The sequence below is a fragment of the Streptomyces sp. NPDC060232 genome (assembly GCF_042726555.1).
GTDB lineage: Bacteria > Actinomycetota > Actinomycetes > Streptomycetales > Streptomycetaceae > Streptomyces.
In genome coordinates, this window is the sequence record NZ_JBHXAG010000015.1 from 63386 (window position 1) to 121056 (window position 57671).

52 protein-coding genes (2 of these 52 running past the window's edge) are annotated in these 57671 nt (G+C 73.5%); 31 read left to right on the forward strand and 21 right to left on the reverse strand.

Annotated elements, in window-relative coordinates:
* Positions 1-251: the start of a GNAT family N-acetyltransferase gene (locus ACFWFZ_RS22080; protein ID WP_387124500.1), read on the reverse strand. It extends 736 nt beyond the left edge of the window; 251 of the gene's 987 nt are visible here — the first part of the coding sequence; it begins with the start codon at positions 249-251; its stop codon lies beyond the left edge, outside the window.
* 117 nt (positions 252-368) lie between these two features.
* Here ACFWFZ_RS22080 and fdxA point away from each other — a divergent pair, with 117 nt between their 5' ends.
* Positions 369-698, forward strand: a complete 330-nt coding sequence (fdxA, locus tag ACFWFZ_RS22085) for a ferredoxin (RefSeq protein ID WP_030027294.1) — start codon at positions 369-371, stop codon at positions 696-698.
* Positions 699-805: 107 nt separating this feature from the next.
* Complete coding sequence (gene dapC / locus ACFWFZ_RS22090; protein WP_387124501.1) at positions 806-1903, forward strand: succinyldiaminopimelate transaminase; 1098 nt, start codon at positions 806-808, stop codon at positions 1901-1903.
* 68 nt (positions 1904-1971) lie between these two features.
* On the opposite strand, the gene ACFWFZ_RS22095 is transcribed toward dapC, so the two are convergent.
* Together ACFWFZ_RS22095 and ACFWFZ_RS22100 are read right to left on the reverse strand one after the other, a co-directional pair.
* On the reverse strand, positions 1972-2337 hold the full coding sequence (locus ACFWFZ_RS22095) for an ATP-binding protein (protein WP_387124502.1): 366 nt from the start codon (positions 2335-2337) through the stop codon (positions 1972-1974).
* Positions 2338-2614: 277 nt separating this feature from the next.
* Positions 2615-3598, reverse strand: coding sequence for a hypothetical protein (locus tag ACFWFZ_RS22100; protein WP_387124503.1), 984 nt, complete (start codon positions 3596-3598; stop codon positions 2615-2617).
* Between the two features lie 87 nt (positions 3599-3685).
* Between ACFWFZ_RS22100 and dapE the strand changes: the two genes are divergently transcribed.
* Positions 3686-4765, forward strand: coding sequence for a succinyl-diaminopimelate desuccinylase (gene dapE, locus ACFWFZ_RS22105; protein ID WP_387124505.1), 1080 nt, complete (start codon positions 3686-3688; stop codon positions 4763-4765).
* 64 nt (positions 4766-4829) lie between these two features.
* The gene (locus ACFWFZ_RS22110; RefSeq protein WP_387124506.1) at positions 4830-5597 is read left to right on the forward strand and encodes a TIGR00730 family Rossman fold protein; all 768 of its coding nucleotides are present in this window, start codon (positions 4830-4832) and stop codon (positions 5595-5597) included.
* Between the two features lie 209 nt (positions 5598-5806).
* Here ACFWFZ_RS22110 and folP read toward each other — a convergent pair whose 3' ends face one another.
* Complete coding sequence (gene folP, locus ACFWFZ_RS22115; protein ID WP_387124507.1) at positions 5807-6667, reverse strand: dihydropteroate synthase; 861 nt, start codon at positions 6665-6667, stop codon at positions 5807-5809.
* 76 nt (positions 6668-6743) lie between these two features.
* Here folP and ACFWFZ_RS22120 point away from each other — a divergent pair, with 76 nt between their 5' ends.
* On the forward strand, positions 6744-7100 hold the full coding sequence (locus ACFWFZ_RS22120; RefSeq protein WP_387124508.1) for a DivIVA domain-containing protein: 357 nt from the start codon (positions 6744-6746) through the stop codon (positions 7098-7100).
* Entirely contained in the window at positions 7097-7684 is a 588-nt protein-coding gene (locus tag ACFWFZ_RS22125) for a DNA-3-methyladenine glycosylase I (protein ID WP_387124509.1), read from the forward strand. Before ACFWFZ_RS22120 ends, ACFWFZ_RS22125 begins: the two co-directional genes overlap by 4 nt.
* A 55-nt stretch (positions 7685-7739) precedes the next feature.
* On the opposite strand, the gene ACFWFZ_RS22130 is transcribed toward ACFWFZ_RS22125, so the two are convergent.
* On the reverse strand, positions 7740-8543 hold the full coding sequence (locus ACFWFZ_RS22130; protein WP_387124510.1) for an enoyl-CoA hydratase/isomerase family protein: 804 nt from the start codon (positions 8541-8543) through the stop codon (positions 7740-7742).
* A gap of 333 nt (positions 8544-8876) precedes the next feature.
* On the opposite strand from ACFWFZ_RS22130, the gene ACFWFZ_RS22135 reads away from it, so the two are divergent.
* Positions 8877-9044 (forward strand): DUF3117 domain-containing protein, encoded by a 168-nt coding sequence (locus tag ACFWFZ_RS22135; RefSeq protein WP_003966491.1) that lies wholly within the window; start codon positions 8877-8879, stop codon positions 9042-9044.
* A gap of 338 nt (positions 9045-9382) precedes the next feature.
* On the opposite strand, the gene ACFWFZ_RS22140 is transcribed toward ACFWFZ_RS22135, so the two are convergent.
* A complete protein-coding gene (locus tag ACFWFZ_RS22140; protein WP_030032218.1) occupies positions 9383-10045 on the reverse strand; it encodes an O-methyltransferase in 663 nt (220 codons plus the stop codon).
* A 176-nt stretch (positions 10046-10221) separates the two neighbouring features.
* Here ACFWFZ_RS22140 and sigE point away from each other — a divergent pair, with 176 nt between their 5' ends.
* From sigE to ACFWFZ_RS22165, 5 genes are all read left to right on the forward strand, one after another.
* Entirely contained in the window at positions 10222-11001 is a 780-nt protein-coding gene (gene sigE, locus ACFWFZ_RS22145) for an RNA polymerase sigma factor SigE (protein WP_387124511.1), read from the forward strand.
* On the forward strand, positions 10998-11663 hold the full coding sequence (locus ACFWFZ_RS22150; protein ID WP_387124512.1) for a zf-HC2 domain-containing protein: 666 nt from the start codon (positions 10998-11000) through the stop codon (positions 11661-11663). The genes sigE and ACFWFZ_RS22150 overlap by 4 nt, the downstream gene beginning before the upstream one ends.
* 54 nt (positions 11664-11717) lie before the next feature.
* Positions 11718-13082 carry a S1C family serine protease gene (locus tag ACFWFZ_RS22155; protein ID WP_387124513.1) on the forward strand — a complete coding sequence of 455 codons (1365 nt, stop codon included), beginning with the start codon at positions 11718-11720 and terminating at the stop codon, positions 13080-13082.
* A gap of 118 nt (positions 13083-13200) precedes the next feature.
* Positions 13201-13635, forward strand: coding sequence for a sec-independent translocase (locus tag ACFWFZ_RS22160; protein ID WP_387124514.1), 435 nt, complete (start codon positions 13201-13203; stop codon positions 13633-13635).
* Between the two features lie 137 nt (positions 13636-13772).
* Complete coding sequence (locus ACFWFZ_RS22165) at positions 13773-14525, forward strand: hypothetical protein (protein ID WP_387124515.1); 753 nt, start codon at positions 13773-13775, stop codon at positions 14523-14525.
* 93 nt (positions 14526-14618) lie between these two features.
* Here ACFWFZ_RS22165 and ACFWFZ_RS22170 read toward each other — a convergent pair whose 3' ends face one another.
* From ACFWFZ_RS22170 to ACFWFZ_RS22180, 3 genes are all read right to left on the reverse strand, one after another.
* The gene (locus ACFWFZ_RS22170) at positions 14619-15779 is read right to left on the reverse strand and encodes an Mrp/NBP35 family ATP-binding protein (protein ID WP_387124516.1); all 1161 of its coding nucleotides are present in this window, start codon (positions 15777-15779) and stop codon (positions 14619-14621) included.
* A 42-nt stretch (positions 15780-15821) separates the two neighbouring features.
* A complete protein-coding gene (locus ACFWFZ_RS22175; RefSeq protein WP_387124597.1) occupies positions 15822-16328 on the reverse strand; it encodes a DUF1003 domain-containing protein in 507 nt (168 codons plus the stop codon).
* A gap of 172 nt (positions 16329-16500) precedes the next feature.
* On the reverse strand, positions 16501-17772 hold the full coding sequence (locus ACFWFZ_RS22180) for a magnesium transporter MgtE N-terminal domain-containing protein (RefSeq protein WP_387124517.1): 1272 nt from the start codon (positions 17770-17772) through the stop codon (positions 16501-16503).
* Positions 17773-17959: 187 nt separating this feature from the next.
* Here ACFWFZ_RS22180 and ACFWFZ_RS22185 point away from each other — a divergent pair, with 187 nt between their 5' ends.
* Positions 17960-18751, forward strand: a complete 792-nt coding sequence (locus tag ACFWFZ_RS22185; RefSeq protein ID WP_387124518.1) for a hypothetical protein — start codon at positions 17960-17962, stop codon at positions 18749-18751.
* Between the two features lie 213 nt (positions 18752-18964).
* Here the strand turns inward: ACFWFZ_RS22185 and ACFWFZ_RS22190 are convergent, their stop codons facing one another.
* The gene (locus ACFWFZ_RS22190) at positions 18965-19480 is read right to left on the reverse strand and encodes a hypothetical protein (RefSeq protein ID WP_387124519.1); all 516 of its coding nucleotides are present in this window, start codon (positions 19478-19480) and stop codon (positions 18965-18967) included.
* A gap of 42 nt (positions 19481-19522) precedes the next feature.
* Complete coding sequence (locus tag ACFWFZ_RS22195) at positions 19523-20638, reverse strand: magnesium and cobalt transport protein CorA (RefSeq protein WP_387124520.1); 1116 nt, start codon at positions 20636-20638, stop codon at positions 19523-19525.
* A 376-nt stretch (positions 20639-21014) separates the two neighbouring features.
* Here ACFWFZ_RS22195 and ACFWFZ_RS22200 point away from each other — a divergent pair, with 376 nt between their 5' ends.
* From ACFWFZ_RS22200 to ACFWFZ_RS22215, 4 genes are all read left to right on the forward strand, one after another.
* Positions 21015-21599, forward strand: coding sequence for a suppressor of fused domain protein (locus tag ACFWFZ_RS22200; protein WP_387124521.1), 585 nt, complete (start codon positions 21015-21017; stop codon positions 21597-21599).
* A gap of 60 nt (positions 21600-21659) precedes the next feature.
* Positions 21660-22304 carry a DUF6758 family protein gene (locus tag ACFWFZ_RS22205; protein WP_387124522.1) on the forward strand — a complete coding sequence of 215 codons (645 nt, stop codon included), beginning with the start codon at positions 21660-21662 and terminating at the stop codon, positions 22302-22304.
* 83 nt (positions 22305-22387) lie between these two features.
* Entirely contained in the window at positions 22388-23251 is an 864-nt protein-coding gene (locus ACFWFZ_RS22210; protein ID WP_387124523.1) for a PHP domain-containing protein, read from the forward strand.
* Between the two features lie 75 nt (positions 23252-23326).
* A complete protein-coding gene (locus ACFWFZ_RS22215) occupies positions 23327-23932 on the forward strand; it encodes a MarC family protein (RefSeq protein WP_387124524.1) in 606 nt (201 codons plus the stop codon).
* 93 nt (positions 23933-24025) lie between these two features.
* Here ACFWFZ_RS22215 and ACFWFZ_RS22220 read toward each other — a convergent pair whose 3' ends face one another.
* From ACFWFZ_RS22220 to ACFWFZ_RS22230, 3 genes are all read right to left on the reverse strand, one after another.
* A complete protein-coding gene (locus ACFWFZ_RS22220; protein WP_199819290.1) occupies positions 24026-24178 on the reverse strand; it encodes a hypothetical protein in 153 nt (50 codons plus the stop codon).
* Positions 24179-24274: 96 nt separating this feature from the next.
* A complete protein-coding gene (locus ACFWFZ_RS22225) occupies positions 24275-25132 on the reverse strand; it encodes an alpha/beta fold hydrolase (protein ID WP_387124525.1) in 858 nt (285 codons plus the stop codon).
* A 102-nt stretch (positions 25133-25234) separates the two neighbouring features.
* Complete coding sequence (locus tag ACFWFZ_RS22230; protein ID WP_387124526.1) at positions 25235-27262, reverse strand: DEAD/DEAH box helicase; 2028 nt, start codon at positions 27260-27262, stop codon at positions 25235-25237.
* Between the two features lie 447 nt (positions 27263-27709).
* Here ACFWFZ_RS22230 and ACFWFZ_RS22235 point away from each other — a divergent pair, with 447 nt between their 5' ends.
* The gene (locus tag ACFWFZ_RS22235; protein ID WP_387124527.1) at positions 27710-28468 is read left to right on the forward strand and encodes a ferritin-like fold-containing protein; all 759 of its coding nucleotides are present in this window, start codon (positions 27710-27712) and stop codon (positions 28466-28468) included.
* Positions 28469-28569: 101 nt separating this feature from the next.
* Here ACFWFZ_RS22235 and ACFWFZ_RS22240 read toward each other — a convergent pair whose 3' ends face one another.
* The 4 genes from ACFWFZ_RS22240 to ACFWFZ_RS22255 all read right to left on the reverse strand — a co-directional run bounded on the left by ACFWFZ_RS22240 (position 28570) and on the right by ACFWFZ_RS22255 (position 30372).
* Positions 28570-28872: a hypothetical protein gene (locus ACFWFZ_RS22240; RefSeq protein ID WP_387124528.1), complete on the reverse strand. Its 303-nt coding sequence runs from the start codon at positions 28870-28872 to the stop codon at positions 28570-28572.
* A 119-nt stretch (positions 28873-28991) separates the two neighbouring features.
* Entirely contained in the window at positions 28992-29219 is a 228-nt protein-coding gene (locus tag ACFWFZ_RS22245; protein ID WP_030029459.1) for a DUF3107 domain-containing protein, read from the reverse strand.
* A 150-nt stretch (positions 29220-29369) separates the two neighbouring features.
* A complete protein-coding gene (locus ACFWFZ_RS22250; RefSeq protein ID WP_030029460.1) occupies positions 29370-30008 on the reverse strand; it encodes a TetR/AcrR family transcriptional regulator in 639 nt (212 codons plus the stop codon).
* Between the two features lie 148 nt (positions 30009-30156).
* On the reverse strand, positions 30157-30372 hold the full coding sequence (locus ACFWFZ_RS22255) for a hypothetical protein (protein ID WP_387124530.1): 216 nt from the start codon (positions 30370-30372) through the stop codon (positions 30157-30159).
* 141 nt (positions 30373-30513) lie between these two features.
* Between ACFWFZ_RS22255 and ACFWFZ_RS22260 the strand changes: the two genes are divergently transcribed.
* The 7 genes from ACFWFZ_RS22260 to moeZ all read left to right on the forward strand — a co-directional run bounded on the left by ACFWFZ_RS22260 (position 30514) and on the right by moeZ (position 39161).
* Positions 30514-31509: an alpha/beta fold hydrolase gene (locus tag ACFWFZ_RS22260; protein ID WP_387124531.1), complete on the forward strand. Its 996-nt coding sequence runs from the start codon at positions 30514-30516 to the stop codon at positions 31507-31509.
* A gap of 87 nt (positions 31510-31596) precedes the next feature.
* On the forward strand, positions 31597-32949 hold the full coding sequence (locus ACFWFZ_RS22265; protein WP_387124533.1) for a DUF3152 domain-containing protein: 1353 nt from the start codon (positions 31597-31599) through the stop codon (positions 32947-32949).
* Positions 32950-33333: 384 nt separating this feature from the next.
* A complete protein-coding gene (locus ACFWFZ_RS22270; protein ID WP_387124534.1) occupies positions 33334-34956 on the forward strand; it encodes a DUF3492 domain-containing protein in 1623 nt (540 codons plus the stop codon).
* Positions 34953-35867, forward strand: a complete 915-nt coding sequence (locus ACFWFZ_RS22275; protein ID WP_387124535.1) for a hypothetical protein — start codon at positions 34953-34955, stop codon at positions 35865-35867. Before ACFWFZ_RS22270 ends, ACFWFZ_RS22275 begins: the two co-directional genes overlap by 4 nt.
* A 295-nt stretch (positions 35868-36162) precedes the next feature.
* Positions 36163-37176: an NAD-dependent epimerase/dehydratase gene (locus tag ACFWFZ_RS22280; protein ID WP_387124536.1), complete on the forward strand. Its 1014-nt coding sequence runs from the start codon at positions 36163-36165 to the stop codon at positions 37174-37176.
* Positions 37164-37919: a spherulation-specific family 4 protein gene (locus ACFWFZ_RS22285; protein WP_387124537.1), complete on the forward strand. Its 756-nt coding sequence runs from the start codon at positions 37164-37166 to the stop codon at positions 37917-37919. Before ACFWFZ_RS22280 ends, ACFWFZ_RS22285 begins: the two co-directional genes overlap by 13 nt.
* Before the next feature lie 63 nt (positions 37920-37982).
* Complete coding sequence (moeZ, locus tag ACFWFZ_RS22290; RefSeq protein WP_387124538.1) at positions 37983-39161, forward strand: adenylyltransferase/sulfurtransferase MoeZ; 1179 nt, start codon at positions 37983-37985, stop codon at positions 39159-39161.
* 93 nt (positions 39162-39254) lie between these two features.
* On the opposite strand, the gene ACFWFZ_RS22295 is transcribed toward moeZ, so the two are convergent.
* Positions 39255-40859: an alpha/beta hydrolase gene (locus ACFWFZ_RS22295; protein ID WP_387124539.1), complete on the reverse strand. Its 1605-nt coding sequence runs from the start codon at positions 40857-40859 to the stop codon at positions 39255-39257.
* 347 nt (positions 40860-41206) lie between these two features.
* Entirely contained in the window at positions 41207-44059 is a 2853-nt protein-coding gene (locus tag ACFWFZ_RS22300) for a YbhN family protein (protein ID WP_387124540.1), read from the reverse strand.
* 167 nt (positions 44060-44226) lie between these two features.
* On the opposite strand from ACFWFZ_RS22300, the gene ACFWFZ_RS22305 reads away from it, so the two are divergent.
* From ACFWFZ_RS22305 to nudC, 5 genes are all read left to right on the forward strand, one after another.
* On the forward strand, positions 44227-44595 hold the full coding sequence (locus ACFWFZ_RS22305) for an MGMT family protein (protein WP_387124541.1): 369 nt from the start codon (positions 44227-44229) through the stop codon (positions 44593-44595).
* A 180-nt stretch (positions 44596-44775) separates the two neighbouring features.
* Positions 44776-48360 (forward strand): UvrD-helicase domain-containing protein, encoded by a 3585-nt coding sequence (locus ACFWFZ_RS22310; RefSeq protein WP_387124542.1) that lies wholly within the window; start codon positions 44776-44778, stop codon positions 48358-48360.
* A gap of 93 nt (positions 48361-48453) precedes the next feature.
* Positions 48454-52758: a UvrD-helicase domain-containing protein gene (locus ACFWFZ_RS22315; RefSeq protein WP_387124543.1), complete on the forward strand. Its 4305-nt coding sequence runs from the start codon at positions 48454-48456 to the stop codon at positions 52756-52758.
* Between the two features lie 9 nt (positions 52759-52767).
* On the forward strand, positions 52768-54192 hold the full coding sequence (locus ACFWFZ_RS22320) for a dipeptidase (RefSeq protein WP_387124544.1): 1425 nt from the start codon (positions 52768-52770) through the stop codon (positions 54190-54192).
* 52 nt (positions 54193-54244) lie between these two features.
* On the forward strand, positions 54245-55186 hold the full coding sequence (nudC, locus tag ACFWFZ_RS22325; protein WP_387124545.1) for an NAD(+) diphosphatase: 942 nt from the start codon (positions 54245-54247) through the stop codon (positions 55184-55186).
* Positions 55187-55257: 71 nt separating this feature from the next.
* Here the strand turns inward: nudC and ACFWFZ_RS22330 are convergent, their stop codons facing one another.
* On the reverse strand, positions 55258-55518 hold the full coding sequence (locus ACFWFZ_RS22330; protein ID WP_387124546.1) for a mycoredoxin: 261 nt from the start codon (positions 55516-55518) through the stop codon (positions 55258-55260).
* Between the two features lie 170 nt (positions 55519-55688).
* Between ACFWFZ_RS22330 and ACFWFZ_RS22335 the strand changes: the two genes are divergently transcribed.
* A protein-coding gene (locus ACFWFZ_RS22335; RefSeq protein WP_387124547.1) for an ATP-dependent DNA helicase UvrD2 crosses the window boundary here: on the forward strand, positions 55689-57671 show its 5' portion. 183 nt of this gene lie beyond the right edge of the window; only the first 1983 of its 2166 coding nucleotides appear in the window; it begins with the start codon at positions 55689-55691; its stop codon lies off the right edge, out of view.

The following is a 57671-nucleotide window of genomic DNA, read 5'->3' on the forward strand; positions in this document are numbered from 1 at the left end:
CCCCGCCGCCGGGCCGGCGCCGCGGGCACGACCTTGCCCGCCACCAGCGAGGATTCCGGGATGCGGACGGACTGCCCGTTCTTCTTTGTGATCAGCAGCACACCCGGGTCCCAGGATGTGAGAACACCGACCGTGTCCGTGAACTCGGGTGATCCGCTCGCTCCGGTCTCCACCCGTCGTACAGAGACACGTTTACCCACGTCAGCTGGGGTGATGCGGACCTCCAGCAGTCCTCCGGCAGTGATTTCCACAGCTCTGTCCGCCCCTCCTGTTCGGATCGTGCCCGGGAACGGAGATACTAGGTGCGGGCATCGACGACGCCGCGCTCCCGCGCGATATGGAAAGCCCTACCGAGGAGGAACGAGAGCGTGACCTACGTCATCGCGGAGCCTTGTGTCGACGTCAAGGACAAGGCATGCATCGAAGAGTGCCCCGTCGACTGCATCTACGAGGGCCAGCGGTCCCTGTACATCCACCCGGACGAGTGCGTCGACTGTGGTGCGTGTGAGCCGGTCTGCCCGGTCGAGGCCATCTTCTACGAGGACGACACTCCGGAAGAGTGGAAGGACTACTACAAGGCGAACGTCGAGTTCTTCGACGAGCTCGGTTCGCCCGGTGGTGCCTCCAAGCTGGGTCTGATCGAGCGCGACCACCCCTTCGTCGCGGGGCTGCCCGCCGGCATCAACGGCGAGCACTGACCTTTCACGGCAGAAGCGCCCCTCGGTCCCGTACGGCCTTCCCGCCGCACGGGACCGCGGTGTTTTCCGACCCGTCACACCAGCACTCAGAGAGAGCAGAGACCACCGTGGCCGCAGTATCCGACCGTCTTCCCGCCTTCCCCTGGGACAAGCTGGAGCCGTACAAGAAGACGGCGGCGGCCCACCCGGACGGCATCGTCGACCTCTCCGTCGGCACCCCCGTGGACCCGGTCCCGGAGCTGGTCCGGCAGGCCCTGATCGACGCCGCCGACTCCCCGGGCTACCCGACGGTGTGGGGCACGGCCGCCCTGCGCGACGCCATCACGGGCTGGCTGCGCGGCCGGCTCGGCGCGAGCGCCGCCGAGCACCGCAACGTCCTGCCGGTCGTCGGCTCGAAGGAGCTGGTGGCCTGGCTGCCGACCCAGCTGGGCCTGGGCGCCGGCGACCAGGTCGCCTACCCCCGGCTCGCCTACCCGACGTACGAGGTCGGGGCGCGGCTGTGCGGCGCGGAGCCGGTGGTCTACGACGACCCGACCACCGATCTCGACCCGGCGCGCGTGAAGCTGCTGTGGCTCAACTCCCCGTCCAACCCCACCGGCAAGGTCCTCGACCGGGCCGAACTCGTCCGTATCGTGGCCTGGGCCCGGCAGCACGGGGTCCTGCTCTTCAGCGACGAGTGCTACCTGGAGCTGGGCTGGGAGGCCGAGCCCGTCTCCGTCCTCCACGACGACGTGTGCGGCGGCTCGTACGAGGGGATCGTCGCGGTCCACTCCCTGTCCAAGCGCTCCAACCTGGCGGGCTACCGGGCGGCCTTCGCCGCCGGTGACGCGGACGTGCTCGGCGAGCTGCTGGAGATCCGCAAGCACGGCGGCATGATGACCCCCGCGCCGGTGCAGGCGGCCACGGTGGCGGCCCTCGGCGACGACCGGCACGTGGCGGAGCAGCGTGAGCGCTACGCGGCCCGCCGCGCCGCGCTCCGTGCGGCCCTGGAGGCGCACGGCTTCCGGGTCGAGCACAGCGAGGCGAGCCTCTACCTGTGGGTGACCCGGGACGAGCCCTGCTGGGACACCGTCGCCCACCTCGCGGACCTGGGCATCCTGGTCGCGCCCGGCGACTTCTACGGCGAGGCGGGCGCCCGCTTCGTGCGGGTCGCCTTCACCGCCACCGACGAGCGCGTCGAGGCGGCGGTCAAGCGCCTCGGCTGACCCGGCCCGTGACAGCCCGAGGGGGCCGGGAGTGTGCAGCTCCCGGCCCCCTCGGTGTTTGCCGGATGTCAGCCCTGCAGCGCGCCGCCGGGCAGCCCCGCCGGCAGGACATCGCCCACGGGCAGTGCGGAGACCGGCAGCTCCTGGGTCGTGGGCAGACCGCCGAGCAGGCCGCCCGCCTGGCCGGCCAGGTCGGAGGCGGGGGCCGGCAGGGTCTTGGCCGCGGCACCGGCGGTGCCGACGGCGTCGGTGGCGCTTCCCGTGGCCATGTCGGCGGCCGCCGCGGGGGCGTCCGTGGCGGTGAGTGCGCCCAGCTGCGGCACGGACTCCAGACCGGCGGCGTTGGCCGCGCCGGCCGCACCGACCACGGGCGCTGCCCCGGCTGCGACGAGCAGCGCGGCACGGGCGATCCGACGGGTCAGGGGGAGGGACATGATGCTCCTAAGCGGTAGCGGCTGAGTACGCCCTGACTAACCGCTCGTGGGGCGGGTGGAGTTGCGGCGCCGCCGGGTAAAGGATCGGTAGCGCATCGTTTAATCGGCTTCCGCGACAAGAGCATTGGATGCGCGCCGACCAGGGATTCCGTCCGTCAGGGGCACCCGCGGGGCGGGGTGGGCCCCGATGGTGATCACCCCCGCAGGAGTGATCCCTCGTACGCGCTGCCGGGTGCCCCCGGCTGACCCGCGCGCGCTTCGCCGGGCCACGGGCCGATCAGCGGGCCAGGAAGATCCGCACCTCGCCGGGAGCCGCACCGTAGGGATCGCCGTCGCCGTTCTTCGCGCCCGCGTCCCCCTTGTCCTGCCACCGGCCGCGGTCCTTGCCCGCGACCCAGCCGCGCAGGTCGTAGGAGACCCGGGCGATCCCCATCTCACGCGAGTTGGCCACCGCCCAGTGGGCCATCGCCCGGCTGCGGCGCGTCGCGGCCTCGCCCGCGTCCCGCTTCTCCACCATCGTGATCTCGGGCTCTGCGACGGCCCGGCCGCCGCCGGCGCTGCGGCCGGCCTGACCGCCCTGACCGCCCTGCGGGCCGAAGGTGTGCATCCCGTCCTGGCCGAAGATCCGCACCAGGCCCTCGCGCACCTTCTCCGCGTCGCCCGGCTGCGTGGGCGCCGGACCGCCGCAGTCGAGGCTGCCGCCGCCGGCGAAGGCCGCGGTCAGCACCGTCGCGTCCGGCTCGTGCTTGGCGTAGGCCTGCGGGAAACCGCTGCGCTGCACCTTCTGTGCGGCCACCGTCAGCGGCAGCCGCGAGTACCCCGGCACGTCGACGAGGTGGTCGTAGAAGATCCCGGCCGAGTAGACCGGGTCCGTGATCTGCTCCGGCGTGCCCCAGCCCATCGACGGGCGCTGCTGGAAGAGTCCCAGCGAGTCCCGGTCGCCGTGGTCGAGGTTGCGCAGGGCGGACTCCTGCATGGCGGTCGCCAGGGCGATGGTGACAGCCCGGTCCGGCAGGCCCTTGGCGATGCCGACGGCGGCTATCGTCGCCGCGTTCGCCGCCTGCTCCGGGGACATCTCGTACTTCTCGGAACCGCCGTCACGGCCTGAGGCGTCCGCGCTCGCGACGCAGAAGGGTGCGCCCCCGCCGTTCGAGGCGCGCTGTACGGCGAAGTACCCCACCACCGACAGGAGAACGAGCAGGCCGACGACCACACGGAGCAGCCTGCGGCGGCGAGGGCGGGGATCACGGATCTCGGACACGCGGCCCACCGTACTTGAGGCATATGACGCGTCCACCGGCCGGACGAGGGACGCATCGCCACACCCCGGGGCGTTAGGGTCAGTTCCATGTCCGAATCCGAGCTGGACCTCACCCTGGACGCCGCCGAGCTGACCGCCCGGCTCGTCGACATCCCTTCCGTGAGCGGCGACGAGAAGGTACTCGCCGACCTCGTGGAGAACGCGTTGCGCGGCCTGCCCCACCTCACCGTGGACCGCTTCGGCAACAACGTCGTCGCCCGCACGAACCTCGGCCGCGCCGAGCGCGTCGTACTCGCCGGCCACCTCGACACCGTGCCGATCGCCGACAACGTCCCGTCGCGCCTCGACGAGAACGACGTCCTGTGGGGCTGCGGCACCACCGACATGAAGTCCGGCGTCGCCGTGCAGCTGCGCATCGCCGCGACCGTGCCCGAGCCCAACCGGGACCTCACCTTCGTCTTCTACGACCAGGAGGAGGTCGCCGCCGACCTCAACGGCCTCGGCAAGGTCGCCGAAGCCCACCCCGACTGGCTCACGGGCGACTTCGCGGTCCTGCTGGAGCCCTCGAACGCCGAGGTCGAGGGCGGCTGCCAGGGCACCCTGCGCGTGCTTCTGCGCACCGCCGGCGAGCGAGCCCACTCCGCCCGCAGCTGGATGGGCTCCAACGCCATCCACACGGCGAGCCCGATCCTGGCCCGGCTGGCGGCGTACGAGCCCCGCCAGCCGGTCATCGACGGCCTGGAGTACCACGAGGGCCTCAACGCCGTCCGCATCGAGGGCGGCGTCGCCAACAACGTCATCCCCGACGCGTGCACCGTGACGGTCAACTTCCGCTACGCCCCCGACCGCAGCGAGGCCGAGGCGATCGCCCACGTCCGCGAGGTGTTCGCGGACTGCGACATCGCCGAGTTCGTCGTCGACGACTCCTCCGGCGGCGCCCTGCCGGGCCTCTCCCACCCCGCGGCCGCGGCCTTCATGGAGGCCGTGGGCGGCCGGGCCATGCCGAAGTTCGGCTGGACGGACGTCTCCCGCTTCAGCGCGCTGGGTGTCCCGGCGGTGAACTACGGTCCGGGCGACGCCCTGCTGGCCCACAAGGTCGACGAGCGCGTGGAGACGAAGGCGATCCTGCACTGCGAGGAACGACTCCGCGCCTGGCTGACCTCCTGAATTCCGCTTCCCGTCACCTTCGTGCGCCTACCCTGATCCAACGATCAGCAGGAGGGAGCACATCATGGGCAACCCCGGCATCTCCGACGGGTCCGCTCGTCACCGGCCCGAGGAGCAGCAGCTCGGGCCGGTGCTGAGGCGGCGGAGCCAGGTGCAGGCGGGCAGTACGACGGACCAGCGGCTGCTGGACTCCGCCGGGCCCTCCGAGTGGGTCCACACCGATCCCTGGCGGGTCCTGCGCATCCAGTCGGAGTTCATCGAGGGCTTCGGCACGCTGGCCGAGCTGCCGCCCGCGATCAGCGTGTTCGGCTCGGCCCGCACCCCGGAGGGCTCGCCCGAGTACGAGGCGGGCGTGCGGATCGGCAGCGCACTGGTCGACGCCGGATTCGCGGTGATCACCGGCGGCGGTCCGGGAGCGATGGAGGCCGCCAACAAGGGCGCCCGCGAGGCGAACGGGATCTCCGTCGGCCTGGGCATCGAGCTCCCCTTCGAGCAGGGGCTCAACCAGCACGTCGATCTCGGTCTGAACTTCCGGTACTTCTTCGTCCGCAAGACGATGTTCGTGAAGTACAGCCAGGGCTTCGTCGTGCTGCCCGGCGGGCTGGGCACGCTGGACGAGCTGTTCGAGGCGCTGACCCTGGTCCAGACCCAGAAGATCACCCGCTTCCCCATCGTGCTGTTCGGCACGGAGTACTGGAGCGGGCTGGTCGACTGGCTGCGGGGCACGGTGATCGCCCAGGGCAAGGCCTCGGAGAAGGACCTCTACCTCTTCCACGTCACCGACCACGTGGACGAGGCGATCGCCCTGGTGACCAAGGAAGTCGGGAAGTAGGTCCGGTCCGCGGGCCGGCCCCGGCCGGCCCGCGGGAGCGGGCGTCGGCCGGCGGTGGCTCAGGCCAGGCCGCGGCGGGCGACCGCGGGCGGCCGGTGGCCCTGGATGGAGCGGACCATGACCTCTTTCGGACGCCGCTCTCGCGCGGTGCGGCGCCAGGGCGCCTCACCGGCTTCGGGCGGCTGCGCCGGCCTCCGACCGGCGGTGGTTCAGGCCAGGCCGCGGCGGGCGACCGCGGGCGGCCGGTGGCCCTGGATGGAGCGGACCATGTCCAGGATCTGGCGGGTCTCCGCGACCTCGTGGACGCGGTAGACCTGCGCGCCCAGCCAGGCGGAGACGGCCGTGGTGGCCAGCGTGCCCAGCAGCCGTTCCTTGACCGGCTTGTCGAGGGTCTCGCCGACGAAGTCCTTGTTGGACAGCGAGACCAGCACCGGCCAGCCGGTGGCCGTCATCTCCTCCAGCCGCCGGGTCGCCTCCAGCGAGTGGCGGGTGTTCTTGCCGAAGTCGTGACCCGGGTCGATCATGATCGCGTCCCGGCGGACGCCGAGGGCCGCGGCCCGTTCGGCGAGCCCGACCGTGACCCGCAGGATGTCCGCCATCACGTCCTCGTACGCGGTCCGGTGCGGCCGGGTGCGCGGCTCGACCCCGCCGGCGTGCGTGCAGACCAGGCCGACGCCGTAGCGCGCCGCCACCTCGGCCAGCTTGTGGTCCACCCCGCCCCACGCGTCGTTCAGCACGTCCGCCCCGGCCTCGCAGACGGCCTCGCCGACCTCGTGCCGCCAGGTGTCCACGCTGATCACCACGTCCGGGTGGCGGCGCCGGACCTCGGCCACGAAACCGACCGTGCGCCGCGCCTCCTCGGCCGCGTCCACGTGCTCGCCCGGGCCCGCCTTGACCCCGCCGATGTCGATGATCGCGGCGCCTTCGGCGACGGCCTGCTCCACCCGGTCCAGCGCGGGCTCGTCGCGGAACGTCGCGCCCTGGTCGTAGAAGGAGTCCGGAGTCCGGTTCACGATGGCCATGATCACCGGCTCGTGGGTGTCGAACTCGCGCCTGCCCAGTCGCAGCATCCTGGTCTTTCCTCCTTCGGCGGCCCTCGCGCCTCGCCTGCGACCTTAACCTGGTGGCCGGAGTCTCTCAGGGGAGTTGATCGTGTTCTTCTTCTTGATGATCGCGCTGGTCGTGGTCGTGGCAGCGGTCACCCTCGCGGTGATCGGCGGCGGCTCGGAGGCCGTGCTGCCGGAGGCGGAGCCGGACCGGGTGGCGGACGGGCTGCCGGAGACCCGGCCCGTGGTGCGGGAGGACATCGACGCGCTGCGGCTGCCGGTCGCGCCGCGCGGCTACCGGATGGCCGAGGTGGACGACGTACTGGAGCGGCTCGCGGCGGAGCTCGCCGAACGCGACGCGCGGATCGCGCTGCTGACGGGAACGGCGTCGCCCGGGCCCGCGGCCGTGCAGGACGCGTCCGGCCCGGTCGACCTCACCAAGGGCGGTGAGCGGTGAGCGGACCGGTGGCGGGCCCGGACGGGCTGCTGCGCTGCCCCTGGGCGCTGTCCACGGGGGCCACCGGGGAGTACGTCGCCTACCACGACTGCGAATGGGGCCGGCCGGTCCACGGCGACGACGCCCTGTACGAGCGGCTGTGCCTGGAGGCCTTCCAGTCGGGGCTGTCCTGGCTGACGATCCTGCGCCGGCGCGAGGGCTTCCGCAAGGCCTTCTCCGGCTTCTCCATCGCGGCGGTCGCCGAGTTCGGCGTCGCGGACGCGGAGCGGCTGCTGGCCGACGTGGGAATCATCCGCAACCGGGCCAAGATCGAGGCGACCCTGGCCAACGCGAAGGTGCTCGCCGGCTGGGAGTCCGGCGAGCTGGACTCCCTGATCTGGTCCCACGCCCCCGAGGAGCCCGGCCCCGCCCCGCTCACGGTCACCGAGGTCCCGGCGGTCACCCCGCAGTCCACCGCCCTCGCCAAGGCCCTCAAGAAGGCCGGCATCCGCTTCGTCGGCCCGACGACCGCCTACGCCCTGATGCAGGCGTGCGGGCTGGTCAACGACCACCTGGCCGCCTGCGCCCTGCGCGACCCGGCGTAGGCGCGCTCACGCCGAGACGCACTTCGGGCCGGGCCGCGCGGGACGGCTGCGCGGTTCAGCGGCCGAGGTACTTCGGCGGCTGCTTCGCCAGGAAGGCCTGGACGGCGATGGAGTGGTCCTCGGAGGCTCCCGCACGGGTCTGCAGGACGTCCTCGTGCACCAGGGACTCCGCGAGGGTGTGGGAGGCCCCGTACGCGAGGGACTCCTTCAGGGAGGCATAGGCGACCGTCGGGCCCGCGGCCAGTGCGCGGGCCACGGCCTCGGCCTCGGCGTGCAGGGAGTCCGAGGGCACCAGGCGGTTGACGATGCCGAGGTCGTACGCCTCCTGCGCCTTGATCGAACGCGGGAAGAGCAGCAGGTCCGAGGCGCGGGAGGCGCCGATCAGGCGGGGCAGCGTCCACGAGACCCCGGAGTCGGCGGTGAGCGCCACGCCGGCGAACGAGGTGTTGAAGGAGGCGGTGTCGGCGACGACGCGGAAGTCGGCCGCCAGCGCGAAGCCGAAGCCGGCCCCGGCCGCGACGCCGTTGACGCCGGCCACCACGGGCTTGGGCATCTCGGTGAGCGCCCGCACGATGGGGTTGTAGTGCTCCTTGACCGTGTTCATGGTCAGCGAGGAGCCGGTCTCGCGGTCCGAGGCGAGGTTCCCGATGTGCTCCTTGAGGTCCTGGCCGACGCAGAAGGCCCGGTTGCCGGCGGCGGTCAGCAGGACCGCCCGGACCGCGGTGTCCTCGGCCGCGGCCACCGCCGCGTCGCGCAGGGCGACCTTGGCCTCGGTGTTCATCGCGTTCATCGCGTCGGGACGGTTGATCGTGATGGTCGCGAGTCCGTCGGTCACTTCGTAGAGCACACTGTCGGCCATGGCAGGGGGTCCCCCTTCGTCGCGGGCTTGGCTACCGGCCGGTACCGGCCGGTGCAAGGGCCAGCATGGCGGACCGGACGCGGAGCGCACATGTGATGTGTGTCAAAGAAACCGGAAGCGGTTTCCCAGGTGCGGCGGCGAAGTATCGCAGGCGGATCCCCGAAATGAGTGGTTTTGGTCGAGCGCGTTGCCCAAGCGTTCCCGGGTGATGTTGGTCATCGGGTCCTGACATGCGGGATAATGGCTGGGAAGCAATGTGTTCGATGCCGGGTACTAGGCGCCTGAATGGGGCCGTCGGCTGACGATGAGCTGGTTTCAGGAAGGGGAACGAGCATGGCGGCCATGAAGCCGCGGACGGGCGACGGCCCGCTCGAGGTCACCAAGGAGGGGCGGGGCATCGTCATGCGCGTACCGCTCGAGGGCGGCGGTCGGCTTGTCGTCGAGCTGACCCCCGATGAGGCGGACGCCCTGGGTGACGCCCTGAAGAAGGTCGTCGGCTGACCCGCTGACAGCACTTCCACCTTCTGCTTTCGCATTCTCTTCGCTGCCCCGACCGCGATCTGCGGCCGGGGCAGCGTTGTGTCGTGCCCGAGGACCCGCAGCCCCGGCGGCGCCGCACGTGACCTACCCCCCGCCCACGCCGCCGGCCTTCCCCGACCGCACTCCCCGCCAGAAGGCGGCCCGCCTCCTGTCGGACGTGCCGGCGCGGCGAACCTGGCGGTCGCCCTGCTCCTGCTCGTCGGCCGGCGCAGCGCCGGGTCGTGGACGGGTCTGGGCCGGGGCCTGCCGGTGACCTGACACGGCCCGGGTCGGGCGCCGGGGTGCGGCCGGGTCAGCGGTCAGCGGCGCACGGCGCAGAGCAGCCCGTCGCCCACCGGGAGCAGCGCGGCCTCCAGCGCCGGGCTCTCCCGGACGCTGCGCAGCAGCTCGCGGACGCGGAGCACCTCCACCGGCTGGGCCGCGGAGTCGACCGTACGGCCGTCGGAGAAGACCCCCTCGAAGCACACCAGCCCCCCGGGGCGCAGCAGGCGCAACGATTCGGCGAGGTAGTCGAGGGACTCGGTCGGGTCCCCGTCGCAGAAGACGAGGTCGTACCCGCCGTCGGCGAGGCGGGGCAGGACGTCGAGTGCGCGGCCGGGGATGAAGCGGGCGCGGTTGCCGGCGAAGCCGGCGGCGCGGAAGGCCTGGCGGGCGAAGGCCTGGCGGTCCGCCTCGGGATCGACCGTGGTCAGGACCCCGTCGGGGCGCATCCCGTGCAGGAGGTGGATGCCGGAGACGCCGGTTCCGGTGCCGATCTCGGCGACCGCCTTGGCGTCCGCGGTCGCGGCCAGCAGGCGCAGCGCGGCGCCGGTCCCGGGGGAGACGGAGCGCAGGCCCGCTTCCCTGGACCGGTCGCGGGCCCATCGCAGAGCGTCGTCCTCGGCGACAAACGCGTCGGCGAACGCCCAGCTCGTCTGCCGGTTGCCGGTAATGACCCTCTCCTGTCCCCATAGTTGGCGCAACGGTGACTGTATCCGTTGACGTCGGGAACCCGCAGATGGGACCGGGCGTTGTGAGGGGTGGAGGCGGGACGAGAAGGACGGCGCCGGGCAGATCGGCGGCGGGACCGCCCCGGGGCCTAAGGCTTGCGTAAAGATAATGCAAAAACCCTTATCCGGAGCTGACAGAGGGGGTGGCTATGGTAGGGACTCCACTGGACACCACCAGAGCCGACAGGGGAGGTGCGGCTGCGCCTGTGGATCGTGGAGGCGTGTTCAGACGCCTCTTCTGGTCGGCGGGTGAGCCGAAATCCGTGACCTACATTGCTGACCGCTTCCACACCGCAGACACCGCTACCACCGCGACCTTTGCCGCAGATGCGGGATCGCAGGCGTGGACCCCTCCCTCGTGGGAGGAGATCGTCAGCACGCACAGCGCGCGGGTCTACCGCCTCGCCTACCGCCTGACGGGCAACCAGCACGACGCCGAGGACCTGACCCAGGAGGTCTTCGTCCGCGTCTTCCGCTCGCTGTCCACCTACACGCCCGGCACGTTCGAGGGCTGGCTGCACCGCATCACCACGAACCTCTTCCTGGACATGGTCCGCCGCAAGCAGCGGATCCGCTTCGACGCGCTCGCCGACGACGCCGCCGAGCGGCTGCCGAGCCGTGAGCCGTCCCCCCAGCAGGTCCTGCACGACACGCACTTCGACGCGGACGTCCAGCAGGCGCTGGACACCCTCGCCCCCGAGTTCCGGGCGGCCGTGGTGCTGTGCGACATCGAGGGCCTGTCCTACGAGGAGATCGCCGCGACGCTCGGCGTGAAGCTCGGCACCGTGCGCAGCCGTATCCACCGCGGCCGCTCGCACCTGCGCAAGGCGCTCAAGCACCGGTCGCCCGCGGCCCGTGCCGAGCAGCGGGCGCTGGCGGGTGTGGCGACGGGCGCGCCGGACACCGGGAGAGAGGGCGGAGCCGAGTGACCGGAGCCAGTCCGTCCCCTGCCGAACAGCACCTTGGTGACCGGCTCGCCGCCCTCGTGGACGGGGAGTTGAAACACGACGCGCGCGAGCGGGTCCTCGCGCACCTGGCGACCTGCGCCAAGTGCAAGGCCGAGGCCGATGCCCAGCGCCGTCTGAAGACCATGTTCGTCGAGAGCGCGCCGCCGCCGCTGTCCGCGGGCCTGCTCGCGCGTCTCCAGCAGCTTCCGGGAGGCGGTCTCGACGCCCCGTCCGGCCCCGCGGATCCACCGGGACCGGGCTCCGCCCAGCCCGACCCCTTCGAGGCCTTCGCGTACGGGCTGCCCGCGGCCGCCGTCCGTCCGCAGCAGGAGGGCTTCCGCATCCACGAGGTGGGCCGTCCGCGCCGCCGGTTCGCCTTCGTCGCCGCCGGAGCGGTGTCGCTGGCGGCCCTCGCGCTGGGCGGCACGCTGCCGCTGGAGGGCACGGAGCCGATCGTCCGGGGTGATTCCCCGGCGCCGACCTCCAGGCCCGGCCCCGCGCTGTCCGTGACCGACGCGGCGGTCCGTGACCGGCCGCCCACTCCCGCGGCCGTACCGACCCTCCTGACGGCCGGGGCGAGCCCGCTGGCACCGCCCACGCCCTCCCCGCCGGGCTCGGCACGCCCGGTCTCCCTGATGCGCTGACCCGCGACCTGGTTGAATCGGCCGGACATGCGCACAGGTACGCGGGGAGCGCCCATGGCCGACAGGCAGCAGAACGAACCGGCTCCGCAGTGGTGGAGCCGGCCCGAGGGCACGGCCGACGGCCGTCGCGACGGGGTTCCGGCCCCTCGGCCCGAGACCGCGGGCGGGGCCGTCGGCGCAGACGGTGACCGTGACGGCGAAGGCGGGGGGAACGGGACCGCAGGGCAGGCGGCGGCCCCTGCCCAGGAGGCGCCGGTCCACGAGGTCCGGTACGACCCCTGGGGCGAGCGGCCCCTCCAGGTCGTGGACCGGGGCCGGGACCGGCGCGGGTTCCGGCTGTGGCAGGTGGCGGCCCTCGCCGCGGGAACGGCGCTGCTCGCGGGCGGGATCGGTGGTTACGTCGGCGTGCTCGCCGAGCGGCAGAGCAGCACCAGGCTGGAGCTGCCGCAGGCGGCCGTCGCCGACAAGGGCCGGGCGCCCGACAGCGTGGCCGGGATCGCGGCCACCGCACTGCCCGGGGTGGTGACCCTGCACGTGCGCGGCGCCAAGAGCAGCGGCACGGGCACCGGCTTCGTACTGGACCCGCAGGGGCACATCCTGACCAACAACCACGTGGTCGCCGACGCCAAGGAGATAGCGGTCACCTTCAGCACCGGCGAGAGCGTCACCGCCGAGCTCGTCGGTCGCGACTCCGGCTACGACCTGGCCGTGGTCAAGGTCAGCGGGGTGCGCGGGCTCCGGCCGCTCAGCCTGGGGAACTCCGAGAACGTGCAGGTCGGCGACCCGGTCGTGGCCATCGGCGCGCCCTTCGACCTCTCCAACACGGTCACCGCCGGCATCATCAGCGCCACCGGCAGGCCCGTCACCGCGGGCGGCGACAAGGGCGACGGCAGTGACATCAGCTACGTCGACGCCCTCCAGACCGACGCCCCCATCAACCCCGGGAACTCCGGCGGCCCCCTCCTCGACGCCCGCGCGCACGTGGTCGGCATCAACAGCGCGATCCGCGGCGCCGACAAGGACGACCCCGACCGGCAGGGCGGCTCCATCGGCCTGGGCTTCGCCATCCCCATCAACCAGGGCAAGCGCGTCGCGGAGGAGCTCATCGCCACCGGCCGCGCCACGCATCCCGTCATCGGGGTCACCCTCGACATGGACTACACGGGTGACGGAGCCCGGGTGGGGGACAAGGGCGAGGACGGCAAGCCGTCCGTGACCGCCGGCGGACCGGGCGCGCGCGCCGGGATCAGGCCCGGTGACGTGATCACCAAGGTGGACGGACAGCGGGTTCGCGGCGGCGACGAGCTGATCATCAAGATCCGGGCCCACCGCCCGGGCGATCCGCTCACCCTGACCGTCCTGCGCGACGGCCGGGAGCGCACGCTGGGCGTGGTCCTCGGGTCGGCGAACGGCTCATGATCCCGCGATGGCCGGGGGGTGAAACCCTCATGGGGCCGGGACGCGTGTAGGGGGCCGCGGGCAAGGGCGGGTACCGTGTGTTCGGGCCCGAAGTGACAGAGAGCCGAGGAGCGGCAAGGTGTTCAACGACATAGGCGCACTCGAACTCGTCACGATCGTGGTTCTGGCCATCCTCGTCTTCGGCCCGGAAAAGCTGCCCAAGGTCATCCAGGACGTCACGGGCTTCATCCGCAAGGTCCGCGCCTTCTCCGACAGCGCCAAGCAGGACATTCGCTCCGAACTCGGCCCGGAGTTCAAGGACTTCGAATTCGAGGACCTGAATCCGAAGACCTTCATCCGCAAGCAGCTGACGGAGAACGAGGACCTCAAGGAGATCCGCACGAGCTTCGACCTCCGCAAGGAGCTGAACGACGTCACCGACGCCGTCAACAACCCGGAGCCCGATCCCGCCGCAGCCTCACCGTCCGGCGCGGCCGCCGGCGTGGACCTGCTGAAGAAGCCCGAGGCCCCGGCCCCCGAGCAGCGCGCGCGCTTCGACGCCGACGCCACCTGACCCAGCCTGCCCGGCGATCCGGGGTCCGATGGCTATCCTCCATCTGTCCGGATCGCGGGACGCCCGAGGGAGGGGGTCCCCCCAGCACCGCGAGGGGGAGGGCCGTTCCGGACCCCACGGAACGAGAGGCCGCCCAGATGGAGACGACGAGCAGCAGCCTGGTAGGCGCGCAGACCGCCGAGGCACCCGCCGCCGCAGACCCCGCACAGGAACCGCACAGCAGTCCGCATACGAGCCCGCATACCGGCGACCGTGCCGAGGGGCAGCAGCCGGAGGCCGCCGCCCCCGTGCCGGCGGCCCGCCGGACGGTCGACGGCTTCCTGGCCGCTGATTTCCCCTGGTACGGGCTGGACGGGGCCTTCACGGGCCCCCGCTGGCTCATGCAGGTCGGTACCGCCGCCGACGGAACGGTCGAGCACGGCTCCACCGGCCACGGTGACGAGCCGTCCGCCCGGGGTGAGATCGCCACCGGCGAGAAGGAACGCTTCGCGGTGGTCATCACCGTCGCGAGCAACCCGCTGCGCCGCAGCGGCGACGGCACCGGGGTCCTGGAGGCCACCTCGGTCTCCTCGGCGGCCTGGCTGGCCGGCTCCGGGCTGCTGGCGTACAGCTGGCCCGGACAGATGGACCACGCCCTGCGCGACGACTGGCTCGACCAGCAGACCGAGGCCGCGTGGGAGCTCGCCGACGACCTCGACGGCGAGGACTGGTCCACGCTGTCGCTGCCGGTGGACGGGGAGCCGACCACCTTCCACTACCGCGAGTCCGAGTTCGGCTGGGTGCTCGCGGGCTCCACCGGGAGCGGGGTGCACCTGGGCGCCTACGGGCGCGGCATGAGCGCCTACGGCCTCGGCTTCTCGGCGATCTCCGACCTCGGCACGTACGAGTAGCCGCACCGGCCTGACCGGACCGGACCGGTACGGGCACGGGCACGGAAAAGGGCACCGCCGGCCGGCGGTGCCCTTCCCTTCGCGGAACGGGGACTAGAACTTGTTGCGCGGGGTGATGCCCAGGGACATGCCCGACAGGCCGCGCGCCCGGCCGCCCAGCTTGCCCGCGATGGCGCGCAGGGCCGCGCCGGCCGGCGAGTCCGGGTCGGACAGGACGACGGGCTTGCCCTCGTCGCCGCCCTCGCGCAGCCGGACGTCGATCGGGATCTGGCCCAGCACCGGCACCGTCGCGCCGACCGTCTTGGTCAGCCCGTCGGCGACCTTCTGGCCACCGCCGGAGCCGAAGACGTCCACCATCTCGTCGCAGTGCGGGCACGGCAGGCCCGACATGTTCTCGACGACGCCGACGATCTTCTGATGGGTCTGCACGGCGATCGAGCCGGCCCGCTCGGCCACCTCGGCAGCGGCCTGCTGCGGGGTGGTGACCACCAGGATCTCGGCGTTCGGCACGAGCTGCGCCACGGAGATCGCGATGTCACCCGTACCGGGCGGCAGGTCCAGCAGCAGCACGTCCAGGTCGCCCCAGAAGACATCGGCCAGGAACTGCTGCAGGGCCCGGTGCAGCATCGGTCCGCGCCACACGACCGGCGCGTTGCCCGGGGTGAACATGCCGATGGAGATGACCTTCACGCCGTTCGCGGACGGCGGCATGATCATGTTCTCGACCTGGGTGGGACGGCCGTCCACGCCCAGCATGCGCGGCACGCTGTGGCCGTAGATGTCCGCGTCGACCACGCCGACCTTCAGGCCGTCCGCCGCCATCGCCGCGGCCAGGTTCACCGTGACGGACGACTTGCCGACGCCGCCCTTGCCGGAGGCGACCGCGTACACGCGGGTCAGCGAGCCCGGCTTGGCGAAGGGCACCTCGCGCTCGGCGGTGCCGCCGCGCAGCGTGGCCGCCAGGTCCTTGCGCTGCTCGTCGCTCATCACGTCGAGGGAGACGGCGACGGAGGTGACGCCCGCGACCTTCTCGACGGCCTCGGTGACGTTCCTGGTGATGGTCTCGCGCATGGGGCAGCCCGACACCGTGAGGTAGACCGTGACGGCGACCGCGCCGCCGTCGCCGATCTCCACCGATTTGACCATGCCGAGCTCGGTGATCGGCCGGTGGATCTCGGGGTCGTTCACCGTCGCCAGAGCGTCCAGGATCGCGTCCTGCTCAGGCACGGCGGCGGAGCTTGTGTCGGTAGCCATGCCCCGATGGTACGGCTCGGTAGCACGCCTCAGGAAAGCCCGTCAGCGGTCGCCTTCATCACGTTCCGCCGGGAATAGACGGCGCTCGTCCATCTCCTTGATCAGGTCCTGGAACTCCGACCTGATCCAGTCGCGCGTGGCGACCTCGCCCAGGCCCATCCGCAGCGCCGCGATCTCGCGCGTCAGGTACTCGGTGTCGGCGATGGAGCGCTCGTTCTGCTTGCGGTCCTGCTCGTGGGTGACCCGGTCGCGGTCGTCCTGCCGGTTCTGCGCGAGCAGGATCAGCGGGGCCGCGTAGGAGGCCTGGAGCGACAGCATCAGGGTCAGGAAGATGAAGGGGTACCTGTCGAAGCGCAGGTCGTCCGGCGCGAAGACGTTCCACAGCACCCACACGATGACGACCAGCGTCATCCAGACGATGAACCGGCCCGTGCCCAGGAAGCGCGCCACCCGCTCGGACAGCCGCCCGAAGGCCTCCGGGTCGTATTCGGGCAGCAGCGACCGGCGCGGCGCGCGCGGCAGGTCCAGGCGCACCCGCGAGCGCGACAGCGCGCTCGACCCGCTCGACGACTTCGCCGCGCGCTCGCCGGAACGTTCCGCCGCCTCCGCCGCCAACCCGTGCTCGCGCGCCTGCACCCGCGCCTGCTCGCGCCGCTCCCGGATCTGCTCGCGGCGCCGCTCGCGCGCCTGCTCGCCCCGCCCCCGGTCGAAGCGACCTCGCTCACCGGCCACGCAGCGCCTCCTCGGAAGGCAAGTCCGTCTCGCGCCAGTCGTCCGGCAGGAGGTGGTCCAGTACGTCGTCGACCGTCACCGCGCCCAGCAGTGACCCGCTCTCGTCGACCACCGGCACCGCCACCATGTTGTAGGCGGCCAGGTGCGTGGTCACCGCGGGCAGCGAGGCGTCGGGCCGCAGCGGCGGCAGGTCCGTGTCCACGATCGAGCTGACCAGGGTGAACGGAGGATCGCGCAGCAGCCGTTGGAAGTGCACCGTGCCCAGGTACTTCCCCGTCGGCGTCTCGTCCGGCGGCCGGCACACGTACACCTGCGCCGCCAGCGCCGGCGACAGGTCCGCCTGCCGTACGCGGGCCAGCGCGTCCGCGACCGTCGCGTCCGGGCGCAGCACGATCGGCTCGGTCGTCATCAGACCGCCGGCGGTGTTCTCCTCGTAGGACAGCAGGCGGCGTACGTCCGCCGCGTCGTCGGGCCGCATCAGCGTCAGCAGCCGCTCCTTGTCGTCCTCCGGCAGCTCCGACAGCAGGTCGGCGGCGTCGTCCGGGTCCATCGCCTCCAGGACGTCGGCGGCCCTCTCCTCCTTGAGCTTGCCGAGGATCTCCACCTGCTCGTCCTCGGGCAGCTCCTCCAGGACGTCCGCGAGCCGGTCGTCGTCGAGGGCGTTGGCCACCTCGGCACGCCGCTTCGGCGTCAGGTGGTGCAGGACGTTCGCCACGTCGGCCGGGCGCATCTGCTCGAAGGTGGCGACCAGGTTCTCGGCGCCCTGCCCGTGCTCCTCCAGCGAGAAGCCCGTCACGGCCGACCACTCCACCGTCAGGGCCTCGCCGCGCCGGCGCAGCGCACCCGACTTGCCCTTGCGTACGAAGATCCGGTCGATCTCCCAGTCCCGGCGGGCCGGCAGCTGCTGGATGGCCACGTCCAGGACGGTGACCTCCTCGCCGCTGGCGACCAGCGTCACCCGGCGGTCCAGCAGTTCGCCCAGGACCAGCCGTTCGGTGGGCCGCTGCTCGAAGCGCCGCATGTTGATGACACCGGTGGTGATGACCTGGCCGGACTCGACGCCCGTGACCCGGGTCATCGGCAGGAAGATCCGCCGCCGGCTGACCACCTCGACCACCAGGCCCAGCAGCCGGGGCGGGCGGCCGCCGACCCGGAGCATCGCGACGAGGTCGCGGACCCGGCCGACCTGGTCGCCGTTGGGATCGAAGACGGGCACACCCGACAGATGCGAGACGAAGATCCGCGGGGCGCCTGCAGCCATCCGAGCGCCTCCTAGAGCGTCTGTCGACAGTCGTGCCGCCCCTCAGGCTAGCCCGTGCCGTGGGAAAGCGTCCTGGTGGGGAGGTCCGCCCGGGGCCCGGCGGACTGCGGGGAGCGGTCGCGGGCCGCGGCGCACGGACGGGTACGCTGCCTGCTGGCCGCAGACGAACAACGAGAGGCACCTGCCCGTGACCGCCTACTTCCCCGCCGCGCGGCTGCGCCGGGCCGCCTTCATCGGTGTGCTGTGCGCGGGTCTCGCCGTGACCGCTACGGGGTGCGGGGACGACCCGGACGAAGGCACGAACGGCGTCGGCAAGCTCTCCGCCGACAAGATCGAGGCGAAGGCGAAGGCGGCCGCGACCGAAGCGGACTCGGTGCACCTGTCCGGCACGCTGGTCAGCGGCGGCAAGTCCTTCACCGTCGACATGCGGCTGAAGTCGGACGGCGGCTCCGGCGAGGTGAAGTCGAATGAGGACACCTTCCAGCTGCTGCGGGTGGGGGAACAGCTCTACCTGAAGGCCAGCGCGGCGTTCTGGGGCCAGTCCGACTCGGCCGGCAAGCTCGGCGACAAGTACGTCAAGGTGCCCGAGGGCGACCCCTCCTACAAGCAGTTCCGCGGCTTCACCGACATGGACGTCCTGCTCGACGGGCTGCTGGGCCTGGAGGGCAAGCTCGCCAAGGGCTCCTACACCAAGGTCGGGCACACCCGCGCGGTCCAGGTCACGGCCGACGAGGGCAAGGGAGGCAAGCTCTCGGTATCCCTGGAAGGGACCCCGTACCCGCTGCTCATGGAGCGCGCCGGAGGCGCAGGCCGGGTGGAACTCGCGGAGTGGGGCCAGCCGTTCCAGCTCGACCCGCCCGCGCAGGACCAGACGGTCGACTACGGCAGCCAGCTGCCGACGACCAAGGGGGAGGGCGGAGAGCCCGCCCCGGCCCCCTCCAAGGGCTCGGGCCAGGGGGCGAACCCCACCAAGCCCTGAGCCGTCCCCGGCACCCCCGGCGCTTTCACGTCCCGGGATCCCGGTGCCCGGCCCCGCGAGCCCCGAGTGACGGCAACCACGCCCGTGGGCGGGGCGGCGGAGCGCTCCAGGGTCTGTATCGAGTTGCCCCGTGGAGCACGGAGCGGCGTTCGGTGCGTGCCCTCGGCGTGCGGGACGGGCGTCGCGACGCCGCGGGGCAACTCGATACAGACCCTAACCCCGGGCGCGCTTCTTCCGCTTGAGCAGGAGCTTCGGCAGGGCCGCGGGCACCGGCCCGCGGGTCGTCGCCGGGGAGCCGAGCGGGGCCGCGGCCAGCGAGCCGTCCGGCAGTTCGGACCGCACCGATTCCGGTTCCAGCCTCAGCAGCCGGCACTCCCGTGCCCACCGCTCGGTCATGTCCTGCGCGTCGGGCGCGTTCAGCCGCTTGCCCTTGAGCTCGGCCACGGCCGCCTGCCACTCCTCGCCACGGGGCGCGAGTTCCCGTACGGTCGCCGTCCAGGCCACCAGCCGGCCTCCCTTGTCCTTGCTCCGCACGGTCACCTCGGCGCTCGCGCCGTCCGCCAGCCCGGGGAACGGCTGCTCGCCGGGCCCGTCGCCCAGTACGTGGGCCGCGCCGTCCACCCAGGCGTGCCACAGCGCGCGGTCGGCCCCGGCGCCGCGGACCCAGATCAGGCCGGACTTCTTGGTGGCCTCCTCGACGAGGGCCAGGTCGAGCGTGCTGAGAGTCATGCGCACAGGGTAGGGGGTCGCCGCTCGGGTCCCCCTCGGGCCCTACAGCCAGCCGTGGCGGCGCAGCGCCCGGTGGATGGTGAAGCAGGCACCGAAGATCGTCGCCATCACCATCGGGTAGCCGTACTCCCAGCGGAGCTCGGGCATGTGGTCGAAGTTCATCCCGTACACCCCGCAGATCATCGTCGGCACGGCGATGATGGCCGCCCAGGAAGTGATCTTGCGCATGTCCTCGTTCTGGGCGACCGTCGCCTGCGCGAGGTTGGCCTGCAGGATCGAGTTCAGGAGCTCGTCGAAGCCCACGACCTGCTCGTGCACCCGCGCGAGGTGGTCGGCCACGTCCCGGAAGTACTTCTGGATGTCCGGGTCCACCAGCCGCATCGGCCGCTCGCTCAGCAGCTCCATCGGCCGCAGCAGCGGCGAGACCGCCCGCTTGAACTCCAGCACCTCGCGCTTGAGCTGGTAGATCCGGCCCGCGTCGCCACCGCGCGCGCGGCCCTTGGCGGGGGCCGCGAAGACATCGCTCTCCACCTCGTCGATGTCGTCCTGCATCGCCGCCGCGACCGCGATGTAGCCGTCGACGACGTGGTCGGCGATGGAGTGCAGCACGGACGAGGGCCCTTTGGACAGTAGCTCCGGATCGTCCTGGAGGCGGTGGCGCAGTCCCTTGAGGGAGCCCTGGCCGCCGTGCCGGACGGTGATGACGAAGTCGGGGCCGGTGAAACACATCACCTCGCCCGTCTCCACCACCTCGCTGGTCGCGGTCAGTTCGGCGTGCTCCACGTAGTGGATCGTCTTGAAGACGGTGAAGAGGGTGTCGTCGTAGCGCTCCAGCTTCGGCCGCTGGTGCGCGTGCACGGCGTCCTCCACGGCCAGCGGGTGCAGCCCGAAGGTGGCGGCGATCCCCGCGAACTCGGCCTCCGTCGGCTCGTGCAGGCCGATCCACGCGAAGCCGCCGTCCTCGCGGACCCGGCGGATCGCCTCACGGGGCGTCAGACACACCGGGCCCAGCACCCGGCGGCCGTCGCGGTACACGGCGCAGTCGACCACCGCGCTGCTCGCCGACGGGTCGCGGGTCGTGTCGTAGCCGGGCTGTACAGGGCTGGACTTGCGCAGGGACGGGCGTACGGCCGCGCGCAGGTAGGGCAGCATCGACATGGCAGGCTCCTTCGCACGCACGGCTGCGGACCGTACGGGTGGGAGACCCTCCGACATACGGGGCGGGCAGGCCCGGGCAGGCGGGAGGGAACAGGACGGGAGGACAACGTTCTGCCGTCGCTCTTCTACTGATCAGAAGATCACAGAGGGCGGGAAGCGCCCGCCGGAGAAGTGGAAGAGCGATTGGTACTGCACGATCGACTTCGGTCCACCGCAGCCCCACCTCCTCCGGCCGGTCCCCCGTGGGGGACGTCCTGTCTCCGGGGCCTTGAAACAACGCTTCTGCGTGCGGCCCCGAACAGCTGTCAACACTATCAGCCGACGGATGGTCAAGACCCGCCCTTTACCCGCCTGATACGAGTTCTATGCTCGCTGCATGGCAGAAATTCTGGCCCTCGTGGAGGCCCGGCTGCGCACCGCGTTCGGTGAACCCGACGCCCGCGCCGCCGTCACCTTCCTGGGCACCGACCGCATCGAGGTACTCCGTTTCGCCGAGGGCGACCTCGTGCGGTACGCGACCCTCGGGATGTCCGCGAACCCGATGACCGATCCGACCGCCGTGGTCGCCGACCCCGTACGCGGCCCGCGCGCCGAACTGGTGCTTACCGTACGGGCGGGGCTGGCGGACACCGACAAACTGCTCAGGCCGCTCGCCGTGCTTGCCGCCTCCCCGCAGGTCGAGGGGCTGGTCGTGGCCCCGGGGGCCTCGCTCGACGTGGGCGAGCCGCTGTGGGAGGGGGCCCCGTTCAGCTCCGTCCTCGTGGCGGAACCGGGCGGTCTGGTCGAGGACCTGCAGCTCGACGAGCCCATGGAGCCGGTGCGGTTCCTGCCGCTGCTGCCGATGACGGCGAACGAGGCGGCCTGGAAGCGGGTGCACGGCGCGGCCGCCCTCCAGGAGCGCTGGCTCGCGCGCGGGACGGACCTGAGGGACCCTCTGCGTAGCGCCGTCGCACTGGACTGACAGCCCGGACGGGTGACCGCGCCTTGACTGGCGGCCGGGCGGGGAGGAGCGTGGCTACCTATGAGGGGTGAACCGAGTTGCCCGAAGTGCGGTGGCCGGGTCAGGGCGCCCGGACTCTTCTCCGACTCCTGGCAGTGCGCGGCGCACGGCGCCGTCCACCCCCTGCAGCCCGTCATCCCGCCGAGCGTGGAGGGCCTGGGCGTGGTCGTGCACCGGGCGCGGGTGCCCGTGTGGATGCCGTGGCCGCTGCCGCTGGGATGGCTGTTCACCGGAGTGGCGTCCGCCGGTGACGACCGCAGCGGGGGCCGGGCGACGGTGGTCGCCTGCTCGGGTCCCGGACCGGTGGGCGGCATGGGGGAGCTGCTGCTGATCGCCGAGGAGCTGGGCGTCGGCCTGGGCGCGCGGTACGCGGGGATCGACGGCCTCGACCCCGGCCGGTCCATCGACATGGCCGGGCCGCCCCACACCAAGGTGGTCGCGGCCGGCCGGCCGACACCGCTGTGGCACGTGGGCGGAGGCCCGGACGACCGGGCCGTCTTCGCCGGCGAGGCGCGCGGTCTGTGGCTGTGGGCGATCGTCTGGCCGCAGCAGTCGGGCCTCCTGCTGTACGACGAGCTGGTCCTGACCGACCTGCGCGAGGGGGGCGCCGAGGTCGAACTCCTCCCGTGCGGGGCGCTGAGCCCGCGCATCCTGGGCCCCGCGTAGATCCTTCCGGCGGAAGGGGGCCCTCCGCCCGGTTATCCTGGAGCGTCCCCCCCGTCCGTCCGTACGACCCATGGAGCCCCGCTGTGCGCATCGACCTGCACGCGCACTCCACGGCGTCCGACGGTACGGACACCCCCGCCGAGCTGGTGCGCAATGCCGCCGCTGCCGGGCTGGACGTGGTCGCGCTGACCGACCACGACACCGTCGCCGGGTACGGCGAGGCCCTCGCGGCGCTTCCCGCCGGACTGACGCTGGTGACCGGCGCGGAGCTGTCCTGCCGGCTCGACGGGATCGGCGTGCACATGCTCGCCTACCTCTTCGACCCCGAGGAGCCCGAGCTCGCCCGCGAGCGGGAACTCGTACGGGACGACCGGGTCCCGCGGGCCCGGACCATGGTCGGCAAGCTCCAGGACCTCGGCGTGGACGTCACCTGGGAGCAGGTGGCGCGGATCGCCGGGGACGGCTCGGTCGGGCGGCCGCACATCGCCACCGCTCTCGTCGAGCTGGGCGTCGTGCCCACCGTCTCGGACGCCTTCACGCCGGACTGGCTCGCCGACGGCGGCCGGGCGTACGCCGAGAAGCACGAACTCGACCCCTTCGACGCCGTACGCCTGGTCAAGGCGGCCGGCGGTGTCACCGTCTTCGCGCACCCCGCCGCCGTCAAGCGAGGCCGGTGCGTGCCGGAGTCCGCGATAGCCGCGCTGGCGGCCGCGGGCCTGGACGGCATCGAGGTGGACCACATGGACCACGACGCCGAAACCCGCGCACGGCTGCGCGGACTGGCTGCGGACCTCGGGCTGCTGGCCACCGGCTCCAGCGACTACCACGGCAGCCGCAAGACCTGCCGTCTCGGCGAGTACACGACCGACCCCGAGATCTACGGCGAGATCACGCGCCGCGCGACCGGGGCCTTCCCCGTGCCCGGCGCGGGCGGACGCGAGCGCTGACCGGCCGCGCTGCGGCCCGCTCCACCCGTCCTCACCTCTTCTTCGCGACACCCCTCTCTCCTGCAAGGCATCACTGTGTTCGACTTCGCCGTCTTCGGATCCCTTTTTCTCACCCTTTTTGTGATTATGGACCCCCCGGGAATCACGCCGATCTTCCTCGCGCTGACCTCCGGCCGTCCCGTCAAGGTGCAGCGCCGCATGGCCTGGCAGGCCGTGTGCGTGGCCTTCGGCGTCATCGCGGTCTTCGGCATCTGCGGTCAGCAGATCCTCGACTACCTGCACGTCTCCGTCCCGGCGCTGATGATCGCCGGCGGCCTGCTGCTCCTGCTCATCGCCCTCGACCTGCTCACCGGCAAGACCGACGAGCCCAAGCAGACCAAGGACGTGAACGTCGCCCTGGTCCCGCTGGGCATGCCGCTGCTGGCCGGGCCCGGTGCGATCGTGTCCGTCATCCTGGCCGTGCAGAAGGCGGACGGGGCGGCCGGCCAGGTCTCGGTCTGGGCCGCGATCATCGCCATGCACGCCGTGCTGTGGATCACCATGCGCTACTCGCTGGTGATCATCCGGGTCATCAAGGACGGCGGCGTCGTCCTCGTGACCCGGCTCGCCGGCATGATGCTGTCGGCGATCGCCGTCCAGCAGATCATCAACGGCGTGCTCCAGGTGGTCCAGGGAGCCTGACCGTCCCGCGCCGCTCGCGCCGCCCGCGCCGCCGTATGTGAACGCCCCCGCACCGGTCCCGGTGCGGGGGCGTCGCCGTTTCGCGCGGGAGCGTCAGGAAGACGCGCTCCCGGCCGGTCGGATCAGGATGCGCTGGCCGATCGACGCGGCCTGCTGCACGATCCGGTTGACGGAGGCCGCGTCCACGACGGTGCTGTCCACGGCGGTCCCGTCGACATCGTCCAGGCGCAGAATCTCGAAGCGCACGGGGCTTCTCCCTTCGTCAGTGTTCTCCTTGTACCGGGTCAACGAAGTGTAAGCCGCAATCATTCCCTACGCTAAGGAAATTTTTTCACTGGCTAACTACACGGGGGTGGCGGAGTCCCAGAACGAGGCCAGCGCGGCGGCCGTGGTCGCCGGGTCCTCGGCGTTCGGGGAGTGCTCGGTCCCCGGCACGACCACCCGCCGCGCGCCCAGCCGCTCGGCCATCGCGTCCATCAGCGGGACCGGCCAGGCGTAGTCCACGGCCCCCGACAGCACCAGCTTCGCCGGCCCGACCCGGCTCAGCTCGTCCACCCGGTCACGCTCGCAGATCAGCGCCCGGCCCGTGGCGATCAGCTGCTCGGGCACGGTGGCCAGCCACCGCTCGCGCAGGAAGTCCGTCAGCTCGGGGGAGTCCTGGGCCGCGTCCTCGGGATCGTGGGCCCGCATCGCAGCCCAGATCCCCGCCATGTCGTCGCCCATCGCCTCCAGCGCGGCGACCAGCAGCTTCGTACGCGCCTGCTGCTCCTCGGCGATCGCCGCCGGCCCGCTGCTCAGCAGGGTGAGCGAGACGAAGGGCTCCGGGTCGCGCAGCACGGCGGCCCGCGAGATCAGCCCGCCGAGCGAGTGGCCGACCAGGTGTACGGGACCCGCGCCCAGGGCGCGGACCTGCGCGAGGAGGTCGCGCGCCAGCTCCTCCAGGCCGTACGCCGACTCCTCGCGCGGGCCCGGCGTCTCGTACTGACCGCGCCCGTCGACGGCGACCACCCGGTAGCCGGCGGCGGCCAGCGGCTCCAGCAGGGCGATGAAGTCCTCCTTGCTGCCCGTGAACCCCGGGACCAGCAGGGCGGTACCGCGGACCGGCTCCCCGGCCTCGTGCACGGCGAAGGGACCGCGGTCGGTGGAGAGGCGGTACGCACGGGCGACGGACGGCAGCGTAAGGCGCGGCGGCTTGCTCATGGCCCGAGGTTACCGGCCCGTAGCCCATGGCGCCCCCCGGGTACGCCGACGGCCCCGGCCCCCTCGGAAGGGGGCCGGGGCCGTCGGTGCGGTGCTGTGGTCCTACGCCTCCGGAGCGGCCTGCGCGGCCTTGCGGGTACGGGTCCGCTTCGGCTTGGCCGGGGCGTCCTCGGCCACGGCGGCGGCCTCCACGACCGGCGCGGCCGCGGCCTTGCGGGTGCGGGTCCGCTTCGGCTTGGCCGGGGCCTCCTCCGCCACCACGACGGTCTCGGAGGCCACCGGAGCGGTCTCCGCGACCTTGCGGGTGCGGGTCCGCTTCGGCTTGGCCGGAGCCTCCTCCGCCACGGCCACGGCAGACTCGGCGACCGGGGTCACCGCAGCGGCCGCCGCCTTGCGGGTGCGTCGCGCCCTGACGGGCTCGACGGGCGGAGCCATCTGGAAGTCCGGCTCGGGGGCGCTCTCCACGACCCGGCGCGGGCGTCGCGCCCGGACGGGAGCCGGCTCGACGGGCGGGGCCGTCTGGAAGTCCGGCTCCGGGGCGCTCTCCACGGCCTTGCGGACGCGGGCACGCCGCGGCGTGGCCGGGGCCTCCTCGGCGACCGGGGTCACCGCGGCCGCGGGAGCCGCGACCACGGCGGCCTCGGCCACCGGAGCGTCGGCCACCGCCGCGGGAGCGGACTGCACCGGCACCGCACCCACACGGGTCCGGCGGCGGCGCGGCCTGCGCGGCTCGTCGCCCGCGGCGGGCGCCTGCGGCGCCTCGGCCACCGGGGAGGGGGCCGCCTGGTCGGCGCCGACCTCGGACCCGCCCCGCGTACGGCGGCGCTGCCGCGGCGTACGGGTACGGGCCGGACGCTCCTCGGTCACCGTGGCGGCGGCCTGTGCGGGACGGCCGCCACGGCCACCGCGGCCGCCGGTCTCGCCCAGGTCCTCCAGGTCCTCGGCCTTCAGGCCGGCCCGCGTGCGCTCGGCGCGCGGCAGGATGCCCTTGGTGCCGGCCGGGATGTTCAGCTGCTCGAACAGGTGCGGCGACGTGGAGTACGTCTCGACCGGGTCGTGGAAGTCCAGCTCCAGCGCCTTGTTGATCAGCTGCCAGCGCGGGATGTCGTCCCAGTCGACCAGGGTGACGGCGATGCCCTTGTTGCCCGCGCGGCCGGTGCGGCCCACCCGGTGCAGGAAGGTCTTCTCGTCCTCCGGCGTCTGGTAGTTGATGACGTGGGTCACACCCTCGACGTCGATGCCGCGCGCGGCGACGTCGGTGCACACCAGCACGTCGACCTTGCCGTTGCGGAACGCGCGCAGAGCCTGCTCGCGGGCGCCCTGGCCCAGGTCGCCGTGGACGGCGCCGGACGCGAAGCCGCGGCGCTCCAGCTGCTCGGCGATGTCGGCCGCCGTGCGCTTGGTACGGCAGAAGATCATGGCCAGCCCGCGACCCTCGGCCTGCAGGATGCGGGAGACCAGCTCCGGCTTGTCCATGTTGTGCGCACGGAAGACGTGCTGCGTGATGTTGGCGACGGTCGCGCCCTCGCCGTCCTCGGAGACGGCGCGGATGTGCGTCGGCTGCGTCATGTACCGGCGGGCCAGGCCGATGACCGCGCCCGGCATGGTCGCCGAGAACAGCATCGTCTGACGCTTGGCGGGCAGGTAGGCCATGATCTTCTCGACGTCGGGCAGGAAGCCCAGGTCGAGCATCTCGTCGGCCTCGTCCAGGACGAGCGCGCGGACGCGGGACAGGTCGAGCTTGCGCTGTCCGGCCAGGTCGAGCAGGCGGCCGGGCGTGCCGACGATCACGTCGACGCCCTTGTTGAGGGCCTCGACCTGGGGCTCGTAGGCGCGGCCGCCGTATATGGCCAGGACGCGGACGTTGCGGACCTTGCCGGCGGTGAGCAGGTCGTTGGTGACCTGGGTGCACAGCTCGCGGGTCGGAACCACCACGAGGGCCTGCGGGGCGTCGGTCAGCTGGTCGGGCGTGGCCCGGCCGGCCTCGACGTCCGCGGGGACGACGACCCGCTCCAGCAGGGGAAGGCCAAAACCGAGCGTCTTGCCGGTTCCGGTCTTGGCCTGGCCGATGACGTCCGTGCCGGAAAGGGCGACGGGGAGGGTCATCTCCTGGATCGGGAAGGGGGACACGATGCCGACGGCCTCAAGGGCTTCGGCCGTCTCGGGAAAGATCCCGAGGTCTCGGAACGTAGTCAGGGTGCTGCCTCTTCTGTGAGACGCGGCGCGAGGCGGCGAGGGGGGTCCTACCGTGCTGTGCTTGCAGTACTGCCACGTACGAAGCTGCGCGGGACCACTGGCCTTCGCTCAAGCGCATCTGCCGCTGAGGGGGCCCCTCGTGGGAGGCGGTACGCATGGACGTACGCACCACACCGAGGGCGGTCGGTTGGAGCCGATCGGGCCACCGACCGGGCATCCTCATTCGGATGGCCCGCCGAGTATTCGGCAGGCGCATTACCACTGTACCCCGGAATCGCGCAGGTGTGTCGGGTGAATTCACCGGGGAGGTGGGTTTAGGTGGACAGGCTATGAGCAGACGTGGTGACTTGAGGCGCCATTCGGCGGGCTATTGTGCGGAGCATGCCGACCGTAGAAAACGCCTCGCCCGCCGACGACAGCACCCCCGCCGAAGCCACGGGGATCGCCTCGCAGGACTGGGCGACCGCATCTGCCTCGCCGCAGTACCGGGCCGCCGTCGTGGACCTGCTCGGCGCGCTCGCGTACGGGGAGCTCGCGGCCTTCGAGCGCCTCGCGGAGGACGCGAAGCTCGCGCCCACCCTGGACGACAAGGCCGAGCTCGCCGCGATGGCCTCCGCCGAGTTCCACCACTTCGAGCAGCTCCGGGACCGCCTCGCCAAGATCGAGGTCGAGCCCACCGCCGCCATGCAGCCCTTCGCCCAGGGCGTCGACGACTTCCACCGCCAGACCGCCCCGTCGGACTGGCTGGAGGGCCTGGTCAAGGCGTACGTCGGCGACTCCATCGCCAGTGACTTCTACCGTGAGGTCGCCTCCCACCTGGACACCGACACCCGCGCCCTCGTGGTCGGCGTCCTCGACGACACCGGCCACGGCAACTTCGCCGTCGAGAAGGTGCGCGCCGCGATCGAGGCCGACCCGCGCTGCGGAGGCCGGCTCGCGCTGTGGGCCCGCCGCCTGATGGGCGAGGCCCTCTCGCAGGCCCAGCGTGTGGTCGCCGAGCGCGACGCGCTCTCGACCATGCTGGTCGGCGGCGTCGACGGGATGGCGGCGGGCTTCGACCTCGCGGCCGTCGGCGAGATGTTCACCCGGATCACCAAGGCCCACACCAAGCGGATGGCGGCCCTCGGCCTCGCCGCCTGACCTGACGGTCCGTACGTCGCCGGCCCCGGCGCGCCGTGTGCGCGCCGGGGCCGGCGTACGTGGTCCGGGAAGCCGGCCGCCTCACGGCCCGGCTTCAGGAGTCACCCCCGCGACGGGAGCGAAAACGGAGTCCTGTGGGGACGCCTGCGGGGCCCGTGGGCCGGACGGAGCAGCAGGGACAGCACCACGGCCGAGACCAGCACCGCGCCGACGAAGGCCGCGATCAGGGTGTAGGGCCCCGGGCCCAGCGCGAAGTGGGTGAGATAGGCGCCGAACAGCGCCCCCAGCACCCCGCTGACCAGTACCGTCCTGCGGGAAGGAAGCCGGGGCGCGAGCACTCGGACGGCCGCGGCGGACAGAGCCAGGCCCAACAGCGCGGAGCCGAGCACTTCCATCAGCACCATGGAGTCTCTCCCATACGTCAGGGCAAACCGGGTCACTGCGGTCCTACCCGAAGCGGAAGAAAGGGAAACGACCCGGCGGAATCAACCACCGGGCCGTTTCGGGCAGTTCCCAGAGCTTCTCAGAGCGCTCCGAAACCGACCTTGCGTGCGGTCGGCTCACCCAGGTCGACGTACGACAGGCGGTCGGACGGCACCAGGACCTTGCGGCCCTTGCTGTCGGTGAGGCTCAGCAGCGGCTCGTTGCCGGACAGCGCGGCGCTGACGATGCTCTCCAGCTCTTCGGCGCTCAGGTCGCTCTCCAGCACGATCTCCCGGGGTGCGTGCTGCACGCCGATCTTGACCTCCACGGCTTTGTCCCTCCGACGATCCGGTTCGCGCGATCAGCCGCGCCGTACGCGGTCCACATTAGCCCGGAGAGGGGATGCGGACCGCGCAGAGCGGACACGCTGGCAGCGAACACCGCGAGGGGCCGCGAGGGCCGCGCAGGCGGCCGTCGGTCAGGATTCCGCGCCGTGCAGCGGGAAACCGGCGATGCCGCGCCAGGCGAGCGAGGTCAGCAGGCCGACCGCCGTGTCACGGGCGACCGGGCTCTCGCTGGAGAGCCAGTAGCGGGCCACGACCTGGGAGACCCCGCCCAGACCCACGGCCAGCAGCATCGACTCGTCCTTGGACAGGCCGGTGTCCTCGGCGATGACGTCGGAGATGGCCTCCGCGCACTGGAGCGAGACGCGGTCCACGCGCTCGCGCACCGCGGGCTCGTTCGTCAGGTCGGACTCGAAGACCAGCCGGAAGGCGCCGCCCTCGTCCTCCACGTACGCGAAGTAGGCGTCCATCGTGGCGGCCACGCGCAGCTTGTTGTCCGTCGTCGAAGCCAGCGCGGTGCGCACGGCCAGCAGCAGCGCCTCGCAGTGCTGGTCCAGCAGGGCCAGGTACAGGTCGAGCTTGCCGGGGAAGTGCTGGTAGAGCACCGGCTTGCTCACCCCGGCACGCTCGGCGATGTCGTCCATCGCGGCCGCGTGGTAACCCTGGGCGACGAAGACCTCCTGGGCCGCGCCCAGCAGCTGGTTGCGCCGGGCTCGGCGCGGCAGTCGCGTGCCCCGCGGACGCGCTGCCTCGGTCTGCTCGATGGCTGTCACGCCGCCTCCCACTTTCTCTCAGAACACAGGCGCTCTGCGCCGCGCCGCCATCGTACTTTTCGGTAACCGAATCTGGGGGGTCCGAGCCGAGTTTTCTCGCGGTACGGACGGCCCGGAGGCGCTGGTCAGCGGTCGGTCGACGATCGGGTCAGCGGTAGTCGTCCTCGTCCAGCCGCACCACCCGCGCCTGCTCGGCGGCGTCGCCGTCCGCGGCCTGGCCGGCCGGCCGGCCGTTGTCGGGGTCGTCGTCGCCCGGTTGGAGGTCGGCCTGCTGTTCGGCCACATCCGCCTCGGGCGCCTCGGGATCGAGGGATTCCGGATGCCGCTCCCGGAAGGTGTCCGGCTCTGCAGGGTCGACAGTCATCGCCGCTCCCCTCGCTTCCTTGTGTCACTTACGAGCCTAGGAGGATCAGGGAGGCACCGCTATGCGGATACGAGGATCCGCGATGAGACTGTGACCGCGAACACAACAAGTGGAACGTGATCCTCTCGTAACATTGCCCGCATGTCTTCGACCGAGCTGCCGGGCGTGCGGTCCACCGCCGAACTGTCCTCCCCCGCGGGAGCGGTCCGGGTGGCCGACGGAGAGCAGCTGCGCACCGCCGCGCTTCCCGGACTGGATCTGGCCGTCCGGGCGCGCCCGCCCCGGCGCGCCGACCTGCCGCCCGCGCTCTTCGTGCACGGGCTGGGCGGTTCCTCGCAGAACTGGTCGGCGCTCATGGAGCACTTGGCGGACACCGTCGACGGCGAGGCCGTGGACCTGCCCGGCTTCGGCTGGTCCCCACCACCCGCCGACCGCGACTACTCCGTCACCGCGTTCGCCCGGGCCGTCATCCGCCACCTGGACGCCGCCGGTCGCGGACCCGTCCACCTCTTCGGGAACTCCCTCGGCGGCGCCGTCTCCACCCGGGTCGCGGCCGTGCGCCCCGACCTCGTGCGCACCCTGACACTCGTCTCGCCGGCCCTTCCCGAGCTGCGCGTGCAGCGGTCGGCCGTACCGACCGCGCTCCTGGCGCTGCCCGGGGTGGCCGCCCTCTTCAGCCGGATGACCCAGGGCCTCACCGCCGAGCAGCGCACCCGGGGAGTGACGGACCTCTGCTACGGAGACCCCTCCCGGGTGACTCCCGAGGGGTTCCGCAACGCCGTGGAGGAGATGGAGCGCCGGATGGCCCTCCCTTACTTCTGGGACGCGATGACCCGCACGTCACGCGGCATCGTCGACGCCTACACCCTCGGCGGCCAGCACGGGCTGTGGCGCCAGGCGCAGCGGGTGCTCGCCCCGTCCCTGCTCGTCTACGGTGGCCGGGACCGGCTGGTCTCGTACCGTAAGGCGCACAAGGCCGCCGCGGCCTTCCGAGGTTCGCGGCTGCTGTGCCTGCCCGAGGCCGGGCACGTGGCGATGATGGAGTACCCCGAGGTGGTGGCCGCCGCCTTCACGGAGCTGCTGCGCGACACCGGCGCGGGGGCTGCGGATCGGGACACCGAAGACGGCAGGGGCTGAGGGGTCGTGGGACGACACAGTCGAAAATCCGGGGCGCCCGCTCCGGAGTCAGCTCCGGCGCAGGCGCCCGCCGCCGCGCGCCCGCAGGTGCAGCCGGATCCCGCCGGGTGCGGGGATCCGTACGCGTACGACGCCTTCGGGAACGAGGTCTTCGAAAGCGACGCGTTCGGCAACGGCGACCCGTTCGCCGGGTGGCCCGAATCGACCGTCACCCACCAGGGGTACGCGCAGGACCTGCCCACCGCCGACACGCGTGCCGGCGGCCACCCCCAGCAGTACGAACCCGGCGGCGCCTGGGGCGCCCGGCCCGACTCAGACTTCGACTCCGGCTCCGTGTACGGGGACTGGCGCGGGGTGCCGCGCCCGCGCACCGAGGCCCCTGCGGCCGGGGTGGCGGCTCACGCCGCGCTCCTGGACACCGGGACCCCGGCCTTCGCCGCGCCCGCCGGGGGCTTCCCGCAGGTGACGGTCGACGAGGCCGCGCCCGGCCCCCTCACCTCCACCGGCTCGCACCGCCGGGTGCCCGGCCCGCGGATGCCGGCCGACCCCGTCGTGGAGCCGCCCGAGTCCGAGGCCGAGCCCGAGTCCGGCTCCGGTCGCGGCCGCAAGGTCCGTACGTACACCGGCATGGCCGCCGCCGCGGTCACCACCGTCCTCGCGGTGGTCGTCGCGGGCCAGGCGTACCTCGACGGCGACGCCGACGAGGCCAGGGCCGGCGCGCCCGCCGCCACGGGGAAGGACCGCAGCGACACCGCCGCCTCCCGCTCCGACGGCCGCCCCACCCCGAACGGCGGAGTGGCCGCGCCCGTGGCGACGCCGTCCGCCCCGGCGCCCGCGCCCGAGCTGACGTACGAGCAGCAGATGGCGGCGCAGCTGCCCCTCGACCCGAAGCTCGCCGGGCCGGGGACCTTCGACACCGTGCCCGGCGTGGCCAAGGGCCCCGGCAAGGGCAAGGTCGTGCGCTACCGGGTCGACGTCGAGCAGGGCCTGGGCCTGGACCCGCAGCTCTTCGCCGAGGCCGTCCACCGCACCCTCAACGACGACCGCAGCTGGGCCCACGGCGGCGCGAAGTCCTTCGAACGGGTACCGGGCGACGAGGCCGACTTCGTGATCACCCTCGCCAGCCCCGGCACCACCGGCGTCTGGTGCGCCAAGTCCGGCCTCGACACCGTCGTCGGCAACGTGTCCTGCGACTCGGCGAAGACCGAGCGGGTGATGATCAACGCCTTCCGGTGGGCCCAGGGCTCCGACACCTACGGCCCGGACCAGATGCTCACCTACCGCCAGATGCTCATCAACCACGAGGTCGGCCACCGGCTCGGCCACGGCCACGTCAACTGCCGCACCCCGGGCGCGCTCGCCCCGGTCATGCAGCAGCAGACCAAGTCCCTCACCATCGACGGCATCCAGTGCAAGCCCAACCCTTGGGCGTTCCCCTAGGGTCTGTATTGAGTTGCCGCCTCGCCCGGTGGGCGGGCCGGGGCGTGCCCCGAGATCCGGGCCGTCCGCGCCCACGGGCAGGCGCCGTCGGCATCCGTCGCGCACGACCTGTCGGTGGTCCGCCAGCGCCCGCCCCGGGCCGCGCCGCCGCATGCCGCACCTCGCGTCAAGAAGCCCTCGCCACCGCCTGGTTCGGCCTTCTCCCAGGCCGTACTTCTAGCGTGCTCGAACGCGAACCGTACGGGAAAGTTACGACTCTTCACCCCTTCCGGTGGCGCGACGGACAACCGTCCGTCGCACCTTCGGCATATCCGCTTGAGTTCTCCCGCGGCGGGTCGCCTGACCGACGGCGACCGCCTGGACGGGAGATCGGGGGTGCCACTCGTGCGGATCGGACTGCTCACGGAAGGTGGTTATCCGTATGCGACGGGCGAGGCCAGGCTGTGGTGCGACCGGCTCGTGCGCGGACTCCCGCAGCACGAGTTCGAGCTCTACGCGCTGAGCCGCAGCGCCGAGCAGGAGCGCGGCCGGGTCCCGCTGCCCGAGCACGTCACCCGCGTCCGCACGGCCCCCCTGTGGACCCCCGCCGACGACGGGCGGACCTACTCCCGGCGCGAGCGCCGACGGTTCGCGGACTGCTTCGGGGAACTGGTCCACGGCATCTGCGCCGGCGCACCCGACTCCTTCGCCGCCGGGCTCTACGGACTCGCCGGACTCGCCCGCGAACAGGGCGGGCTGTACGCGGCACTGCGCTCCGAGTCCGCGGTGCGGGCCCTGGAGGCCGCCTGCCGGGCCCCCGGCGCGAGCCGCCCCGTACAGGCGGCGCAGGTGACCGACCTGCTGGAGTTCGCGGACGAACTGGAGGGCATGCTGCGGCCGCTGTCCCTCGACTGGTACGAGGAGGACGCCCACGGCGACGGCCTCGGCGCGGTCGACGTCTGCCACGCGGCCGCCGGCGGCGTGGCATCGCTGCCCGGTCTGCTGGCCAAACGCTTCTTCGGAGTCCCACTGCTGGTCACCGAGTACGGGGTCCAGCTGCGCGCCCACTACCTGGCCCACCTCGGCGGTGCCGGCGAGGGCGAGGAGCCCCGACCCGCCGTACGGGCCCTGCTCGCCGCCTTCCACCTGCGGCTGGCCACCGAGATCTACGCCCGGGCCGACTTCCTCACCCCCGGCAACGCCCACGCCCGGCGCTGGCAGGAGCGCTGCGGCGCCACACGCGGCCGGCTGCGGACGGTCTACCCCGGGATGGAGGCGGACCGATTCACCACCGTCGGGGAGGCCGCCGACCGCGGGGACCCCGACACGCTGGTGTGGGTCGGCCGGGTGGAGCCCGCCAAGGACCTCGTCGCCCTGCTGCACGCCTTCGCCGAGGTCCGCAGGGCCGAGCCGCGCGCCCGGCTTCGGATCTTCGCCACGGCCGCGGACCCCGGCTACCTCGCCGGATGCCGCTCCCTGGCCGCGCAGCTGTTCCCCGACGAGGCCGCCGACCGCGTCACCGTCGGGGAGAACCCGGTGGCCTTCGAGGAGATCGGCGGACCGGAGGTCCCCTCCGCGGCTGAGGCGTACGGTGCCGGGCGCGTCGTCGTGCTGTCCTCCGTGATCGAGGGCTTCCCCCTCACCCTGGCCGAGGCGATGCTCTGCGGGCGCGCCACCGTCTCCACCGACGTCGGCGCGGTCTGCGAGGTCATCGGCGGCACCGGGCTCGTCGTCCCGCCGCGCAACCCGCGGGCGCTCGCCGAAGCCTGCCTGTCCCTCCTCGGGGACGCCGAGCGGGCGGAACGCCTCGGAGCCGCCGCGCGGGCGCGGGCCCTGGAGCTGTTCACCGTCGAACAGAACGTCGCCGCCTTCCAGGAGATCTACCTGCGGCTGCTGGCCAAGGGCTCCGAACGGCCCGACGGCGGCGTCCCCTTCGCCCGGCCCCCGGAGGCGCGGGTGCCCGGCCACTGGACCAGCCCGACCTGGGCCAAGCCCGCACCCGACCCGACCTCGGAGGCCGCCGTATGACCACCGTCGACCCCGACACCGTCGACCCCGACACCGCAGCCCCGCCGTCGGCCGAGAAGGCGCGTCGGAGGGCCGCCGGCGACCCGGTCAAGGCCCTGCTGCACCAGCACCGCGAGCTGTGCGGGCGGGCCGTGGACCCCCTGGAGATCGCCGCCGGCCTGGAGGCCCACGGCATCACCGACCGCACCGCCGCCCGCTTCCGGCACCGGGACGTCTTCTCCCTCGCCGAGGAGCTGTACGCCCGCAGCCCGCGCGGTGAGGCGCCCGCCGCCGCGCCCGCCCCCGCCCCGGCCGGGCCGTCGGCCTACCGCGCCCTCGGCTGTGCGCTGCTCCCCGGGGCCCTGGCCGCCGGCGCGGCCGCCGCCGGCCAGGCGTGGGCCGGGCCCGCCGCCGTGGCCGCCACCGCCGCCGCCCTGGTGTGGCCGGGGCGGGCCGCCGGGGGCCGCTTCCCGTGGCTCGCCCACCTGCTCGCCGCGGCCGCCGCCGGCTGGGCCGTCCACCGGCACGGCACCGCCCTCGCGGTCGGCCTCGCGCTGGCCGTCGCCCCCGGGCACCTGCTCGCCGCCGGGTTCGCCGCGGGAGCCAGGGTCCGGCTCGGCGGGAGCCGCGCCCTGGAGGACTTCGCCGACCGGGCCCGCCCGCTGCTGTTCACGGCGGTCGCCGCCTTCACCGCGGCCGCCGCCGCGGCGGCCGCGGTCGCCGGCGCACCGCTGCCGGTGGCCGTGCCGCTCGCCCTGCTCCTCTTCCTGACCCGGCTCCTGCTGCGTCACGGATCCCGCGGCGGACCCGCCACCGCCGCACTCGCCCTCGCCCTGATCCCGGTCCCGGCGGCGGCCCCCGCCGCCGCGGCCGCACTCCTCGTCCACGCCGTCCTCGCCCTGTCCCGCGCATCCGCGCACGCGAGGCCATGACGTCCCCCGGGACCACCACTGCCCTCAGGGGGGTGTCTTGCCGATCATGCCGGGCTCGCGGCGCCTGCCGCCGCGGCCCGCCGCGTTGTCCTCACTCGACGACGCTCCGCGTCGCCTCCCTCGTCCGCCTTGCGCCCCACGGCGTCATCCACCGCTCCCTGATCCGGCCTGATCGGCAAGACACCCCCTGGGAGCCGACACCGAGGCGCAACTCCCGTACCCCGCCCCGTTCACCCATCCGTCCGCAAGGAGAAACAGACATGACCGGCCAGCCAACCGACCAAGGGGTCTCGCGATGAGGGTGCTGCTGATCGGAGCCAACGGATACCTCGGCCGCTACGTCGCCGACCGGCTGCTCGCCGACCCCGCGGTCCAGCTCACCGCGCTCGGCCGCGGCGACGACGCCGACGTCCGGTTCGACCTCGCCACCGGCAGCCCCGGAGCGCTCACGCGTTTCCTCGACGCCGTCCACCCGGGCGTCGTCATCAACTGCGCCGGAGCCACCCGGGGCGGGGCCCGCGAGCTCACCCGGCACAACACCGTCGCCGTCGCGACGATCTGCGAGTCGCTGCGCCGCAGCGGCTGCGGGGCCCGGCTCGTCCAGCTCGGCTGCGCCGCCGAGTACGGGCCCAGCCAGCCGGGATCCTCCACGGCCGAGGACGCCGTGCCGAGACCCGGCGGGCCGTACGGCGTCAGCAAGCTGGCCGCCACCGAACTGGTGCTGGGCTCAGGGCTGGACGCCGTCGTGCTGCGGGTCTTCTCGCCCGTCGGCCCGGGCACCCCCGCCGGGTCCCCCCTCGGCCGGCTCGCCGAGGCCATGCGCCGCGCGATGCAGTCCGGCGACGGCGAGCTCAAGCTCAGCGGGCTCGGCGTGCAGCGCGACTTCGTCGACGTCCGGGACGTGGCGCGGGCCGTGCACGCCGCATCCCTGTCCGCCGCCCAGGGCGTGGTGAACATCGGCACCGGCCGCGCCGTCCGGCTGCGTGACGCGGCCGCCGTCCTGGCCCGGGTCGCCGGGTACGGAGGCGCCCTGCACGAGCTCGACGTACCGCACGGCGGACCCCATCAGGCGCACGGGCACCCCGGCCGCCCGCCGGCCGGGCTCACCTCCATCGGGTCCCCCCGCTCCGAGGCCACCGCCGAGCAGCTCGCCGCCACGGCCCCCCAGCCGTACCCCTATCCCGACGGTTGCGGGGCCTGGCAGCAGGCCGACGTCCGTACCGCACGGGACCGGCTCGGCTGGCGGCCCCGGATCAACCTGGAGGAGTCCCTCGCGGACATCTGGATGGAGGCGGCGTGCCGCATCTGACCACTCCGCCGGGGGCCCTCACGGCGGCCGCGACCGGGGCCGGCCGCCTCGGCCTGGGCATCCCCGGCTACGCGCACCCGCTGCTCGCCCCCGTGGAATGGGCCGAGCTGACCCGCCCGGGCACCCCGCTGCACTGGGCCGTGCTGAACGTCGCCGACGGCCCCGGCGGGCGGCCCGATCCACACTGCACGGAGGCGGCCGCGAAGCTGCGCGCCGCGGGCGGCACGGTCCTCGGCCACCTCGCGATGCGGGACGGAGCGCGGTCCTTCGGCGAGCTGGTCTGCGACGCCCACCGCTTCCGGGACTGGTACGGGGTCGGCGGCTTCTACCTCGCCGGGGCCCCGGCCGACCGGGCGGAACTCACCTCGGTGCGGCGCGTCGTCGACGCCGTGCGCGGCCTGGGGGAGGGCCTGCGGATCGTCCTCGGGCACGGCACACACCCGTACGAGGGCTACGCGGACGCCGCCGACCAGCTGGTCACCTTCTCCGGGGCGTGGGCCGACTACCGCTGGTCGCAGGTGGCGGAGTGGACCGCCGAGCACCCGCCGGAGCGCTTCTGCCACCTGGTCCACGGGGTGCCGCGCACGCACCTGGAGGAGGCGATGCGGATCGCCCGCTGGCAGGGCGCCGGCACCATCTGGTTCACCGACCGGCGCGCCGTCGGGGACCGCGACCCGTGGGCCTCCATGCCCGGCTACTGGGACGAAATCGTCTCACGTATCGGAACAGGTGTCTTGGAATGAAGACGGGCGTGGCAGTGTTACGGAGAGAACCACCGTTAAGCCGTCACCATCTACGGAGTCCCCGTGTCGCTGCCACCCCTGGTCGAGCCGGCTGCTGAGCTCACCGTTGACGAGGTCCGTCGGTACTCCCGCCACCTGATCATCCCCGATGTCGGGATGGACGGCCAGAAGCGCCTGAAGAACGCGAAGGTGCTGGCCGTGGGCGCGGGCGGCCTCGGCTCGCCCGCCCTCATGTACCTGGCCGCGGCCGGCGTCGGCACGCTGGGTATCGTGGAGTTCGACGAGGTCGACGAGTCGAACCTGCAGCGCCAGATCATCCACAGCCAGTCGGACATCGGCCGCTCCAAGGCCGAGTCCGCCCGCGACAGCGTGCTGGGCATCAACCCGTACGTGAACGTGGTCCTTCACGAGGAGCGGCTTGAGGCCGAGAACGTGATGGAGATCTTCAGCCAGTACGACCTCATCGTCGACGGCACGGACAACTTCGCCACGCGCTACCTCGTCAACGACGCCTGCGTGCTGCTGAACAAGCCGTACGTGTGGGGTTCGATCTACCGCTTCGACGGCCAGGCCTCGGTCTTCTGGTCCGAGCACGGCCCGTGCTACCGCTGCCTCTACCCGGAGCCCCCGCCGCCGGGCATGGTCCCGAGCTGCGCCGAGGGCGGCGTGCTGGGCGTGCTCTGCGCGTCCATCGGTTCCATCCAGGTCACCGAGGCCATCAAGGTCCTCACGGGCGTCGGCGAGCCGCTGGTCGGCCGCCTGATGATCTACGACGCCCTGGAGATGCAGTACCGCCAGGTCAAGGTCCGCAAGGACCCCGACTGCGCGGTCTGCGGTCCGAACGCGACCGTCAAGGAGCTCATCGACTACGAGGCCTTCTGCGGTGTGGTGTCGGAGGAGGCCCAGGAGGCGGCCGCCGGCTCCACGATCACTCCGAAGCAGCTCAAGGAGTGGATCGACACCGACGAGTCGATCGAGATCATCGACGTCCGCGAGGTCAACGAGTACGAGATCGTCTCGATCCCCGGCGCGAAGCTGATCCCCAAGGGCGAGTTCCTGATGGGCACCGCCCTGCAGGACCTGCCGCAGGACAAGCGGATCGTCTTGCACTGCAAGACGGGTGTCCGCAGTGCGGAAGTCCTCGCGGTCCTGAAGTCCGCGGGCTTCGCGGACGCGGTGCACGTCGGCGGCGGCGTCATCGGCTGGGTCCACCAGATCGAGCCCGAGAAGCCGGTCTACTGACCGTCAGACCGCTGGGGAAGGGGCCGTACCCGCGCGTTCGCCGCGGGTACGGCCCCTTCCTCCGTGTTTTGGGCTCCAGGTCCGGGGTCCGGCTCAGGTGTCGAGGGGTTCCACCGGGGTCGACGGTGGGGCGGGGGACTGTGAGGTGTCCGGGGCCGCGGTGCAGACGGTGTTCGCGGCGGGCACCTTCCCGTCCAGCAGGTAGGAGTTCACGGCTCCCTGCACGCACGGGTCGCCGCTGTTGTACGCCCCGTGTCCCTCGCCCTTGTACGTGAGCTCCACGCCCACGCCGGGGCCGAGCCGTTCCACCATCTTGCGGGCGCCCTCGTACGGGGTGGCCGGGTCGCCGGTGTTGCCGATCACCAGGATCGGGTCGGCTCCGGGGGCGGAGACGTCCGGCGTTTCCGCGGTGCCGGGGACCGGCCAGCCGGTGCAGCCCATCATGGCCCAGCCGAGGAAGTCCCCGAAGACCGGCGAGGCGGCACGGAACGCGGGCAACTTCGCCTTGGTCTGCTCCAGGGTGTAGCGGTCCTTGGAGTCGACGCAGTTGATCGCGGTGTTGGCGGCGCCGATGTTGCTGTAGTCGCCGTTCTGGGAACGGCCGTTGAGGGCGTCGGACAGGGCCATCAGCAGCTGCCCCTGGCCACCCTCGGCCTCGTCCAGGCCCTGTTCCAGCAGCGGCCACAGCTCCTGCGAGTAGAGGGACTGGGCGATGCCGTTGGTCGCCGAGGACTCCGTCAGCATCCGGTCGTCGATCCCCGGGATGGGTGTGGCGGCCAGCCGCTTCTGGAGCTTGATGATGTTGTCCTCGATCTCCTTGGCGGTACTGCCCTGGAGCCGGCACTCGTCGCCCCGGTCCACGCAGTCCTGCGCGAAGTTGCCGAGGGCCAGCTGGAAGCCCTTGGCCTGGCCGAGCGCCCCCTGCTCGGAGGTCGCGGTCGGGTCGACGACGGCGTCGAAGACGGCCCGGCCGACCTTCTCCGGGAAGAGGTGGGCGTAGACGCCGCCGAGCTCGGTCCCGTAGGAGATCCCGAAGTAGTTGAGCTTCTCGTCGCCGAGGGCCTGGCGGATCCGGTCGAGGTCGCGGGCGGCGTTCTCGGTGCCGACGTACGGGAGCACCTTCCCGGACTTCGCCTCGCAGGCCCGCTGGTACTTGCGGGTGTTGTCGAGGTACGCCTTCTCCGCCTCCGGGGTGTCGGGGGAGGAGTCCGAGGCGTAGTAGGCGTCGAGCTGCTTGTCGTCCAGGCACAGGACGGGGGCGCTGCGGCCCACCCCGCGCGGGTCGAAGCTCACGAGGTCGTAGCGCTGGCGCAGGGCCTCGTACTCCTTGGCGGCGCCGGGCAGCGTGGTGATCCCGGACCCCCCGGGTCCGCCGAAGTTGAACACGAGGGAGCCGAGGCGCTCGTCCTGGTTCCTCGCCTTCGCCCGGATCAGGGCGAGAGGAATCGTTTCGCCTTCGGGGTCGGCGTAGTCGAGCGGTACGTGCAGCGTGGCGCACTGCCAGTCCTTGGGCGGTGCCTGCCCGCCACCCTCGGCGGCCGTCGGGGCCTCGCAGTCCCCCCACTTCAGGGGCGGCGCTCCCTCGGTGCCGCCGGCCTTGGGCGCCTTCTCCTCCCCGCTGTCGGAACAGCCACTGGTACTGGCCGCACCGGCCAGGAGAGCGACAGCGACGGCGACCCGCAGGAGGTGTTTGGGCATGTCACCATGGTGCGCGCCCCCGTCGGCCCGCGCCCGCGCGCTGACCCGTTCGGGTAAGCCGGGGCCGCCGACCGCCGACCGCCGACCGCCGACCGCCGACCGCCGACCGACGCCTGTGCGCCGGCACCGGGGCCGCCCGGGTTCCCTCGGGGCGCCGCCGCCGCTGCGGGGGCGCCGCCCCGAAGCCCGGCGCCTCGGACGCCGGCGAGGCTGGGTGGTGCGGCCCGCCGGGCGCGGGCGCGGAGCGCCGTAGGGGCGCAGGCCCGGCCCCCGCCCGGTAGGGCGGAAACCGGGGCGCGGGCCGGAGCGCCCGCACAGCCCGCCGACCCCGCCGACCGTGCCGGAGGCTAGATGGCCTCTTTGCGGGTCAGGAAGTTGAACGAGACCCACCCCGGCAGCACCGGCAGCCAGAAGGTCATCAGGCGGAACAGCAGCACCGCCGAGATCGCGACCTCCTTCTCCAGCCCCGCCGCGATCAGTCCGAGGGTCAGGGTGGTCTCCACCGCGCCCATGCCGCCCGGCGTCGGCGCCGCCGACCCGAGCGCGTTGCCCGCCAGGAACACCACCGCGATGCTCGCGTAGCTGATGGCCTCGCCGCCCCCGAACGCCCGGATCGACGCGTCCAGGCACATCACGAAGCAGCCCGTCAGCAGCAGCATCCCGCCGATGCCGGTCATCAGCTTCTTCGGCCGCTGGAGCACGTCCAGCATGCGCGGCACCACGCCCGCGAACAGCGCCCGTACCCGCGTGACCACGAACTTCCGCATGAACGGGACCGCCGTCACCACCAGCACCAGCACCGCGACCGTCAGGAGTCCCGCGATGACCGCCCGGGAGGGGGTCATCTCCGGGGTCTTCTCGGTCCCGGTCAGATAGCCGAAGGACAGCAGCAGCAGGATGTGGCTGGCCAGCCCGAACAGCTGCGAGGCGCCCACGCTCGCGACCGCCAGCCCCGGCCGGACGCCCGCCCGCTGCAGGAACCGCGTGTTCAGCGCGACGCCGCCGACCGCCGCCGGGGCCACCAGCTTCACGAACGACCCGGCCACCTGCGCGACCACGGTCCGCAGGAAGGACACCCGCTCCGGCACGAAGCCCAGCAGGCTCATCGCCGCCGCGACGTAGCTGAGGGCCGAGAAGGCGAGCGCCGCCCCGACCCAGCCCCACTGCGCGTCGCCGATGATCGTCCCGAAGTCCACGTGCGCCAGCTGCGTCAGCAGGAAGTACGCACCGAACGCGCCCGCGATGAACGACACCAGGGTGCGCGGCCGGATCCGCTCCAGCCGGGCCGGCTCCACCGGCGCCTGCGGGCGGATCAGCAGCACCTGCTGGCGGATCTGGCTGAGCAGATCCTCCTCGCGGGCCTCGTCCAGGGCGTCGTCGAGTGCCTTCTTCTCGGCCTTGCGGTCGGCCGCCGCCGAGGTCGGGGCCGAGGTCGCGGAGGCCGCGGCCTCCGCCTCGCGCGCGGCCTTCGCCGCCCGCGAGGACTCCAGTACGGCCTCCCGCTCCCGCTCGGCCCGCTCCCGGGCCAGCTTGCGCAGCGTCGCCCGGGTGGAACGGCTCAGCGCGATCGGCTGGAGCAGCGGCAGGCAGTCCGCCACCGTGTCCGGGCCGAGCACCGACACCGCCGAGGCCACCGCGCGCTCGGCGCCGACCCGCAGGCCGAGGGTGGTCAGCAGCTGCGCGACGTCCATCCGGAGCACCAGGTCGCCGGCGGCGATCTCCCCGCCCCGCAGGTCGGTGAGGATGACACTGCCGGAACGATCCACCACGAGCGCGTCCCCGGTGAGCCTGCGATGGGCGATCCGCCGCGACTGCAGGGCGCGTACCTGCTGCCACGCGTTGCGGCTCAGCTCGTCGGTGATCTCCTCGTCGGGGAGGGAGTCCAGGGTCCGGCCGCCCAGGTGCTCGTACACGAGCATCACCGCGTCGGGACCCAGCTCGGAGGTGGCGATCAGCTTCTGCGCGTTCGCCCCGGCCGCGATGGCCGCGTACGCGAGGAGCGCCTCCTGCTCCAGCGCCTGCCGCAGCGACTGCAGGCTGCGGCGGGTGGTGATGCCGCGCAGGGTGAGCCGGCGCCAGACCCGGTAGAAGAAGCCCTGGGCCTGCTGCTCCCGGTCGACGACGGTGACATCGAGCGGAGGGCCGTCCTCCAGGGTGACGTGGTAGCGCCGGCCGCGGTCGCCGGTCTCGGACGCCTCGGGGCCCTCGGGCATCTCGGCGCGCATCGCGCTGACCGGCTGGAAGCCGACGCGGCGCAGCCCGGCGAGGAGGTGCTGCCCGGTGGGGCGCACGTTGGGGGAGCCGACGGCGTACAGGGTGCCGTAGGCCACGCTCCAGCCGATCAGCACGGTGAGGACGATCGAGAAGGGGGTGGTGTAGCCGTTGACCAGCATGGTGAGCGCGTTGAGCAGCAGGACGACCCACAGCGCGACGCGCCAGTGGGGCCTGCGGGTCATGCCCACCGCGGTCATGTAGGCGATCACGGGCGCGAGGTAGCCGTGTACGGGATCGGTGAGGGCCCCGCCGACCGCGGAAAGGGTGAGGGCGTCCTGGATGGTGTCGGGGGCGGCCTGGGAGACCCACAGGTCGGTGGCCAGGGTGACGCCGTGCGCGAGGACGGCGGCCAGTACGCCGTCGGCGATGCGCAGCCCGTCGCGTTTGATCAGCCGCTCGATGGCGAAGGCGACGGGGAGCAGCAGCACCGCGATGCTGGAGACCAGAGCCGCGACCTTGATCAAGAGGTCCGGCGCCTGGCCGGTGCCCTTGCTGATGTCCTCCTCAAGGCCGACGGTGGTGCCGTGGGCGAAGGCGGCGATGCCGAGCAGCACGGCGATGCCGAGGATGCCGACGAGGAGGCGTACGAGGTCGGACGGCCGGTGCACGCGGGCGGCGAGCAGCGGTTCGTCGACCTCGACCTGGTCGGCGGCGGTCGGGGCGTGGCCGTGCGGGGCGTCCGCGTCCTCGACGCCGCCGTCGTCGTGACCGTCGGCGGTGTCCGCGGTGTCCGCGGTGTCCGCGGTGTCCGCGGTGTCGGCGGTGTCGGCGGTGTCGGCACCGGGGGTGCGGCCCGCCGGGAGGCCGGGCGCGGGGTCGGGCGCACGGTCCGGCGCGAGGTCCTGGGGGCGGTGCTGCGGGCGGGAGGCGGGGCCGTCGTCAGGGCGCGCCGCGTCGTCCCCCGCCGCGCCTTCCGGAGGGCTCACACCCTGCTCCTTCGTCGTCACATCCGTCTCTTCTTGATCACGTATCACCAGTCACCGCCCGGAAGATGGTGGCACGGACCGAGGGGCCGCCGGGGCATCAGGGTGCGCGCCGGTCCGGAACCACAACTTCCGCCGACGGGTGTCCGGCGTACTGCACCATGTGCTGAATGAGTGAGGAGCTGCCCGCGTACGCGGAGCGCGTACTGGAGGTCGTCGAGCGTATTCCGCCCGGCCGGGTGATGACATACGGGGACGTCGCCGAATGGCTCGGCGAGGGAGGGCCGCGCCAAGTCGGGCGTGTCATGGCGCTGTACGGGGGAGCCGTTCCCTGGTGGCGTGTGGTGCGGGCGGACGGCATGCCGCTGCCCGGCCACGAGGTGCGCGCCCTGGAGCACTACCGGACGGAGGCCACGCCGCTGCGCCTGACGGCCGGCGGCGAGCCGCGCCTGGACATGCGCCGGGCGCGCTGGGACGGGGACCCGGACCCAGGACGGGACCCCGGACGGGACGGCGGGCGCGACGAGGCTCACACCTGACAGCTTCGGCCATGCGGCGCCGGGGCGGGCGACCGGGCGACCGGGCGACCGCCCGTCCGGGGTACCCGGGGGGACTGCGCGGGGCGCGCCGGTTGCCGTAGCGTTGCCTCTTCGGCTTCCGCGCGAGCCGGCACGGCACCACCGCCACACCACGCAGACCCACCAGGACCGGCACCTCACGTGATCACCTCTTCCTCCGACCGCACCGAACGGCGGCGTACGCGGACCCCCGACGCGTACCGCCTCGTGCGCACCGGGCCGGAACGGGTGGATCCTCCTGTGCTGGACGCAGCGCAGCGGGCGGTGGTTGACCACCCCGGCGGACCACTCCTGGTCCTGGCCGGGCCGGGCACCGGTAAGACGACCACGCTGGTCGAGGCCGTCGCCGCCCGCGTGGAGGCGGGTACGGACCCCTCCCGGATCCTCATCCTCACCTTCAGCCGCAAGGCGGCGGTGGAGCTGCGCGACCGTGCCGCCCTGAGGCTGGGCGGTGCGCGCGCCCCGCAGGCCACCACCTTCCACTCCTTCTGCTACGGCCTGGTCCGCGCCCACCAGGACACCGACCTCTTCGCCGACCCGCTGCGGCTGCTGTCCGGCCCGGAGCAGGACGTGATGGTCCGCACCCTCCTGGAGGGCCAGCGCCGGATCCGCTCGATCCGCTGGCCGGACGACCTGCGGGCCGCGCTGACCACGCGCGGGTTCGCCGACGAGGTCCGGGCGGTCCTCGCCCGCGCCCGCGAGCTGGGCCTCGGCCCGCAGGCCCTCGCCGCCTTCGCGGACCGCATCGGCCGCCCGGACTGGAAGGCGGCGGCCGCCTTCCTCTCCGAGTACCTGGACGTCCTCGACATACAGGGCACGCTGGACTACGCCGAGCTCCTGCACCGCGCGGTCCTCCTCGCCGAGCGCACGCCGTCGCTGGCCTCCGCCTACGACGCGATCTTCGTGGACGAGTACCAGGACACGGACGCCTCGCAGCTGCGGCTGCTGCGGGCCCTGGCCGGGCGCGGCGGCACGCTGGTCGCCTTCGGCGACCCCGACCAGTCGATCTACGCCTTCCGCGGCGCCGACATCAACAACGTGCTGGACTTCGAGTCCGCCTTCCCGGGCGCGCAGGTCAGGGCCCTGACCGTGGGCCGCCGCTCGGGCGCGGCCATCGTGCAGGCGACCCGCCTCCTCACGACCCGCATGCCGCTGCCCCGCCTCCCCGCGGACGCGGTCCGCGCGCACCGCGCCCTGCAGGCCACGCGTGAGGGCGGCCGGGTGGAGGTCTTCACGTACCCGACGGCCGGCGCCGAGCTGGACAACATCGCCGACATCCTGCGCCGGGCCCACCTGGAGGACGGCGTGCCCTGGCAGGACATGGCCGTCCTGGTCCGCGCGGGCGGCCGCACCCTCCCGCAGATGCGCCGTGCCCTGATCGCGGCGGGAGTCCCGGTCGAGACGGACGGCACGGACACCCCCCTCCGCCACGAACCAGCGGTCGCCCCCCTCCTGACCGCCCTCCGCCTCGCAGCCACACCCCCCGCGACGGCCGAGCCCGAACCGCAGGCCGCCCCCGCGGAGCCGCCCCCGGTCGACGGCCGACCCGCGGCTGCCGCAGTAGGCGAGTCCTGCCCGCAGGGGGACCGCGCCCCGGAGCCCGGGGCCGAAGCCCTGCCCGCTGCCGGGGGCGAGCCCGGCGCCCAGGCTGCCCAGGCGGAGCCGACCCCGGCTGCCGCTGCCGTCGCAGGCGAGTCCGGCCCGGGGCCTGCTCGCGTCCCCGAAACCGGGGCCGCAGGTCCCGCGTCGACCGCCGCCGCCGACCCGCAGGGCGGCGTGGCTGCGGGCCTCGGGGCCGCGGACAGCGGCACGGGGTCCGGGGCCGGCGCCGTAAACCCGGCCGACCCAGCCGGAGGCGTGGGCGTCGAGGCGGCGCTCACCCTGCTCGCCTCCCCCCTCGGCGGCATGGACGCCGCCGACCTGCGGCGGCTCGGCCGAGCCCTGCGCGACGAGGAGCGCGCCGCAGGCGTCAAGGTGCCCGCGCCCTCCGACGTCCTGCTCGCCCGCGCCCTCGCCGAGCCCGAGCGCCTCACCGCGCACGACCCCGCCTACGCCCGCGGCGCGCAGCGCCTCGGCCTGCTCCTGCGCAAGGCCCGCGAGCTCCTCCAGGGCGGCGGCACCGCCGAAGAGGCCCTGTGGGTCCTCTGGGACGGCACCCCCTGGCCCGACCGGCTGGAACGCCGGGCCCGCCGCGGCGGCGCGGCCGGCCGCAACGCCGACCGCGACCTCGACGCCGTCTGCGCCCTCTTCGACACCGCCGCCCGAGCCGAGGAGCGCACCGGCGGCAGCGGCGCGCTCAACTTCCTCGAACAACTGGAGGCGGAGGACATCGCCGCCGACACGTTGACGGTCCGCACCACCCGCCCCGACGCCGTCCGGCTGATGACCGCCCACCGCTCCAAGGGACTGGAGTGGTCCCTCGTCGTCGTCGCGGGCGTCCAGGAGGGCCTGTGGCCCGACCTGCGCCGGCGCGGCTCCCTCCTGGAAGCCGACCGCATCGGCCGCGACGGCCTCGCCGAGCCCCTCACCCCCGGCGCCCTCCTCGCCGAGGAGCGCCGCCTCTTCTACGTCGCCGCCACCCGCGCCCGCGACCGCCTCGTCGTCACCGCCGTCAAGGCCCCCGCCGAGGACGGCGACCAGCCCTCCCGGCTCCTCACCGAGCTCGGCGTCACCCCGAAGGACGTCACCGGCCGGCCCCGCCGCCCCCTCGCCGTCCCCGCGCTCGTCGCCGAGCTGCGCGCCACCACCGTCGACCCGGACGCCTCGCCCGCCCTGCGCGACGCGGCCGCCCGCCGCCTCGCCCGCCTCGCCGCGCTCACCGACGACGAGGACCGCCCCCTGGTCCCGGCCGCGCACCCGCAGCGCTGGTGGGGCCTGTACGAGCCCACCCGCAGCACGGTCCCGCTCCGCGACCGGGACCGGCCCCTCGCCCTCTCCGGCAGCGCCCTGGACCAGCTCGCCAACACCTGCTCCCTCCAGTGGTTCCTCGGCCGCGAGGTCAAGGCCGACGCCCCGTCCACCGCCGCCCAGGGCTTCGGCAACGTCGTCCACGTCCTCGCCGACGAGGTCGCCTCCGGCCGTACCCCCGCCGACCTGGCCGTCCTCATGGAACGCCTCGACTCGGTCTGGGACGCCCTCGCCTTCGACGCCCCCTGGAAGTCGGCCCAGGAGAAGGAGAACGCCCGCGCCGCCCTCGAACGGTTCCTGCGCTGGCACACCACCGACCGCGGGGGCCGTCAGGCCGTGGCCACGGAGCACGAGTTCGACGTCACGCTCGAAGCCGGCGACGTCGCCGTCCGCATCCGCGGCTCCATGGACCGGGTGGAGGCGGACCCGCAGGGCCGTGCGTACGTCGTCGACTTCAAGACCGGCAAGTCCGCGCCCACCAAGGACGAGGTCGCCCGCCACCCCCAGCTCGCCGTCTACCAGCTCGCCGTCCGCGAGGGCGCCGTCGACGAGGTCTTCGACGGACGGCGTCCCGAACCCGGCGGCGCCGAGCTCGTCCAGCTCCGCCAGGGCGCCGCGATCCGCGACGGCGGCGAGACGGTCCCCAAGGTGCAGGCGCAGGAGCCGCTCGACGGGGAGTGGGTCGGCGACCTGCTCGCGACCGCCGCCGGCCGGGTGCTGGACGAGCGGTTCGCGCCCGCCGCCGGCCGCCACTGCGACCACTGCTCCTTCCGCGGCTCGTGCAGCGCCCGCCCGGAAGGCCGCCAGACCGTCGAGTGAGCTCGGGGCGACGGGACGGCGGGACGGTCCGGCGGTCGGGTGGCCGGCAGTCGGCGGTCGGGGGCTGTCGGTGGGGGCGGCTAGCCTTTTCACGTGTCCGCGCGTGCGTCCGTACTGACCGATCCCGAGCAGCTCAAAGAGCTCCTCGGGATCCCCTTCACGCCCGAACAGATGGCCTGCGTCACCGCCCCGCCCGCCCCGCAGGTGATCGTCGCCGGCGCCGGATCCGGCAAGACCACCGTCATGGCCGCCCGCGTGGTCTGGCTCGTCGGCACCGGCACGGTCGCGCCCGAACAGGTCCTCGGCCTCACCTTCACCAACAAGGCCGCCGGCGAACTGGCCGAGCGCGTACGCACCGCCCTGGCGCGGGCCGGCATCACCGACCCCGACCCCTCCCCGGCCGACGCCGCCGCGGCCGGCGGGGAGCCGCGCATCTCCACCTACCACGCCTTCGCCGGCCAGCTCCTCAAGGACCACGGCCTGCGCATCGGCCTGGAGCCCAGCTCCCGGCTCCTGGCCGACGCCACCCGCTTCCAGCTCGCCGCGAAGGTGCTGCGCGACGCCCCCGGCCCGTACCCCTCGCTCACCAGATCCGTCCCCGACCTGGTCGGTGACCTCCTCGCGCTCGACGCGGAACTCTCCGAGCACCTCGTCGACCCCCAGAGCCTGCGCCTCCACGACACGGCGCTGCTCGACGTGCTCGCCGGCACCCGGCTCACCAACGAGGACCTGCGCAAGGTCCCCGAGGCCGTGCGCGGCCGCCTCGAACTGCTGGAGCTCGTCGGCCGCTACCGCGCGGCCAAACGCTCCCGCGACCTCTTCGACTTCAGCGACCAGATAGCACTCTCCGCGCAGCTCGCCACCACCCGGCCCGAGGTGGGCGCGTTGCTGCGCGAGGAGTTCCGGGTGGTCCTGCTCGACGAGTACCAGGACACCTCCGTCGCGCAGCGGCTGCTCCTGTCCGGCCTGTTCGGCGCGGGCACCGGCCACGCCGTCACCGCCGTCGGCGACCCGTGCCAGGCGATCTACGGCTGGCGCGGGGCCTCCGTGGCCAACCTCGACGACTTCCCCGAGCACTTCCCGCACGCCGACGGCACCCCCGCCACCCGGCTCTCCCTCAGCGAGAACCGGCGCAGCGGCGGCCGCCTCCTGGACCTGGCCAACGGCCTCGCCGCCCCGCTGCGCGCCATGCACGAGGGAGTGGAGGCGCTGCGTCCGGCGCCGGGAGCCGAGGGCGTCGGGCAAGTCCGCTGCGCTCTGCTGGAGACCCACGCACAGGAGCTCGACTGGGTCGCCGACTCCGTCGCCCACCTGGTGCGCACCGGTACGCAGCCGCGCGAGATCGCCGTCCTGTGCCGGTCCGCCGCGGACTTCGCGCAGATCCAGGCCGTGCTGGTGGACCGGGACGTCCCGGTGGAGGTCGTCGGCCTGTCCGGGCTGCTGCACCTGCCCGAGGTCGCGGACCTCGTCGCCGTCTGCGAGGTCCTGCAGGACCCGGGCGCCAACGCCTCCCTCGTCCGGCTCCTCATCGGCCCCCGCTGGCGGATCGGCGCGCGCGACCTGGCCCTACTGGGCCGCCGCGCGCGGCTCCTGGTGAGCCGTGCGCCGGCCGGGGCCGACCCCGACGAACGGCTCGCGGCGGCCGTGGAGGGCGTGGACCCGGCCGAGATCGTGTCCCTCGCCGACGCCCTGGAGACCTTCCTCGACGGCGCCGGCCAGGCCCCGGACGACCTCCCCTTCTCCGCCGAGGCCCGGGTCCGCTTCGCGCACCTCGCGCAGGAGCTCCGCGACCTGCGCCGGTCCCTCGCCGACCCGCTGATGGACGTCCTGCACCGGGTGCTGTCCACCACCGGCCTCGAAGTGGAACTGTCCGCGTCCCCGCACGCGCTGGCGGCCCGCCGGCGCGAGACCCTGTCGAACTTCATGGACGTCGCCGCCGGCTTCGCCGCGCTGGACGGGGAGGCCACGCTGCTGGCCTTCCTGGCGTTCCTGCGCACGGCCGCCCAGTACGAGAAGGGCCTCGACCACGCCCTGCCGGGCGGCGAGAACACGGTGAAGGTCCTCACCGCCCACAAGTCCAAGGGCCTGGAGTGGGACGTCGTGGTGGTCCCGGACCTGTGCGCGGGGTCCTTCCCGAAGGAGAAGGCACCGCAGGCCTGGACCTCGTACGCGAAGGTCCTCCCGTACGCGCTGCGCGGCGACGCCCCCACCCTGCCCGCGGACCCGGCCTGGACCTCGGCAGGCCTGAAGTCCTTCAAGGCCGCGCTCAAGCACCACAAGTCGGTGGAGGAGCTGCGCCTGGGCTACGTGACGTTCACCCGCCCGCGGTCCCTGCTGCTGGCCTCGGGCCACTGGTGGGGCCCGACCCAGAAGAGGCGCCGCGGCCCGTCGGAGTTCCTCACCGCCCTGTACGAGCACTGCGCGGCCGGTTTCGGCGAGATCGAGGCCTGGGCGCAGGAGCCCGAACCGTCCGCCGAGAACCCGGCCCTGGCAGGCGAATCCGCGGCCGACCACTCCTGGCCGCTCCCGCTCGACCCGCACTCCCTCGCCCTGCGCCGCTCGGCGGCCGCCCTGGTGGAGTCCTACCTGGCGACGCCGCCCCCGCCGGAACAGGACGACGCCTACCTCTGGCCCCCGGACTGCGAGGACCCCGCCTACGACGACGAGCCCTGGCCCGACGAGCCCTGGCCGCAGCCCGACCTCGACCCGGCCGAGGGCTGGGACCCCGAAGGGGACGCCTCCGCGGCCCCTGCCGGCCCCGGCCCGGCCGAGGGCCAGGACGACGACCCCCCGTGGGGCGGCCCGGCAGCCCTCCCGCACCCGGCGCAGCCGCCCGCGGCCCTTCCCGGCGTGCCCGCCGGAGCGATCCCGGCCCCCGGCGGGGAGCTGCAGGCCGACGCGCCGTCCGCGGCGCCGCGGGGCCGAGCCCGGCCCCCGGCCGGAGCAGTCCCCGGCCTCGCCGAGGACGGGGGCACCGGCGCCCTCGCGGGCGGCCCCGCCGGCACCCCGCAGCGGGCGGAGCCGCCCGCGTCGCCTGCCGGTTCCCTATCCGACGGGGCCACCGCGGCCGACTCGGCCACGCCCTGCGGAACGGCTCCGGACCGCAACGCCCCGGCCTCCGCCGAGGACTGGGACACCGACGCCCTCTGGGTTGACGGCGCAGCCGCGCCGGGCGACGCCCCCGACCTCACGGGCGGCCCCTCCGCTCCCGGAGCGGCGGGCCGGGCGCGAGCCGCCCACGTGGCGGCGCTCCCCGCCGCCACGGCCCAGGCTGACGACTTCGCGGGCGACGCCGACCGGGCCGCAGGCCCGGGCCCCCGCGCCGGTGGCCGGCGCGCCGTGCCCCAGGCGCGCGGCTCGTGGGCCGACGAGGCCTGGGCCGCAGACCCGGCGGCGCAGCCGCGCTCCGGCGCGCGTACACCCGCCTTCCCGGCCGACTCGCAGGGCGGCCCCGCCCTCGGGGGCGGCGAGCCCCGCCCGGCAGAGCCGTACCCCGCGCCGGGCGGAGCCGTCTCGGCGCGCGACACCTGGGCCGCCGGCGAGGCCTGGGCCGGGGACCGCGCGGCGCAGCCCGCCGGCCCCGCGGCGGAGCCGCACTCCGTGCCGCGGCCCGGTGTGCCCGGCCCCGCCGCAGGCGCGCGGCTCACGCCCGAGGAGGCCCGGGCGATCGCCTCCTGGGACCGGGACCTCGACGCCCTGGAGGGCGAGCTCCGCCGCGCCCGCGCGGCCGTCCGCGACATCCAGCTGCCCCCCGCGCTCTCGGCCAGCCAGCTGCTCCGGCTCGCCGCCGACGAGCAGGGCTTCGTACGCGACCTCGCCCGCCCCATGCCCAAGCCACCGCAGCCCGCGGCCCGCCAGGGCACCCGCTTCCACGCGTGGGTCGAGTCCCGCTTCGACGAGCTCCCGCTCCCCTTCCTCGACGTCCTCGATCCCGTCGCCGACCTTCCCGGCGCCGCCGGCGACAGCACCGGCTCCGGCCAGGACATCGCCGACGAGGCCGACCTCGAAGCCCTCAAGGCCGCCTTCGAGCGCAGCCCGTACGCCGACCGCCCGCCCCACCGGATGGAGGCCCCGGTCCAGCTCACCCTCGCCGGCCGCGTCATCCGCGGCCGCATCGACGCCGTCTACAAGACCACCGACGGCAACGGCGACGACGTCTACGAGATCGTCGACTGGAAGACCGGCCGGACCACCGAGGCCGATCCGCTCCAGCTCGCCGTCTACCGCCTGGCCTGGGCCGAGGCCACGAACACCCCGCTCGACCGGGTCACCGCCGCCTTCCTGCACGTCCGCAGCGGCCGTGTGATCCGCCCCCGCGACCTCCCCGGCAGGGCCCGTCTTGAGCGGATCCTCCAAGGCGGATCGGGCCCCGACGGTGACCACCAGGCGGACGGCTAGGCTCGGGGCATGAGCCACACCCAGCCGGACAACGTCGTCCGCACGTACATCGACACCCACCGCGCCGCCTTCCTCGACGACCTGGCCGAGTGGCTGCGGATCCCCTCCGTCTCGGCCCAGCCCGAGCACGCGGACGACGTACGCCGCAGCGCCGAATGGCTCGCGGCGAAGCTCAAGGAGACCGGGTTCCCGGTCGCCGAGGTCTGGGAGACCGACGGCGCCCCCGCCGTCTACGCGCACTGGCCGAGCGAGGACCCGGACGCGCCCACCGTCCTCGTGTACGGCCACCACGACGTGCAGCCCGCCGCCCTCGCCGACGGCTGGCACACCGACCCGTTCGAGCCGGTGGTGCGCGACGGCCGGATGTACGCGCGCGGCGCCGCCGACGACAAGGGCCAGGTGTTCTTCCACACCCTGGGCGTACGGGCGCACCTGGCGGCCACCGGCGCCGCCGCCCCCGCCGTGCACCTCAAGCTGATCGTCGAGGGCGAGGAGGAATCGGGCTCCGCCCACTTCCGCGAGCTCGTCGAGACCCGCGCCGGCGAACTCGCCGCCGATGTCGTGATCGTCTCCGACACCGGCATGTGGTCCGAGACCACCCCCACCGTCTGCACCGGCATGCGCGGTGTCGCCGACTGCGAGATCGACCTGCACGGCCCCGACCAGGACATCCACTCCGGCGCCTTCGGCGGAGCCGTGCCCAATCCGGCCACCGCCGCCGCCCGCCTGGTCGCCGCCCTGCACGACGCCGACGGCCGCGTCACCGTCCCCGGCTTCTACGACGGCATCGCCGAGCTCACGGACGCGGAGCGCGCGCTCATCGCCGAGCTGCCCTTCGACGAGTCCGAGTGGCTCCGTACGGCCAAGTCCCACGCGGCCGCCGGCGAGGCCGGCTACAGCACCCTGGAGCGCGTCTGGGCCCGCCCGACGGCCGAGGTCAACGGCATCGGCGGCGGCTACCAGGGACCCGGCGGGAAGACCATCGTGCCGGCCTCCGCCCACGTGAAGCTGTCGTTCCGCCTGGTGTCCGGGCAGGACCCGTACGAGGTCGAAGCGGCCGTCAGGCAGTGGGTCGCGGCCCGCGTCCCGGACGGCATCCGCCACACCATCACCTTCGGTGCGCCGACCCGCCCGTGCCTGACCCCGTTGGACCACCCGGCCCTGCAGTCCGTCGTCCGGTCCATGGGCCGCGCCTTCGGCCAGAAGATCCGCTTCACCCGTGAGGGCGGCTCCGGACCCGCCGCCGACCTCCAGGACGTCCTGGGCGCGCCCGTGCTGTTCCTCGGCATCTCGGTGCCGTCCGACGGCTGGCACGCGCCGAACGAGAAGGTCGAGCTGGACCTGCTGCTCAAGGGCGTCGAGACGGCCGCCTACCTCTGGGGGGACCTGGCCGGCGGACTCCACGGCCACCGCACGCCCCGCACACCCGCCTGACCCGGCGCACACACCTGTCGTACCGAGCCTGCCTGTCCCACCACCGGGGGAGTTGGAAGTACCAGTGAGCACCCATACCGAGCGCCCTCTCTCGCTCACCGCGCCCAGCGGCATCGACCGCTGCGCGCACCACCGCCTCGACGAGGCGTGGCTCGCCGCCGCCTGGAGCCACCCGACGACCCGCGTCTTCGTCGTCTCCGGCGGCCAGGTCCTGATCGACGACACCCCCGACGGCGGCACCGGCATCGTGATGACACCGGCCTTCGAGGCCCCGGTCACCGAGACCCACCGCTACTTCCTGGGCACGGACGAGGACGGCGTACGGTACTTCGCGCTGCAGAAGGACGCGCTGCCCGGCCGCATGGACCAGTCGGCCCGCCCGGCCGGCCTGCGCGAGGCCGGACTGCTGCTGAACGACCGCGACGCCGGACTGATGGTCAACGCGGTGGCGCTGGAGAACTGGCAGCGGATGCACCGCTTCTGCTCCCGCTGCGGAGAGCGCACGGTGGTCGCGGCGGCCGGGCACATCCGGCGCTGCCCGGGCTGCGGCGCCGAGCACTACCCCCGCACCGACCCGGCCGTGATCATGCTGGTCACCGATGAGCACGACCGCGCGCTGTTGGGCCGCCAGGTGCACTGGCCGGAGGGCCGCTTCTCGACGCTCGCCGGGTTCGTGGAGCCCGGGGAGTCGATCGAGCAGTCCGTCGTCCGCGAGGTGTGGGAGGAGGCGGGCGTCAGGGTCGGGCGGGTCGAGTACGTGGCCAGCCAGCCGTGGCCCTTCCCCTACAGCCTGATGCTGGGCTTCAACGCCCGCGCCACCAGCTCCGAGATCACCGTGGACGGGGAGGAGATCCAGGAGGCCCGCTGGTTCTCCCGCGAGGACCTGCGCGCGGCGTTCGAGTCGGGCGAGGTGCTGCCCCCCTCGGGCATCTCCATCGCCGCACGGCTGGTCGAGCTCTGGTACGGCGAGCCGCTGCCGAAGGCCGCGGCGTGACGTTGGTCATTCCGTGACGGCGGAAGGCCCCCGCCCTCAGGGCGGGGGCCTTTGGCGGACGCGGGAGCCGCTCAGACGGCGAGGGCCTGCTTGACCTGGGCCAGGCTCGGGTTCGTCATGACGGACTCGTTGCCGGCGGCCGACTTCACGAGCACGGTGGGCACTGTCTGGTTCCCGCCGTTGGCCTTCTCGACGAACGCAGCGGACGTCGGGTCGAGCTCGATGTTGATCTCGTTGTACGCGATGCCTTCCCGGTCCAGCTGGGTCTTCAGCCGACGGCAGTAGCCGCACCAGGTCGTGCTGTACATCGTGACGGTGCCCGTGTCCTGCATGCTGCGCTCTCCTTCGTGAAGGCTCGGTGGTCCGAGTACTCGAACGTACGCGACCCCGGGGCCATTCCCGTACGTACACATCCGCACCGCCGGTGTGACTGATATGACGTATCTGTGGTGCCTGTGGACAGATTTCCCGCCCGGCTCACGAGACCTGGCAGCATGGCGGAGTGACAGCAGCAACGCACTCCTCATCCTTCACCGCCGCAGCGGACTCGGCCGACGCGGTGCTCTTGGGCCTCGACCCGGAGCAGCGCGAGGTCGCGACGAGCCTGCGCGGACCGGTGTGCGTGCTGGCCGGAGCCGGTACCGGCAAGACCCGCGCGATCACCCACCGGATCGCCTACGGGGTCCGGTCGGGCCAGCTCATGCCGGCCAGCGTGCTCGCCGTCACCTTCACCAACCGGGCCGCCGGCGAGATGCGCGGCCGGCTGCGCGCGCTCGGCGCGGGCGGCGTCCAGGCCCGGACCTTCCACTCCGCCGCCCTGCGCCAGCTCCAGTACTTCTGGCCCAAGGCCATCGGCGGGGACGTGCCGCGGCTGCTGGAGCGCAAGATCCAGTTCGTCGCCGAGGCCGGGGCCCGCTGCCGCATCCGCCTCGACCGCGGCGAGCTGCGCGACGTCACCGGCGAGATCGAGTGGGCCAAGGTCACCCAGACAGTGCCCGCCGACTATCCGGCGGCCGCCCTCAAGGCGGCCCGAGAGGCCCCCCGGGACATGGCCGAGATCGCCCAGATCTACGGGACGTACGAACAGCTCAAGCGCGACCGCGGGATGATCGACTTCGAGGACGTGCTGCTCCTGACCGTCGGCATCCTCCAAGACCGCCACGACATCGCCGAGCAGATCCGCGGCCAGTACCAGCACTTCGTCGTCGACGAGTACCAGGACGTCAGCCCGCTCCAGCAGCGGCTGCTCGACCTGTGGCTCGGCGAGCGCGACAGCCTCTGCGTCGTCGGCGACGCCAGCCAGACCATCTACTCCTTCACCGGCGCCACCCCCGACCACCTGCTGAACTTCCGCACGCGCTATCCGCACGCCACCGTGGTCAAGCTGGTCCGCGACTACCGCTCCACCCCCCAGGTGGTGCACCTCGCCAACGGACTCCTGAACCAGGCCGCGGGGCGGGCCGCCGAGCACCGCCTGGAGCTGGTCTCCCAGCGCGAGTCCGGACCCGACCCCGTCTACGCCGAGTACGCCGACGAGCCCGCCGAGGCCGAGGGCGTCGCCCGCCGGATCCGCGACCTGATCGCCGCAGGCGTCCCGGCGGGCGAGATCGCCGTGCTCTTCCGCATCAACGCCCAGTCCGAGGTCTACGAGCAGGCCCTCGCCGACGCCGGGGTCCCGTACCAGCTGCGCGGCGCCGAGCGCTTCTTCGAGCGGCAGGAGGTCCAGAAGGCCATCCTCGCCCTGCGCGGAGCGGCCCGTTCCGGCGGGAACGACCCGCTGCTGGAGGACATCGTCGACCTGGGCTCCCAGGTCCGGGCGGTGCTCAGCTCCACCGGTTGGACCACCGAGCCGCCCGCCGGCTCCGGCGCCGTGCGCGACCAGTGGGAGTCGGTGGCCGCACTGCTCCGGCTCGCCGAGGACTTCGCCCGCACCCGGCCCGGGGCCACGCTGGCGGACCTCACGGTCGAGCTGGAGGAGCGCAGGGCCGCCCAGCACGCCCCGACCGTCCAGGGTGTCACCCTGGCCTCGCTGCACGCGGCGAAGGGCCTGGAGTGGGACGCCGTGTTCCTCGTCGGCCTCACCGACGGCATGCTGCCGATCACCTACGCCAAGACCGACGACCAGGTCGAGGAGGAGCGGCGCCTGCTCTATGTCGGCGTCACCCGGGCGCGGCTGCACCTGACCCTCTCCTGGGCGCTCTCCCGCACCCCCGGGGGAAGGGCCTCCCGACGCCCCAGCCGCTTCCTGAACGGCCTGCGGCCGGGCTCCGCCGCTTCGGGAAGCCGGCCGGGCTCCGCGGACGAGCGAGCGCCGCGGGCGCGCGGCCGCCGCGGCCCGGTGCGCTGCCGGGTCTGCGGCAGGACGCTGACCGAGGCCGGCGAGCTGAAGCTGATGCGCTGCGAGGACTGTCCGTCCGACATGGACGAGGGTCTCTACGAGCGGCTGCGGGACTGGCGTGCCGGCCAGTCGAAGGAGCAGGGCCTG

Coding starts and splice junctions, on each gene's coding strand:
- ACFWFZ_RS22295 (WP_387124539.1), bottom strand. CDS start 40,859: ATGCCCAAACACCTCCTGCGGGTCGCCGTCGCTGTCGCTCTCCTGGCC.
- ACFWFZ_RS22275 (WP_387124535.1), top strand. CDS start 34,953: ATGACCACCGTCGACCCCGACACCGTCGACCCCGACACCGCAGCCCCG.
- ACFWFZ_RS22130 (WP_387124510.1), bottom strand. CDS start 8,543: ATGGCCGACAGTGTGCTCTACGAAGTGACCGACGGACTCGCGACCATC.
- ACFWFZ_RS22170 (WP_387124516.1), bottom strand. CDS start 15,779: ATGGCTACCGACACAAGCTCCGCCGCCGTGCCTGAGCAGGACGCGATC.
- ACFWFZ_RS22280 (WP_387124536.1), top strand. CDS start 36,163: ATGAGGGTGCTGCTGATCGGAGCCAACGGATACCTCGGCCGCTACGTC.
- ACFWFZ_RS22320 (WP_387124544.1), top strand. CDS start 52,768: ATGAGCCACACCCAGCCGGACAACGTCGTCCGCACGTACATCGACACC.
- ACFWFZ_RS22235 (WP_387124527.1), top strand. CDS start 27,710: ATGCCGACCGTAGAAAACGCCTCGCCCGCCGACGACAGCACCCCCGCC.
- ACFWFZ_RS22195 (WP_387124520.1), bottom strand. CDS start 20,638: ATGTCGATGCTGCCCTACCTGCGCGCGGCCGTACGCCCGTCCCTGCGC.
- ACFWFZ_RS22165 (WP_387124515.1), top strand. CDS start 13,773: ATGGAGACGACGAGCAGCAGCCTGGTAGGCGCGCAGACCGCCGAGGCA.
- ACFWFZ_RS22240 (WP_387124528.1), bottom strand. CDS start 28,872: ATGGTGCTGATGGAAGTGCTCGGCTCCGCGCTGTTGGGCCTGGCTCTG.
- ACFWFZ_RS22260 (WP_387124531.1), top strand. CDS start 30,514: ATGTCTTCGACCGAGCTGCCGGGCGTGCGGTCCACCGCCGAACTGTCC.
- ACFWFZ_RS22095 (WP_387124502.1), bottom strand. CDS start 2,337: ATGTCCCTCCCCCTGACCCGTCGGATCGCCCGTGCCGCGCTGCTCGTC.
- folP (WP_387124507.1), bottom strand. CDS start 6,667: ATGCTGCGACTGGGCAGGCGCGAGTTCGACACCCACGAGCCGGTGATC.
- ACFWFZ_RS22190 (WP_387124519.1), bottom strand. CDS start 19,480: ATGACTCTCAGCACGCTCGACCTGGCCCTCGTCGAGGAGGCCACCAAG.
- ACFWFZ_RS22225 (WP_387124525.1), bottom strand. CDS start 25,132: ATGAGCAAGCCGCCGCGCCTTACGCTGCCGTCCGTCGCCCGTGCGTAC.
- ACFWFZ_RS22205 (WP_387124522.1), top strand. CDS start 21,660: ATGAGGGGTGAACCGAGTTGCCCGAAGTGCGGTGGCCGGGTCAGGGCG.
- ACFWFZ_RS22135 (WP_003966491.1), top strand. CDS start 8,877: ATGGCGGCCATGAAGCCGCGGACGGGCGACGGCCCGCTCGAGGTCACC.
- ACFWFZ_RS22110 (WP_387124506.1), top strand. CDS start 4,830: ATGGGCAACCCCGGCATCTCCGACGGGTCCGCTCGTCACCGGCCCGAG.
- ACFWFZ_RS22330 (WP_387124546.1), bottom strand. CDS start 55,518: ATGCAGGACACGGGCACCGTCACGATGTACAGCACGACCTGGTGCGGC.
- ACFWFZ_RS22305 (WP_387124541.1), top strand. CDS start 44,227: ATGAGTGAGGAGCTGCCCGCGTACGCGGAGCGCGTACTGGAGGTCGTC.
- ACFWFZ_RS22200 (WP_387124521.1), top strand. CDS start 21,015: ATGGCAGAAATTCTGGCCCTCGTGGAGGCCCGGCTGCGCACCGCGTTC.
- sigE (WP_387124511.1), top strand. CDS start 10,222: ATGGTAGGGACTCCACTGGACACCACCAGAGCCGACAGGGGAGGTGCG.
- ACFWFZ_RS22255 (WP_387124530.1), bottom strand. CDS start 30,372: ATGACTGTCGACCCTGCAGAGCCGGACACCTTCCGGGAGCGGCATCCG.
- ACFWFZ_RS22155 (WP_387124513.1), top strand. CDS start 11,718: ATGGCCGACAGGCAGCAGAACGAACCGGCTCCGCAGTGGTGGAGCCGG.
- dapE (WP_387124505.1), top strand. CDS start 3,686: ATGTCCGAATCCGAGCTGGACCTCACCCTGGACGCCGCCGAGCTGACC.
- ACFWFZ_RS22180 (WP_387124517.1), bottom strand. CDS start 17,772: ATGGCTGCAGGCGCCCCGCGGATCTTCGTCTCGCATCTGTCGGGTGTG.